Here is a 57,671-nt window from a genome sequence, read left to right as displayed (position 1 = left end):
GCCCTGATCGCCCCAACCGTCAATTACGGCATCACGCGGTCGCTGATCCGATACAACGGCGGCTCGACCATCAAACCGAGCACCTTCCAGCTATACGTTCGCGATGTGCTTGATTCGATGGTTGACACCGGCTTTCACAACGTCATTCTCATGAATGGACACGGCGGCAATAACTCGGCGCTGAAGGAAGTCGCGTTTGATTTCCACCGCGAGCGAAGGGCCAACATCGCGGTTATTCACTGGTGGGAATTGTGCGATAAGATGACCGAGGAATTCTTCGGTCACGCGGGCGGCCACGCGGGCACGGATGAAACCGCCATGGTAATGGCAATTGATCCGAGCCTCGCCGACAAATCGCTCTACACCGACAAACTCGCCTACACCTTCAAGAGCGGCGCCGATATCTACCCTGTACCCGGAACGATTCTCTTATATAAAGAGGGGGAAGGCTACCCCGAGTTCGATGTTGCCAGAGCCAATGAGTATCGGAAGAATGTCGCCGCGACGGTCGGCGATTTCGTGGAATCCGTCCTCGCCCAATGGCGCCGCTGGGGCTTGTGATCGTACGCCCACGCCCGTCTGCGGGTCGCAGCAGGGCTGCCACTTCAAAACGAATCTATATACGTCAGCCGTACCTCGCGCGAAAACGTGTCGGACTCCGGACGGTTGGTCAGCAGGTCTTTTCCGATTAACTCGATCTCGAGATTCCTCGTGAACAACCACTTGACCGACATGTTCAGATAGCCCCGACCCTCACCGGCAAAGTCATTGGCGCTCCGGTCGTCGTTGATCGCCGCGTCGTACTCCAGAAGCAGCGCGAGATTATAGTTGAAAGTCGCGTCAAACCCCAAAAACAGACTGAGATCACTGTCCGCCAAATCTTCACCCGCATGCTCGACCTCTTCGTCCGGGGTCGCGTAGTTTACGCCGCCGTGCCACCCGGCCGTCCACTTGTAGAAATAGAAACTTCGCGACGCCACCGCGTAAAATCCACGCGATTTGTACGCGTACCGATCCTGCCTTGCGTTGTATGATCCGTTTCCCTGCGATGAAAATCCCACCGACATGGCCGGCAAATACGGCAATTCGTCTATCACCCGGAATCGCACCGAAAACTCCAGCGTCGGATACCAGTCCGGCTCCCGGTTGGCGATCACATTTGTCCCGCCGAACGAAACACCCACCATGAAACGGTTGGAAAGCCCGATATTGGTATACCCCAGTCCGCCGCCTTCTGAAAAAATCCGTATGCCCAGACTGAAGTTCCCCCGTGGCAGAGTCCCGGCGGTCGGCATATCCACCAGCCATCGTGGCGGGATGTCATACAACGTGCTTCGGGAGATATCCTCCTGCGCCTCAACGGGCGTGCCGCAGGCAAGAAGCAAAACCAGCGTCAGGACTGTCGGCAGTAATCTATGCATCGATCGAACCATAATTCCCTCGTCACAAGTAATCGTAGTAACTCGGGATGATAGGTGCGCTGTTGTAAATGAGTCAACAAAAACAGGTGAAGAACTCCGACTGCCTGCTTTTAGTCCGCGTGGACCAATTCGCGCATGTGCCGGGCAAGACGGCGTGTAATCGGACCGGTTCGAAACGTATTCGTGACGGCCCCTTTGACAATTTTCGATATAGGCAGAATCAGTTTCAGTGAACTCGTCAGAAAGACCTCGTCCGCCGACAGCAGCGAGCGAAACCCCGCATTGACTTCATCCACGCGATAACCCAGCTTCCGTGCCTCGCCGATCGCAACCTGGCGCGTCACGCCCCACAAACACCCGCTCGATGTCGACGGCGTGAAAATGCGGCCCTTTTTGATCCAGAAAATATTGGCGCTGGTGATTTCGGCCACCTTCCGGTGAGTGTTCAAAAGCAATGCGTCGTCGCAGCCTATCGCCAACGCGCGCTTGAGAGCTGCTGCGTTTATGACGTACGAGAGTGTCTTGATCTGGCGAGAGATCGAGCTGTGGTCGATCAGAAACTCCGACACCAGCAGACGAAACGGCCGGGTCGGAATCGTGTGCGGCGCCGCTGACAATATTATCTGCGGCGCGCCCTGGCAATTCGTCCACCGGGTGGACTCGCCGCTGGTGATGGTGAGCCGAAGTTTCTTCACACGGTCAGGATGCGCCTTCACGGTAGCAATCATCCAGCGCGCCAGGGTCGCGCGTTCGACCGGCAGATTCAGACCCACAACACCCGCCCCACGGTACATCCGGTCAAGATGCTCATCCAGAAAAATCACCCGGTCGTCGATCGCAAGGAAGGTCTCGAACACCCCGTCCGCGTACAGCAGGGCGTTGTCGAACACCGATATCTTGGCCCGCGATGGCGGGACCCGACGGCCGTTGATGGTCGTGACTGTATAATATCTCGCTGGTGACATATGTCTCCTGTCTTCCGGCTCGGCACAAACTATACCTTCCAACCCACAAGTCAAGTGCCGTTCGCACCGCGACAATTGACTTTTTATCTAGGCGACATTTATTGGTCGGGTGGACACGCTCAAACTGCTGGTGGTCTTCGTAGCCATCCTTTTCGCGCTGAAACGACACCTGTCGGTCGGCGTGACTCTCTTCGGGGCCGGCCTGTTGACCGCTCTGCTTTTCCGTGTTCCTTTCGCTGACCTTCTCGACGGTTACCGCGCCCTGGTGACATCCCGGCCGTTCATATCTCTGACCGCCGTGATCATTCTGATCACGATTCTCGGTTCGGTACTCAAGGAGCTCGGCTACCTCGAGAAACTCGCGGATGCCTGTCGGTCGCTTTATGGCGGCCGGAGAACGGCAGCCGCCCTGCTGCCCCCGTTGGTAGGCTTGATGCCTATGCCGGGCGGGGCGCTGTTGTCCGCACCGCTTGTCGATAGTGTGCTTTCTGATTCACGGTACTCGCCCCACTTTAAGTGCGCCGTAAACTACTGGCATCGGCACGTCGTGGAACACTTCATGCCCATATACCCCGGCTTGATAGTTGCATCCGCCATGACCGGTCTGCCCCTCGGAACCATCGCGATCGTTCAGGCCCCGCTGGCAATTCTCATGATACTCGTCGGCTATGCTTTCTTAATCCGGCGGATTGACCGCTCAACTTCCGATCATCCGGACTTCCGCGCGGCGCTCACGGGGATCCTGCGAACGGTATGGCCTGTATTACTGGCGGTGGGCATATACGCCATTTTCGGGATTGAAATGGCTTGGGGCGCGCTGATCTCTCTGCTGGTTCTCATTCTTGTCGCGCGTCCCCGGAAAAAACCGCTCGTGGACTCCCTGAAGAAGGGGCTCTCCTACAAACTCGTCTTTCTCGTGTTTGGCATTCTCTCGTTTCAAACCGTCCTCGAGCAGTCCGGGGCAATCGAATCAATTCAGCGGCTCTCGACCGAATACCACTTCCCCGAACAGCTTATCATCATCCTGGTGGCGTTCACGTCGGGCCTCCTCACCGGCATGCTGGCCGCGCTGGTGGCGTTGAGTTACTCGTTACTGGCCGCTTTTTTGTACTCACCCGTCATACAGATCGACAACATCCTGCTCGCTTTTCTTGCGGGGTATGTCGGGATGATGCTGTCTCCCAGTCACCTGTGCCTGATCATAACGAACGACTACTTCAAGAGTGACCTTGTTGCGGTATATAAGGTTATGACGCCACCGATGCTCCTGTTCGGATTCCTGGCGTACCTGATCTACCTCTCCGGCTGGGCATCGTTTGTCTATTGACCTTTCGAACCGCCGTTGCCATCTTTCCATCTTCATGTTAAGTTACTGGCGATCATATCGATAAACTTGGTGAATTCAGCCGGTCACGATGGAACTTTCGACCCGGTTCCGGGTACTATTCTTAGAACCCAAAGCGTCGGGAGCTACATGGCGAAAGAAACAGAAAAAGATATCGATTACGGGCTCATGAGAGCGATCCAGAAGGGCGACCTGGTGGCGTTTAACCAGATGGTCGACCGGTACAAGGATCGCCTGATGAACGTCATCGGACGAATGCTGTCTTCGCAGGAGGAAGCCGAAGATATCGTTCAGGAAACCTTCGTCAGAGTGTATCAGCACCGGCAGTCGTTCAACTTTCAGCACTGTTTTTCGACATGGATCTATACGATTGCGTTGAATCTGGCGAGGAACGAGTTGCGTAAGCGACGGAAGTTCAAATTTTTCGACATAACGGAGATGCAGGGCAATGAGCGCGAGTTCGCCATCGACCCCAAACTACCCAGCCGCCTGCCGCAGGCGCTGAACGAGGCCATCGGCGGACTCCCCGAGAAATACAGAGTGGCGTTTTTGCTTCGCGACGTTCAGGAAATGCCGTACGAAGAAGTCGCGAAAGTGCTCAGTGTCCCGTTGGGAACGGTTAAATCGCGCGTCAATCGGGCGCGCTTGATGTTGCGTGAGAAACTGCAACCGAAGCTGGAGGAACAGAATGCGATTTCAAAAGGTACGCTCCTTCCTGTCGGCCTACTCTAACGATGAGTTGACCGACCGGCAGCGCGAGGCTGTGCGGGAGCGCCTGGCGAAAGACTCGCACTTGCGGGCCGAGGAACAGGCCTTCCGCGCCATGCGGGACGCTTCCCGGGATATTCCGCCACTCAAAGTGTCGGACGACTTCAACTCCCGGTTGCTGAACCGGATCGCCCACGAACGGTTTGCGGAAACGCGCAGTAACGCTATGCTTCCGCGAAAGCGGGTCCCCGCGCCCCTCTGGTGGAAGGCTGTGCCGGTGGCCGTGACTGCCGTCCTGTTGCTTGCGGCCGTCATGCTTACCGGTGATTTCAATCAGTTTGGTTCTCCGTCCGCCACCAACTCGGGAGCCGGCTCGCTTGACGATGCCTATCTCACGGTGCAGCCGGTCGACAACCCCAATCTGGCTGTTTCCGTTGGTACCGGGTGGTCGTTGGAAAGGGAATTGCAGCGCTCGCAACAGGTAACGCAAATTTTCAGCGCGCTGACGGCAAGGAACGGCTTTGTATCACTCGACCGGCTGGCCGGTCAGGTTCAAAACGTATCCGCGCGCCAGAGCGGGTTCTCTCCCTATCTGACCGACTACTATCGGTTCCGCCCCGTGCTGCGCGTGTATAGAGTCAGTGATGTCAGGGAGGATGGTTCGGTATACTAATATGCTAACGACCGGATTTTGGACCGTCAGACGGTTGCTTCAGGCGGCCACCCTGACGGTCTTTTTTTCGTCCATGGCGAATGCTGGTGACGGCCCGCTGTTCAGCCTCGAACAGGGAATCAGCGAACTCGTCTTCCGCATCTCCCGCTCCATCGTGACCGTCGAGGCATCATCGAGCCTCGGTCCCGGACAAGCCACATTGCCTGCTCAGGACGTCGTCCGACGAGTGGTCTCGACCGGGCTTGTCTGCGATACGAACGGGCATATACTGGTCGCCGCCTCCATGGTCGCCGGGCACGACCGCATGTCGGTCGTGTTGGATGGTGCCCCGGTACCTGCTGAACTTGTTGGGATTGATTACCACACAAATCTAGCCCTGATTCGCGCCAGTCGGCCGATGGGCAGTGTCGTGAATTTGTCGGCCAAACGAGCCTGCGCTGGCCAGATGATCGTTGCTATGGGCAACTCCTACGGTCTGCGAGCGGCTCCGTCTCTGGGATTCTGTGCGGGCCTTCGGGCTGACGGCCTGATGCAGTTCTCCGTGCCGATTTCTTCCGGCTCGATCGGGGGCGGTATCTTCGACATGAACGGCGATCTGCTTGGTATAATCGCGGATGGTGATGGAGTCGACTCCCGGATCGCCCTCGCCGTGCCCGCCTATCAACTGCCCGGAATCATCAGTTACCTGTCCACCCGGGGAGACCGCCACGCCGGCTTCCTCGGTATTCAGTCTGCCGATATCGAGATCATCCCTCCCCTGGAAATCGCTACCCCGGTGCGGCTTGCCAGCGTGTCCTCCAGTGATCGCATGATGCTGGAACGGGGGATAATTGTGACATCGGTCGTCCCGGGGTCACCGGCCGCCAACGGTGGAATAGCCTCTGGGGATCTGATCGTCGGCTACAACGATGTCGCCTATGTCTCCGCCGCTGAACTGTCCAGCGCCGTTCGGTGCTCGCGACCCGGCAGCGTCTGTACTATCGAAATCATCCGCCAAAACAAATCGATCACCCGCCTCGTGCAGGTCGGGCGCAAAGGGCTCGATCAGACCGGTCTCAACGGTGCCCAATCCGTCACTCGCGAACACGAAATCGACTCGCTCACTTCCGAACTTGTCAGGATGAAACAACAGCTCGACGCGCTCGAGTCCCGCCTGCGCACTCTGAAACAGTAATTTAAAAATTGCCTCACTCCGTTACACCGCTTTAGATTGCAGCCATGGACGCAGGAGCGAACAAGGCCGCGCTGGAAGAGCGCATTCGGTCGTTTTCCGTGACCGATTACGCCGCCGAGCGCACGCTCGCCTTGTTTTCAGCCTCGATCGCCGTCGCCGATCCGCGGATCATTACCGATGCTATTTCCCTCTATAGACGAAACTGCCCGTCTCGCTCGCCGCTGTATGAACTGGTCCTGCAGTCATATCTGTTCCTCGGCTTCCCGCGAATGCTCGAGGCTGCCGATCTGCTCCATCAGGCTTGGCCCGAACCCGTCGATCATCACACCAACGACGAGCCGGTCAGCCCCGAGGAAACCCGCTCGTGGTATATCCGCGGCGACAAACTCTGCCGGCGCGTCTATGATAAGAACTACACGGCCCTCCGTCGTCGTGTCGAGTCATTTGCACCCGATGTCTTCAGATGGATGATACTTGAGGGCTATGGAAAGGTCCTCTCCCGCCCCGCCCTTGATATCGTATCCCGCGAATGTGCCATTGTGGCCTGTCTGGTGGTTGAAAACCGACCTCGCCAGCTTCATTCGCATATTCGAGGCGCCCTGAACGTTGGCGCGGACCGCGAACTCGTCCGTCTGGTAATCGAAGATCTCCGCGACGTTCACGCCGACGGCTGGGCTGCCGCCCGCGACATCTTGAAAAAGCTGGAGATGGACACACGGTCATGAAGCGATGGCTCCGCATAGTGGCAGTCGTGGTCTTTGTCTCCATCCTGATCATGGCCGCCATGTATGTCTATCTGATCCCGATGCGCGGGCTGGAACGAATCGTCACCGGGCGGCTCAATAAGGAAATTCGGGATCGTTATTCGCTCACCGCATCGGTCGGCAATATCCGTGGAAACCCGTTCACGGGACTGATGCTGGAAGACGTCAGCATCTCCTACACCGATTCGCTGGGCAGCTACGAGGTAATTCGCTTACCCCGCCTGACCACCGCATATCGGCTGTCCAACCTCTGGAATCGCGACTATCGATTCGAACTCGTCGAAATCGGCTCGGCATCGGTAACCGTCCGTCGTGACAGCGTCGGAGCCTATCGACTGCCGGCGCTGTCGTCCGGGACGGACACACCCTCGCGGCAGCCCTCATTTTACATCGGCAACCTTATCCTCAGCGATGCATCCCTTCAACTCATCGCTCCCGGTCAGGATACGGTCCGCCTCCAGCAGCTTACCCTGGCTACATCGTTGCATGTCGACGAAGGCATGGTGAGCGCCGACCTGAAGCAGATGGGCTTTGCGTTACCGTTACAGGATATCGACCTCACCGCCGCAACCGGCAAAGTCACCTTCTCCGAGCGCCGCGTGACCTTTCAGGATCTCATGCTCGTCTCAGGCGGCACGCGGGCACGGTTGGACGGGTCGGTCATGCTTGAAGATTTGAGCGGGCAGGTGGAATTCGCCTTTGACCACGTAGACATGGAGCAGGTGAGCAGGTGGATCGGCCCGAATCTGCACGGCGTTGTCGATCTCACCGGTACCGTCACGCGCACGAACGACACGCTGTCGGGCTCGGTCAACATTGGCGGATCGTTTATGATTGCATCGCTCGAGAACCTGCAGGTCGATTTCCGCCTCCATGACAAAATGCTTGAACTCGACACCCTGTACGGGGTGATCCTCGGCGACTGCGCCATCGACGGCTACGGCGGAATCGACTTCTCCGGCGCCATGGAGTCGTACCGCCTGAATGCCTCTATCCGGAATTTCAATCTGGATAACCTGATCACTGGAACCTTCCAGTCCGATCTCAACGGAGATATTGTGTTGGTCGGCGAATCCTTTCGCACCGCTACCATGCGTATGATGATCGCCGCCGACCTGTATGAATCGTCGTTCGACGAGTACCCGCTGCAGCGTGCGTACGGTCCAATGATGATCACGACCGACTCTCTCACCTTCACCGATCCATTTGTTGTCGCCTACCATGAAAACGAATTCGCGGCTGCCGGATCGATTGTGTACTCCGGCGATATCAATCTGCGTGTCGAGGCGGCGCTGGAGAATCTCGATCGATACCGCGGCCGGCTGTTCATCGATCAACCCGGCGGCCGGGGACGCGCGCATGCGGTCGTCTCGGGAAAAACCGCCGACCCCGATCTCAGAGCGACCTTCGTCTCCGACTCGGTCTGGATCTACGGCCTCAGCGCCGACAGCTGCGTCATCGACGCCGACATAAAACGGTTCCTTTCGGGACGGCAGGGGTGGGCGCAGGCCGACTTCTACGCCGGCAGCCTGTGGGGAACCCCGTTCGATTCCGCACTGACCAGGCTGACCCTCGATTCGCAGACTGTCATTATCGACACGGCTGCAGTTCGCAGCCCCGACCTGTTTGGCTCGTCATTGGGGATCTTTGATTACGGTGTCTACCCCAACCGAGTCGAACTGGATACCACCGTCATCAATCTGTTTGGAAGAGGGTTCTATAACCGTGGAACGGTCGATATCGAGATCGACTCCTCCGGCTTCGTCTTTAACCGGCTCTACTTCGCGCAGCGCGGCGGTTTGCTGTCTCTTGCGGGACGCATCAACTACGATGAAACGATGGATTTTCGGGCCTCCGCCGACAGCATTGTGCTGTCGCCGTGGGTGCGCCTGTTCGCCCCCGAGTGGCAGGTCGATGGACACATCTCCTTCAACGGCAGAGTTGGCGGCAGTTTCGCCAATCCCGCGTTTTCTCTGACCGGCATCATCGACTCGCTCACGTATCGAGGATTGAAGCTCGGAGAACTCACCGCCGCAGGAGCCTACGAAAATCGCGTGCTGACCGTCGATTCCGCGGTCGTGCTCTCCGACTCCGGCCGCTACGTTGCCTCAGGCTTCCTGAACGCGGATCTGGCGTTTGTTACCGATTCGATCGAGCGCCTCCCCGACCTGCCCTTTGATATTCGGATCACGGCCCGCGACAATCAGTTCGAACTCGTCAGCCTTATGCTCCCCTCGGTCGAGCAGCTCAACGGCGAATTCGAAGCGGACTTCCGACTGTCCGGTATCCCCTCGGATCCGCATCTCGAAGGAAGCGCCCAACTGGTCGGAGCGCAGCTGAAATACTTCGACCTGGTCAACTGGGTCTTCGCCGACTCCGTATCGGTCCGCATGGAGGATGACCGGATTATGATCGACGGTATCGAGGCATACGTGCTCGACAACCGAAAGGGAAAAGAGCGCACCCGCACGATCGGCATGCGCGATATTGGCGGCGAGCTGCGGCCCGTCACCGTCAGCGGCAAACCATCGTATGCCTACATCGAAGGCGAAATTCGCGTCGCGTCATTGGACAATTTCGTCTATGAACTCGACGTATCCATCCCGAGGGAATTCCCGTTCGAATACGAACTGGAAGACATCGAAGGCGTGTTCGAAGGCGAACTGCAGATCGTAGGGGAGACGCCGCCCACCGTCACCGGAGACATCACCCTGATCTCGTGCCGCTACCGCGTGCCGTTCGCCTCCGCCGAAGAAGGATCGCCGATCCTCGAAGGCCTTACCGAAGAGGACAGCTGGGACCTCGACCTCAATATCGAAATTCTATCCAACTACTGGATCGAAAACGAAGATATCGATGCGGAATTCGCAGGTGAGGTCAATCTCGTGCGCGAGGACGGCAATTACCCGATTGTCGGCCAGATGGACATCCTGCGGGGCCGAGGTTTCTTGTTCGACAAGATCTTCCGCCTCGAGGCGCGGGAAGATGCGGTTATCTTCACCGGGACGGAGATTCCTAACCCCCAGCTTGACATCGTCGCAACCACGCGCATCCCCGGTGTGCGGTACGAGCAGGAAGCCGCGTCCGACGTCATCGATTTGTGTATCCACGTGACCGGCTCGCTCGATACCGCCGACATCAACGTGTGCGAAGACTCCCCGTTCTCACGAGAGGACATCCTGTCGCTGATCGCGCTCAATTACTACGGCGCCGACACCGGCTCCTATGGCGGCGCCATCGAAGAACGGGTGTCGCAGTTTGTCGGCTCGCAGATCTCGCGCGTGGGCGCCCGGCAACTGAGCCAGCTCGGCGTCGAGACTTTCGAAATCGACCCCGCCTACGGCGGCGAGTTCGACCCGGCCAACACCCGCGTCACCCTCGGCGTATACGCGGCGCCGAACCTGTACGTGTACGGACGGTCGAACGTCTCAGGGACGATCGGCGAGGAAGTCGGTTTCGAGTACCGCTTCAGCCGCGAGTTCCTCCTGCAGGGTCGGCGGAATGAACTCGAAGAATATATCCTCAACCTTCGACTGCACTGGGAGTTCTGATGCGGCTGGCTCTCTGGACATGCGTCGTGCTCGCGGTTCTGACCGCCTCGACACACGCCATGACCGAGCGTGAACGCCAGCGCTGGATGCGGGACAATCCGAAGATTGACTCAATTCTGATCGAAGGCAATACGTTCTACCCGTCGGGAGAAATCAAGGGCCGCCTCTATGCCAAAACCTGGTCCTGGTGGGGCGCCCTTAAAGACGACCGGCGAATCCGCGTGCAACGCGAAACCTTCGGACGCGATACCCTCGAAGTCAAGTACCTGTATCTCACCGAAGGATTCCTCGGCGTCCGTCTCGATCACGCGTTTGAAATCCTTCCTGATTCAAGTGCCCTCGTGCATATCACCATCCACGAAGGACGACGCTTCTTCATCGATACGGTTCGGGTGACCGGCGACTACCCGCCCGGACTGGCCATCCACTTCGAAAAGAAGACGACCCAGCTCAAATCAGGACGACCGATCAACCCGATCGATCTGAAACAGGTTGAATTTGAACTCAAAACGTATCTGGCGAACAGGGGATATCCTTACGCACAGATCGGCTATCGGGTCGATTCCGTGGCCTCAAGCAACCGGGCGCCGGTGATCTTTCATGTGTTTGCGGATTCACTGGTGCGGTTCGGCGATATAGCGGTCGAAGGAACCGAGCAGTTTCCTGAGTACGTAGCACGCCGCGAACTCAAAGTGAAACCGGGACACGTATACAGCCGCGAAGACATTCTCGAGTCGCAGCGGCGTTTGTTGGAATCCGGGTACTTCTCGACCATGCAGCTGAACCGGGCCGAGAACTCCCCGAACCGCCTCCAACCGGACTTCACCCTGCGGGTTCGCGAACGAAAGACCCGCTACGTCACGACTGAGCTCGGAGCGATTGGCCAGACCAACATCCGCGACCTCGCCTGGCTGGTGTCCGCCGGCGCGGGTAAGCGGAACATACTTGGCTCACGCAGGGGAGACTTCAGCATCGCGTATACCTTCAGTCTTGGCCGCGACAGCCGCATCCTCCAGAACAAGTACAACGCCAGCTTCACGGAGCCCTGGTTTCTGGGCCTGCGCATGCCGCTGACAATCGGCTTCGAATGGGAACCCACCCTCCGGGTTCCGGACAACGTCTACAAACGCCGGTCCTACTCACTCTCTGCAGAGACCAACCGCCGTTTCGGCCGCGAAGTCCGAGTCTGGCTCGGTGTCGAGTACGAGTCGCTGAAACTGTCCGAGTTCCCCGACGATACGACCGGGATCGGTGTCGATGCCACCATCTCGGGACGACGTCGCATGTACAGCCAGTTCCGCTATGACAGCCGGGACAACCTGTTTATTCCGAGTCGGGGCTCGTTTGTTGACCTCTCGGTGGATTACTTCGGCGGCTTCATGGGTGGTGACAACGACTTCTATCGAATTCAGGCGTCCTGGTCGACCTACCAGCCGGTCTGGCCCGGCTGGATCAGCGCCACCCGGGTCAAACTGGGACTGGCTGAGCCCTTCGGACGTTCCGACAGCCTGCTGACGGATGACCGGCTTCTGCTTGGCGGCGCCAATACGGTACGGTCGTTTCGAGAAAACCGTCTTGGTCCGCTTGACGGTGACAAAAATCCGCGCGGTGCCCAGTACGTCTTTGTCTTCAATCAGGAGTTCCGCTGGAAAACGGTCCAGATCTTCAACAAGATACCGTTACTCGATATCCTCGCCGCATTCCCCCTCTGGCAGTCGGTCTTCGCCGACGTCGGCAACGGATTCCTCGAATGGGGGGACATTCGACTCGATCGCTTGGCCGTTGCCTACGGCACGGGATTCCAGATTCTCTCGCCGGCTGGCCCCATCCGACTCGATTATGCCCAGCGTCTCGAAACCGACAGCTTCGACTTTGCAAAACGCTGGCATTTCACCATATTATACGCGTTCTGATGCTCTGAAACCAATCGCCCGTTCCGCTGTTACGCAGGTATTGAAGGGAAGACCCCACTGGGATGACAAACACTATGGATCCAATTTACCTCGACCATAACGCTACCACGCCCGTCGCACCCGAGGTGGTGGAAGCGATGCTGCCGTATCTCGATCGTGGGTTCGGCAACGCCAGTTCGGTGCATGCATTCGGCCGCGAAGCCAAGGTCGCACTCGAAACCGCCCGTGAGCAGATCGCAGCTTTTATCCGATGTGAACCATCAGAGCTGTACTTCACCTCCGGCGGGACCGAGTCCGACAACATGGCCGTCCTCGGAGTTGCTCGATATCTGAAGCACAAGCGAAACCACATCATTGTCGGCGCCACCGAGCACCACGCGGTCATCGAACCCGCCGAATACCTCCATAAGAAGGAAGGCTTCGAACTGCACCTCGCCCCGGTCGACTCGGAAGGGTTCGTGTCGCCGGTGCGCCTTCGCGGTCTCGTCAAAGACACGACCGCCCTCGTTTCCATCATGCACGCCAACAATGAAACCGGCACCGTTCAAGCCGACCTTTCCCGGTTCGCCCAGATTGCCCATGAAAAGGGAGCGTTGTTTCACACCGATGCCGTGCAGTCGATTGGGAAAGTCGAAGTCGACGTTAAAGAGCTGGGGGTAGATCTGCTCTCGCTCACCGGTCACAAGATCTACGGTCCAAAAGGCTGCGGAGCTCTTTTTGTCCGGAGTGGCCTCAAAATCGATCCGCTCCTGCACGGCGGCTCCCACGAAAAACGGCGCCGGCCCGGAACCGAAAACGTCGCCGGTGCCGTTGGCCTCGCCAAAGCGCTGGAACTCGCTGAGAGGATGATGGACGACGACTATGCACGATTGAGCGATCTCGCCGACTTCTTCATCGACCGCGTCCTTCGTGACGTCCCTGATGTCCGCTTCAACGGCACCCGCACCAGCCGGATTCCGCAGACCATGAACTTCGCGTTTAATGGCGTCGAAGGTGAGTCGGTCGTGCTGTCTCTCGATGTTGAAGGGGTGGCCGTTTCTTCAGGATCGGCCTGCACCTCGGGCGCGATTGAGGCGTCACACGTGCTGACGGCCATGGGAATCGACCCGATTGTCGCCCACGGATCGGTTCGCTTCTCGTTAGGACGGTCCACCACCCGCGAGCAGCTTGATTACGTGCTGACTAAGCTGCCGCCGATCGTGGATCGGCTCCGCGCTATGTCCCCGGTCTACAAAAAACAGGTCTGATATACACGAATTCTGGTTCCCATGGCTGCGCGTGTCTTAGTTGCGATGTCGGGCGGCGTTGACTCCTCCGTCGCCGCTCTGCTGCTCAAACAGCAGGGCTACGACGTGATCGGCGCCCACATGAAATTGTGGGACTACGTCGATGTCGGAGGCGATATCTACAAAGACGGCCGGTGCTGTACGCTCGACTCCATCACGGATTGCCGCTTCGTGTGTGACAAGATCGCCGCTCCCTTCTATGTGCTTAACATGTCCGAGGAGTTCCGCGAGAAGGTGATCGACAACTTCGTCGATGAGTACCGTGCCGGCCGGACGCCCAATCCGTGCGTCCGCTGTAATGCCGACGTCCGCTGGAACACCTTCCTGCACAAAGCGCAGCAGCTTGGATGCGACTTCATCGCCACCGGACATTACGCCTTCGTCGAACCTAATGACTCCGGCCGATGGCAGATTCGCAAGGGCGTCGACGCCACCCGAGACCAGTCGTACGTCCTCTGGGGGCTCACTCAGGAGGCGCTCGCACACACCCTCATGCCCCTCGGCGGTCTGAAGAAATCCGAAGTGCGCGTCATCGCCGAGAAACATGGCCTCCGCACCGCCCAAAAGCCCGAGTCACGCGAAATTTGCTTTGTCGCCGACGATGACTACCGTCGCTTTATCTCCGAGTTCGAAGGCAAGCGGGGAAGAACGTTCCAATCGGGGGAGATCGTCCACGAGGACGGGCGCGTGCTCGGCCGCCACGACGGCACCGCATTCTACACCATTGGCCAGCGCAAGGGACTGGGCATCGCGCACCCGACGCCGCTCTATGTCCAGCGCATCGAGATCAATACCAACCGCGTCATCGTGGGCGACAACGACTCCCTCTTCACGACCGAACTGATCGCCGAACGGCTCAACTGGTCCGCGATTGATCACCCGTCATCGCCGCTCGACGTCGAAACAAAAATCCGTTATCTCCACGCCCCCGCCGAATCGACAATCACACCGTTGTCATCATCGACCGCGAAGGTTACATTTGTAAAAAAGCAGCGCGCCATCACACCCGGACAGTCGGTCGTATTTTATCGGGGCGATCTGCTGCTCGGCGGCGGCCTGATCCAATAACGGTCACTTCTCACTTCTCAGACGCGCATCTCTCGAACCGCCGCATCCACCGTGCTGTCTGATCCGCATCCTCACCGCGAACTGCCGTTTTCGTTTGACTTCATGGGCGCATCACGCTACCTTTACCGCGACCCATGGGGAATCACGCCTTTCCAACAACTCTTCTTGCTGGGGGAAGCACACGATGGCTCACTATCGATCGACCGCACGGCGAGCCCTGACCGCCCTCCTGACTCTGTGTCTTATCGTCGGCTGTACATCGACTAGCAGCGCCGATGTTGTCCTGCCCGCCGAATTCTACTTCGGGCGCTGGGCACACGGGATTGCCGTCGATGCTTCCGGAAGCTGGGTAAATGAGCGGCCGCCATATTGGACCGGATCGCTATCGTACACCGTTGGCGATTTCCAGGCTGGAGTCAATGGATTACGTTATAAGGATTACTCTGGGCTCACGACGTACAGTAATGAAGGACTTCAGGGGTTCGTGCGCTGGCGTCCCGCCGACAACTGGCAGCTCGGAATGGAGCGTTTCGGTCTCACCGGCTTTGACATGAAACAGCAGCCATCTGTCAACTACCCCGACTTCTACTTTGTGTCCGAAAGCGATGAATACGGCGTTGCCGCCTCGTTGAATTGGTCTCGCCGAAAGACCGTGGTGCTCGATGACAATATCGCTCGGTACGCCTATTACGTCGGACGCGCGGCGGGCCCCGGTGACCTCGTGTGGTACGCGCTGGGGCAATACAGCCACGACAAAACGGGTCGAGGGATTTCCGATCTCACCTTCTTCGGCCTCTTGACCGATCTCGATACCACCACGTCCGACTGGTGGAGCCTCCGCTCCGATCTCACGTGGGGAATCAGTCGTCAAGCCTTCATCAATGTCACGCTGCTGGCCGAACGTGAATCCTTTGACCAAGTCGTATACCAGTATGATGGGCGGCCGGAGGTTGACCTCGACTTCAGCCGTGAACAGACCAGTTTCGACCCGGCCTATGACATAACGGCCGTGTTTGTGCCGGCTCCCGGTGCCTTTGTGACACTTGGAGTGAGCCAGGACTTTCAATCCTACTCTCGAAAGGTCACCCACTACGCTCTGGGCGATGTATACTCATACGAGGAAGATGGAGGTCTGATGATAACCTCAACGGCCATGCGCGTCTCCGTCGATGCTATCACCGAAGGCGAGTTCAATCCGCAGATCCTGCTCGATGACTACCTCGGATACTACCACGGCATCCTTGCCCGCAACCAGCAGCATGTCCACCTCGGATTCTTCCACGAGTGGCCGAGGCTGGACGGCCGCGACTCGGACGACCGACATGCCGGAATCGATCTCGGCAGCGCTATCGGTGTCGGCTCCGGAGCGGAGCTCACCACGGCCCTCGACTACCGCTATGACCGTACTACGACTTACGTTTACTATGTACCGTGGTACATGACGGATCAGGTTACGGATGAAAGCGTGCGCTGGACAATCGGCGTCCGGTGGCGCTCCTACGAGTACACACCCGGCACCGGGCCCGGCTGGGCCAACGACTCCCCTATGGACATTGCCTTTGGCCCCGTGCCGCGCGCCAGAGATTTCTACGTTGCATTCTCCTATCAACCGCCGGCCCTGAGAGCAACTGACACGGAAAAGAGACGGTCGTTCCTCAGCCTGAGCGGATTGGACAGCGACGGTATCTACCGCATCAACGGCCGGGCTACTGCCGGAGTGGGCGAGCAGGCGACCGTCTCTGCGATGGTTGACTTGCTTGCGACCGACGGCTTCAACTCCTTGGATCTCACCGTCGGCGGTGCCAAACGCATCGACGACAAGTTCCAGCTCTCCCTCGAAGCCTCCCGCACCAGAGAAGCAGGCGAGTGGAACGATCCCGAACTGACTGTCCGCCTCGCCGGCCTCTTCTGAGAGCCTGTTGACAATCAGGTTCCGATTGTCTATCTAGGACTGAGGAGCGCGTGCGAAATAGATTAGGAGGCCTCTCATGCCAACTGCCACATTTCTCGGTCACTCCTGTGTGATGGTCGAAGATGGCCCGCACCGGATTATTGTCGACCCGTTCCTCTCCGGTAACGATAAGGCAGCCGCCAAAGCATCCGATATTCAGGTGCAATATGTCCTGATTACCCACGGGCACGGCGATCATCTCGGCGACGGCATCCAGATCGCCCGGAAAAACAACGCCACCGTCATCGCAAACTTCGAACTGGCCAGTTACTGTGGCGCCAAAGGCTGCACCACCCACCCCATGCATATCGGGGGTTCGCACGCCTTCGACTTCGGCCGCGTCAAACTGACCATTGCCCACCACGGCGGCGGAGCGGGCGAGAATGCCGGCATCTACACCGGACCACCGGTCGGATTTCTCATCGAGATCGGCGGCAAAACCATGTATCATTCCGGCGACACCGGCCTGTTTTATGACATGAAATTGATCGGCGATATGAACCGGATCGACCTCGCGTTCCTCCCGATTGGCGACAACTTCACCATGGGAATCGACGACGCCGTCAAAGCGGTAGAATTCCTCCGGCCCAAGAAGGTGGTCCCAATCCACTACAACACGTTTGATATCATCGCCGCCGACCCCAGGGCGTTTGCATCGAGGATCAAGGGGTCCGAGGTCGCCATTCTCAAGCCCGGCGAAAGCACGACCTTCTGAGCCCGCCTGCCGACTCCCGATGATCTGATCGTGCTTGCGTCGTTTCTCCCGCTGTCGGGTATAATCGTGCACGGAATGTGTTTTTGTTGCCTTCGGGACAGCCCCTGCTCAGTATTGGGCCTAAAAGAGAACTCTGTCATGAATGGTGAACTGTGAAGAAACTCCGCAAGATCGTCACCTGGATACTCGGCATCCTGATCGCCCTGGTGCTGCTGGCGATGATCGGCCTCAAGCTGTTCTTCCCGACTGAGAAAGTGCGCGCCCTCGCCGAAGAGCAGGGCAGTGCCGCCCTCAATCGCCCGGTGAAGATCGAAGGTCTCGATGTTTCCTTCTGGGGAGGGATCGGCGTCGTCCTCAAGAATGTCTCGATCGGAAGCCCCGCCGACTTCGCCAACGAAAACCTCGTGCAGGCGGAACAGATCGATGTCAAGCTGCAGATTTTGCCCCTGCTTATCGGCGACTACCGTGTCGACCGACTCATCGTCGACCGCCCGCATATCAGCCTCCACAAGACGGCTGCCGGCGTCGTCAACTACGCCATCGATCTCGCACAAGTCGATACGACTCTTCCGCCCGAAGTTACCCGGATGCCCGGCGAACAACAGACCGCAGCAACCGTCGTCTCGTTCGATCGACTGCAGATCAAAGACGGGCAACTGCACTATCGCGATGACAGCGCCAGGGTCACGATCGAGTTGACCGGCTTTAACCTCACCACGTCGTTGACGACTCCCAGCGAGCGCACCTATCAGTCGGCGGGACACCTCGCCGCCGACTCCATACGCATCGCAACGAACGGCGAGGCTTTTCCCCCGTACGAATTTGACCTGAACTATCGCGCCTCATACGATATGGTCCGGCAGGAATTGACCGTCGATAGGGGGGACATTCGGCTCAATACACTGAAACTCAGCGTTACCGGTATCGTTGCTCATCTGCCCGACTCTGCTCAGGCGAGACTGGCTGTCAAGACGTCTGAGGTGGCGGTATCTGATGTTTTCTCCCTGCTGCCACCGTCGCAGCGCGAGAACCTCAGGGACTTTACGATTGGCGGGTCTTTTGCGCTGACCGTCGACCTCGAGTACTTCGCCGACCGGGCTGACAACCCGCTGACATACACCGGCACAGCCGTCATGACCGACATGAGTATGTCGTCAAAGGATATTCCCGGAGAACTCAAACTCGGTCGTGCGCTGATGGACTTCAAGCCGGACAACCTCCGTATTGCGCTTGAACAGGCTACCTTCGACAACAAGCCCCTTCGCGGCCATCTGGTGGTCGATTACTTCGAGAATCCCCGCGTGTCCGGAGAGTTGGCCGGCGATGTCGACCTCAAGTTTGCGGAACCGTTCCTGCCCGCCGAGCACAATCAGACTCTGTCAGGCCGGTCCCGGTTCGAAATCACATTTAACGGCCCCGCGAAGGATCCCACCGCATTCGATTTCTCCGGGAACCTGTCGGTTACCGATGGTCAGTATTCTTCGGACCTCCTGCCTGAACCTGTCACCTCGTTCTCTCTTGATATCTACGTCGACCGGGGACTGGTCAACGTGAGGTCCCTCAAAGGCGCCTTTCCGTCCGGGGAGTTGACCTTCAGCGGCCGGATAAACGATCTGGTCCCGTACCTGCTTGCAGACTCTGTATCCGTACGGAAAATCTCACCGGAAATCGATGGCTCCCTCAAAGGGCAATTCAGCCTCGCCATGGCCAACGCATTGCTCCCGGAACGAGGCTCCCCATCGATGTCCGGTCGCGCCGCCATGGATCTGCAGTTCTCCGGCTCCATGACCGACCTCACCCGATTCAAACCGCGCGGAACCCTTACCATCAGCGAAGCGTCGTACACCGATTCGCTGCTCCCGGAACCGATCACGTATCTGGGCGCGGGACTGAAGGTGTCGCCCGATACCATCACCGTGGACAGCCTGCGCATGAGATTCGAGTCATCCGACCTGCACTTCTCCGGAAAACTCATCAAACCGTTCCCGTATCTGCTCCCGATCGACAGCCTCGATCGCAGCACTCTTCGCCGTCCTATGTTTCTGTTTGAATTGTCGTCTCAACACCTCGACATCGACCGGCTCTTCCCCGAAGCGGTCCCCGGTTCGGCCGACTCGGCCGAATCGGACACGTCCATCGACTCGGTGTCCGTTGTGTTTGTGCCCGACATCGACGGACAGGGCTCGCTGGCGGTTGATACGCTTATCTACAATAAAATGGAATTCACTCGTGCCACCGGTATCGTGCGCATCCGTGACCGGAAGATCCATGTCACCGATATCGTCGCCAAGCTGTATACCGGCGACGTGACAGGGGAGACCGTGGTAGACCTCAATGACTTCGAAAACCCACTCTACACCGGCTCCTTCAAGTTCTCACAGATCGAAGCCAATGACTTCCTGGAGCGATTTACTCCCTTCGGCGGCTATCTGTTCGGCAAAATGGACTTCACCGGAAATTACAGCGCCACCGGCTGGGAGCCTGAGCAGTTTCTTAAGTCGATGACTCTCGACGGTCTCGGCGAAATGAGAGAAGCCCGCCTGGTGACGACCGGTGCCGTGTACGCTATCGGAAGGAAGCTGGCCGAGGCGGTCCACGAGTCGTTTGAAGAGGAACAGAGCCTCAAAAATCTCGCCAGCAAGATTCGCGTCGAAAACGGACGTGTGGTCGCCGACAACCTCACCACCCGGATCGACAAGTTCGGCGATGTCTCGCTCGGCGGGTCGTATGGCTTTGACGGCGGTATCGATTATAACGGGAAAATCACGCTGAGCGAAGCCGCCACCCGGAAGGCGATGTCCGGCCTCGGTAAGACACTCTCGGGACTTCTCGGAGGCTCCTCCGTGGACAGACTCACCTTGCCGTTTAACATGGGAGGCTCAATCGATAAGCCCGATTTTGACCTCGACCTGTCGCCGTTGACCAAAAAAGCGGGCGAAAACCTGCTGAAAGAAGGCGCCGACCAGCTCAAAGGTCTCATCAAAAAGGGCGGCGGCTGATTTCTGCGCCACCGAGGTGTCCTGATTCCGACATTGCGCCGACAGCTGTTCGCTGCCGGCGCATTTTATTGTGTGAAAACGCACTAAGTGGCCGGGACTCGATCAATATTTCCCCTTAATCGCCGATGTATTCAATATTGCACCAGTTCGGTTGGGTTATCCCGCGAGCAGGGCGACCCCCGAGAGAAAGACATTCGTGGAGCGAGTTGGCAAATCGATGTTTAACCATGTGGCTGTCGACGTGAGTGCTGACCTGAACCCCAACAATACCGGTAGCGAGGCGCTGGTAACTCAGTGTGCCGTCTGTAAAGTCGATCTGCGCGGGAGATTCGTATTCGTCGATAAACAGGTCGAACAGATGCTCGGCCTGTATCAGGAAGACCTGTTCGGACGGGAATTCCGAGAGTTCGTTGAAGAATGCCAGCACCCGGTCATCGACCGCCTCTTCACCCGCCACAGCCGCTTTGAGACGATCTTTGAGACCGCCGACATCTTGTTGTACGACCGCGAGGGCCACCCGGTGCCGGTCTCGGTGATCGCCTCCCTGAACTTCGTCGCCGGCAACCCCGTCAATTACCAGATCGTCTTACAGCCGATCCGGAACAGCCTGTCCCAGATTCCGCAGACCGGTACTCCGGCGGACCGGTGGTCCCCCGCCGCCTCCGTTCTCTCCGCATTCGGAGACGAGACCAAGTGGTCCGAGGCGGTGGTCGGACTCCGCGACCTCTCCGATGCTCGAGAAGTGCTTGTCTACCGGTTGACCGACGATCACCCGCTGATAGTCTGTTCCTCGGCCGATCCGGCCTCCGAACGCCCCCATCCCGTGTTCTCGGGCGACTTGAACGATGTGCACCTCGATGTCGCCCTGAATGGAGGAACGTACGATTTTTGCGACAGCGAACACGTTCGGCGTGCAGTCGAACAGCACGGCGTTGCGCCTTCGGAATTCGTGACTATCGTGGACAGGGGAGAACAGGGTCGCTTCATGATCCGTCTTGCCTTCGACGAGAACGACACTTCCGGCGCTGCGAAAGCGGGCATTGACCGTGTTCGACTCCTGTTGCAGCGCCACATCGTCGACGCACCCGTGTCGCCTCTCCTCGGCAGCTCAACGGAATCCACCGCGTCGACAGTCGTTCCCGACGTCCGATCGCAGTGGCTCGGACAATTGGGCATCGCCGCATGTCTTATCGAGCAGGGCAATCAACTGGTAGCGGTCACCGATCCTCTTCGTCGCCTGTGCCACTCAGAAGAAGCTCCGAAAACAGTCGAGTCCCTCATCGATGCCATCCTGTCCCCGGAAAATGACAGCGGCCGGCGACTGGTCAACGCGGCGGTACGGGAGCTTCTGGAGAGCGGCGCCGCGGCCGAATATGATGCCGACATAACCCTTCGCGATGGTTCCGATGTACGCCTGGTGGCCCGACGCAGCGACGCGGAGTCGGGTGTCTGGCTCACCATGGTCGCGGCCGACACTCGCCATACAGCCGCGTCTTCCGCACCGTTGGTTCCGGTCGATCTGGTGCAGCAGGCCGAATCATTGATCTCAAAAAGCGCCCAACGGATGGCTGCTATCGGACATGCTCTGCACAATGCGATGGACATCGCCAATCGAATTGAGTTGGCGGCGGCGCTCGACGAACTACGCGCCGGCGAAACCGCCCTTCGATTCACTCGACAGGTACAGGACTATCTCTCTAAGGACGAAACACCTGCAGCAGTTGATTTGAACCTCGTCGTGACCGGCATTTTCGAGCACCTCCGACGGGCGCTGCCCGACCGTCAGGTGAATCTCTCCTTCTCCGACTTGCCGACGGTTGTGACCTTGCGCTCAAAAATGACCGACCTGCTCACCGCTTGGATTTTCTGCCTGGCCGGCCAGTCGTCCGAAATGACGGCCTCCGTGACTATCACCGCAAGCACCTCCCCGGGACGCGTCGCCATCCAACTGCTCGCGGCCGCCTGTGCTGAGCACAGCTTCGAGCGCGGTCCGGGCGCGTTCACCTGGCCGGGGCTCGATTCCGGCGCAGCCGATATCCCCGGTGCACTCTGGTTCATCACCACGGCAGTCGCATCAAGTCTGCAAGGCTCAGTCAGTCTTTGCCGAGACAACCCCGGTGAGGCGCGCCTCTGCCTCGAATTTCCGGACTATCGGTAGGTGCACAAGCCGTGACTCCGTTGTCCCGCCATACGCGCATCCTCCTCGTGCAGGAGAATCGATACCAGGCGCTGCTCAATCGCCGCGAACTGGGAGACCGTCTCACCGACACCGTCGTCGCGGAGTATACCCACCCTGCCGATGCCCTCCCGGAATTCTCGCACATCCAGTATGATCTCGCCGTCGTCGATGCGGCAATCCGGTCCCTGCCGCCCGCCGAATTCGTCGCGCACCTCCGAACCATCGACCCGACACTGCCGCTGATTCTCCTGGTTGAGCCGGGAGACCCGGTTGCACGACGACTCCCGGCTGATGAGAAGACGACATTACTCACCAAAGAAGGGCAATATCATCGCCTGCTTCCGGACCTTGTTCTTCGAGTCCGTCGCACGAACCTCCCCGATGCTCCTTCTGCCAACCCGCATGCACAATCCGGACTGCACCACGACGTTGACGCCCTCGTCGCGAACTTGGAAAACGACATCAACAACCCGCTCATGGCTATTCTCGGAGCCGCCGAGCTCATTGACTCCCGATTGCTGTCGCTGCCCGATGACATCGCACAAAAAGTCGATATCATTCGGTCCTCTGCGCAACGCATCCAGGAAGTGCTGACAGCCTTTTCGCGCACGTCGCGCGTAACCTGACCAACCGTCATCCCGCACCAGGCCCTTCATCTTGGCCCCTATTTCGTTGACTGACATCACATTAGTATTCTGCCGGAAGAATTGCGGTTGACAAGTGACCGGTAATCTCTATTTTTGAGCCTTATTTTACCGTGAGGGCCGCTCCATGAATTCGATGACCGGGTTCGGTCGGGCCGAAAAGAAAACTCGACTCGGCCAGATCTCTGTTGAAATCTCGTCCGTTAACAATCGCTTCCTTGAATACACGATCCGTTCGCCGCGTCATCTGTATTCTCTGGAGACCCAACTACGGGAGCTTGTCGCACAAACATTTGGACGGGGCAAGGTAACGGTCATCATTAACGTTGACGGGGCCGATGACTCTTCCGATGGCTACCCCATTAATAGGAGAGCCATCCACGCTTACTACCGCCAGCTCGAAACGATTCGGACCGAACTTGGGATCGAGCACCCCATTACCATGAGCGACGTGCTCTCAATGCCTGACGTAGCGTCTCCTGACCGCCAGGAGGCAGACATGGAGCTGTGGTGGAAGAGCCTCAAGCCCGTCGTCTCCGCAGCCATCAAGGACATGGCTGCCATGCGCAAAAAAGAAGGCGATGCGCTCGCCAAAGACATGCGGGAGCGGCTCGAAGAATCGCTCCGTCTCGTCGGTATTGTTGAGGAGGTCTCTCCGAAAGTAGTTCAAGCGTACCGCGAAAAGCTCATGGGACGCATTAACGAACTGCTCGAATCACCCGTACGCGACGGACTTAGAATCGAGGAAGAGGTCGCATACGTGGCGGAACGTACCGACGTCACCGAAGAGTGCATCCGCTTTCGCTCACATGTCGACCAGTTCCGCAAAGCTCTCTCACAGAAGGAACCAGCCGGCAAACGCCTCAATTTCCTGTTGCAGGAAATGAACCGTGAAGTCAATACCATCGGGTCGAAGTGCGCCGACATCAGTATCTCGTCGACCGTAATCGCCCTCAAAGAAATCGTCGAAAAACTGCGCGAACAGGCGCAGAATGTGGAATAGGCCGGCTTCTCATGGCACCAACCGAGACCCAATCCACCGGCAAAATCGTGATCATCTCGTCCCCGTCCGGTGGTGGCAAAACCACCATCTGTCGCGAGTTGCTCAGCCCCGAACGACTCGCCTCGGGATGGCGCTTCTCCGTCTCCTATACCACTCGTCCGCCGCGCTCTGGAGAACAAAACGGTCGCGAATACCACTTCGTCACCGATGCCGAGTTCGACTCCCTGGCCGGACGTGACTTTTTCGCGGAACATTTTCGGGTCCATAGATTTAAGTATGGTACACCGCGCCCGCCTCTTGACGACGTCCGCCGCCAAGGCGGAGTGATGGTGCTTGATGTCGATGTCAACGGTGCCAAGGCGCTCAAACGGGAATTCCCGGATGCGATCACTGTTTTCATCCTCCCGCCGTCGATCCAGGCCTTGCGGGAACGGCTCAGCCTGCGGGGTACCGAGACGCCCGAACAACTCGCCGTCCGATTTGATAATGCCATCCGGGAAATGTCCTCGTTCCACGACTACGGATTCGATTATGTCGTTGTCAATCGCGATGTTAGCGTCGCCGTACGAGAGGTGGAGAGCGTCATTATTGCCCACCATTGTCGCATTGAAAACTTTCCGCCGGAACAATTGAAAAAGATTCTCAGTTAAGCAAGCCGAACGAACAGGAGTGTGACCTATGCCAATTGTCCCCACCGAGCTGATTGACAAAATCACCAAAAACCGTTACGAGGCAGTGATTATCGCCGCCCAACACGCCCGGCACCTGAACTCCAGACGCCTCGAAAAAGTGGCTATGCTCGAAGAAAACGCCGGCGTCGAAATCGACGGCCGAAAGATCACCGGCATCGCCCTGCAAGATTTAGTCGACGGAAAGGTAAAGTATCATCGCCGCGGTTCGACAAAGTAATGTAAGTGTTCGCTAACCACTCACCCAGGGTTGTGCATGGCCAAAAATCTTGTCATAGTCGAATCGCCGGCTAAGTCGAAAACGCTGGTCCGCTTTTTGGGCAAGGACTTCGATGTGATGTCCACCGTCGGTCACATCGTCGATCTGCCCAAGTCCAAGATCGGCGTCGATGTCGACAACAACTTCGAACCGGAATACATCGTCATAAAGGGCAAGGAGAAGGTCATCGCCGAATTGAAAAAGGCGGCGAAAAAGGCCGAGACCATTTATCTCGCTCCCGATCCGGACCGCGAAGGCGAGGCGATCGCATGGCATGTGGCCAACACCCTCAAGAACTCCAAGTCGACGTTCAAACGGGTTACCTTCAACGAAATTACCGCCTCGGCCGTGCGCCAGGCCTTTGAACACCCCCGCGATATCGACTACAATCTGGTCAACGCCCAGCAGGCGCGCCGTGTCCTCGACCGACTGGTCGGGTACTCCGTCTCGCCCTTCCTCTGGAAAACGATCGCGCGCAACCTCTCCGCGGGAAGAGTCCAGTCCGTTGCTTTGCGGCTGGTGTGCGAACGTGAAGTGGAAATCGCCGCGTTTGTACCCCAGGAATACTGGCAGATTCAGGCCATGCTCGCCAATCACGCCGATGAGCAGTTCTCGGCGTCACTCGCCCGGATCGACGACAAAACGGTCGTCAAGGCAGGCGATGAGTCCAGGGCGAAAATCGTCATACGCACCGAGCAGGATGCGTCCCAAATCGTCGCCGAACTGCGGAAACAGTCGTACGCCGTTGACTCCATCACGCGAAGCGAACGCACCCGTCGCCCCCTGCCGCCGTTCATAACGTCGACGCTCCAGCAGGAAGCCGCTAAAGTCTTTGGGTTCTCGCCCAAGCAGACCATGTCCACTGCGCAGAAGCTCTACGAAGGTGTCGAAATCGGCCGCGAGGGCCAAACCGGATTGATCACCTACATGCGCACCGATTCCACCCGCGTCTCCAATGAGGCGCTCGGGGCCGTACGCGAATTTATCGATCAGGAATACGGCAAGAAGTATCTGCCTGCGAAAGCCGTCCATTACACCGCCAAAAAACAGGCGCAGGACGCGCATGAAGCGATTCGACCGACCTATATGAATCTGCCGCCCGCCAAAGTCAAAAAGCACTTGACCGCCCAGCAGTACAAGCTGTACTCGCTCATCTGGAATCGTTTTGTTGCGTCACAGATGCAGCCCGCGATCTACGCGGTGGAGACAGTCGATATCGCCGCCGGTCGTTTTATGCTGCGGGCCTCCGCTCAGAAGCTCACCTTCGACGGCTTCCTTAGGATCTACCACGATGAGAAAGAGCCCGACGAAAACGGCAATGGCAATGGCAACGGCAACGGGGTGGAAACGCTTCCCGACCTGAGCGAAAAAGAACAGCTCAATCTGGTTGACCTCAAACCGAGCCAGTCGTTCACGAAACCGCCGGCGCGGTATTCCGAGGCCAGCCTCGTCAAGCGCCTCGAAGCCGACGGCATCGGCCGCCCGTCGACCTACGCGTCGATCATCTCGACTATAAAAGATCGAAAATACGTCGACCTCCGCGAGAAAAAGTTGTCCCCGACCGATCTGGGAATCGCTGTCAACAAGATCCTCGTGGAGAGCTTCCCGGACATATTTAACGTCACCTTCACCGCCGAAATGGAGCGGGAACTCGACCTCGTCGAAGAGGGGACGGATGACTGGGTCAAGGTCCTCAGCCAATTCTACGAGCCGTTCAGCTCGACTCTCAAGGAGTTGAAGGGCCGCGAAAAGGCCATCAAGGACTCGATGACCGAAAAAACGGACATCCGGTGCGAAGAATGCGGCGGATCGATGGTCATCAAGTGGGGCCGAAACGGTCGCTTCCTCGGCTGCGAGAACTACCCCGAATGCCGCTCGACGAGACCGCTGCCCGAAGAAGAAGCGCAGTCCAAAACCGACCAGAAGTGCGAGAAGTGCGGCTCCGACATGGTCATCAAGACCGGCCGATTCGGTCGCTTTCTGGCCTGCTCGGCCTACCCCAAATGCCGAAACACCAAACCGCTCACGCTCGGCATACCGTGCCCGCGCCCGGGCTGCAACGGCGAAATCACCGAACGTCAAACCAAGACCAAACGACTGTTCTACGGCTGTACCAACTACCCCAAATGCAACTTCGCCAGCTGGGATAAACCGGTCAACACGCCCTGTCCCGCCTGTAACAACCCGTACATGGTGCAGAAGGTCACCAAAGCAAAGGGCGAATACCTGCTGTGCCCCGAATGCAAGCACCAGGTGCGGGACGAAGATCATGTCGAAGCTTCGGCCGGCGTCCGGTAAGCGTCTGATACGCTGATCTCGGAAAAAAATTGACCCGTGACGGCGATGTAAATACATTGGCGTCATGCTACGCCAGGCGTTGACAGCCTATCTCAAAGAACTTGCCGAGCACAAACAGCGATCGCACCACACGATCTCGGCCTACCGTCGCGATCTGGGCCTCTGGCTCGACTGGCTCGAGAAACAGCACGCCGAATTGCCGTCGTCAAAGAAAAACGACCCCCTCTATCTGAGAATGTTTCTCCGCAATCGCCACCTGCAGGGGGTCGGTAATCGCTCCCTCGCCCGGTTTGTCTCCGCACTCTCCGGCTTCCAGAAGTACCTCGGTCGAAGCGCCAAATACCGCGAGTACCTGTTCGTCCTCCCGCGCATCAAATTCTCGTCGCCTCTGCCGGACTTCTTGTCTCAACCGGATGCGTCCCGGCTGTTCGACCATACCAGCGCCCGACCGCACAAACAGGCATACGCGTACCGGCGGGACTTCATCACGGTTGCCCTGCTCTATGTCACCGGACTCCGGAGGGAAGAAATCGCCGGAATTCAATTGTCCGACATCGATCACGACCGTCGGATGATTACGGTGATCGGCAAAGGCAACAAACAGCGCGTTGTGCCGATCGGCGAACAGACCATGCGCGATCTCGAAGACTATCTGCGTGCCAGGGAAGTTTTCTGCGCACACGCAGAATCCCGCTCGAGTTCATTGTTGCTCAACAACCGGGGCGACGGTCTCACCGTGCGAACGATCAATCGAATCGTGAAACGGTTCGGAGCGGGGGAGGGGGTCTCGATGACGCCGCACACCCTGCGACACTCGTTTGCCACCCACCTGCTCGAAAACGGCGCCGACCTGATGCTCATCAAGGAGATCCTCGGCCATGCGTCGCTGTCTACGACGCAAAAATACACGCACGTCACCGCCGAGACCATGAAACGAGTCTATGCGCGATCGCATCCCCGATCCGGGGGAAAATCATAACAAAGGAAACGCGAGATGTGGCGTTCTACGACCATCATAGGAATCATTCACAAAGGACAGGCCGCCATGGCCGGCGACGGTCAGGTCAGCTTCGACGACACCGTCCTGAAAACCAAAGCGGTCAAAATCCGTCGAATGTACAATGACAACATCCTGGCGGGGTTTGCCGGAACGGCCGCCGATGCGCTTGCGCTGTTCGAACTGCTCGACAAAAAGGTCGAAGAATACAACGGCAACCTTCCCAAAGCCGCCGTCGAACTCGCCAAAGAGTGGCGTACCGATAAGATGCTGCAAAAGCTCGAGGCGCTCATCGCGGTCACCGACCGGAAGAACATCTTCCTGATCAGCGGCACCGGCGACGTGGTCGAGCCCGATGACGCCATTGTTGCGATCGGGTCCGGCGGCAATTACGCCCTTGCCGCCGCGCGCGGTATCCTCGCGGCGAATCCCCGCCTGAGCGCGGAGAAGGTCGCCCGCATGGCGCTGGAAATCGCTGCCGACATCTGTGTCTTCACGAACAAGTATATCACCGTGGACGTGCTCAAATGAACGAAAAGTATTTTACGCCGCGCGAGATTGTCGAACACCTCGATAAATATGTGATCGGGCAGGCCAATGCCAAAAAGGCCGTAGCCATCGCCCTGCGCAACCGATGGCGGCGGCGCCATGCCCCCGAAGACATCCGCGGCGAAATCATGCCCAACAACATCATCATGATCGGCCCCACCGGTGTCGGCAAAACCGAAATCGCCCGCCGCCTGGCCGATCTCGCCGGCGCGCCCTTCCTCAAAGTCGAAGCGTCCAAGTTTACCGAGGTCGGATATGTCGGGCGCGATGTCGAGTCGATGGTTCGTGATCTCGTCGATATCGCCGTCAACATGGTCAAGACCGAAAAGTCCAGAGACCTCACCGCTGCTGCGGAGAAAAATACCACCGAACGGTTGCTCGATCTCCTCCTGGGCCCGGCCCCGACACCCGAGTCGGCCGTTGCCGCCGACGGCGACCGGCAACCCGAGCTCCCGGTTGTCCCGGATCACCCGTCGACCCGCGACAAGTTTCGTGCCCGGCTCGAAGCCGGGCAACTCGATGAACGCGAGGTCGAGCTCGAAACTCCACAGAGCCAGTACCCGGTCGTCGAGATCTTCTCGCCCTTCGGGATGGAAGAACTCGGAGCCAATTTTCAGGAGATGTTCTCAGGCCTGCTGCCGAAAAAAACGCGGCGCCGCAAAATGACTGTTGCCGACGCACGGAAGTATCTCGCCAGCGAAGAACTCAATCGGCTCGTGAACATGGACGAGGTGATTGTCGAGGCCATGGACCGCGTGCAGGAATCCGGCATCATCTTCATCGACGAGATCGACAAAATCGTCGGCGATGATTCGCGGACCGGTCCCGATGTCAGCCGTGAAGGCGTCCAGCGCGATATCCTGCCGATCGTCGAGGGCGCCTCCGTCATGACCAAGTACGGCATGATCGTCACCGACCACGTGCTGTTTATTGCCGCGGGCGCTTTCCACGGCGCCAAACCGTCCGATCTCATCCCGGAACTGCAGGGCCGATTCCCGATTCGGGTGGAACTGGATTCGCTTTCCGCCGCGGACTTCGAACGCATTCTCGTCGAACCCAAAAATGCACTGATCAAACAGTACAAAGCGCTGCTGGCGACCGAGTCCGTGGAACTCGACTTCCCTGCGGCGGCGATCAGGAAAATCGCCCAGATGGCCGAACGCGTCAACAACGACTCCGAGAACATCGGAGCCCGCCGCCTGCACACCATCCTGACGACGTTGCTCGAAGATGTCCTGTTTGAGCCGCCCGTCACAAAGAAAAAGATCACGATAACAGCCGCCATGGTCGAGAAACGACTGTCCGCGATCATTGAAAACGAGGATCTCAGCAGATATATATTGTGACGATCACACCTGAATCAGACGGGTGTCGCCGAGAAACGTATTGATGGCTATGAATAACCGCCTGTCCGCCGTCTGGTAATTCGGTGACTGTGTCTCGATGTTGTTGCCGAATCCGGAAGAACTTCGGCCCATCGCGTGAATGTCTCCACCAAAGCTCGAAATGTGTGTCATGACCGGCATGTCCGGCGGAAGAAGGACACGAATATCTCCGAGAAATCCCGAAATCACGAGCCGGTTCAGTCCCGGCTGAAGCTCTCCGCCGTGCAGCTTGATCTCGACATCGCCGAACATCGACGACACCTCGACACTCTGTAGATTCACGCCGTTCATATCGATAAACATGTCACCAAACGTCCGGCTGTATCGCGCACGTCCTGTGCCGTTGTACTGCCCTGCTTCCGAGTCCTGCGCCGGGGGAGGCGGCGGAGGCACGGGGCCCGATCCGGCATGGAACCCGGTGCCGCTGTCATGCGTCGTGTGCACATGGACAAATTCCGTCTGGCCGCCGCTCAACTCTTTCTGGCGTCGCCGGATTATCAGCCACGCGCCAAGCACAATAAGCCCCAGCGGCAGGGCGATCCGGAAGAAGTCCTCGAAATCAAAATAGAATATATCCAGACTATTCCCGAGCAGGATAACGCCGATCGCCACCAGCGCGAGTCCGAATATGACTTTCTTGTTGCTCATGGTCCTCTTTCCGATGTCGTGTCCTTCTATAAGATACGTAATATGTTAGCGCTTGTTACGCAGATCAAGCTATTTGCCCGCCTGACGCGCCGATTCCCTTCACCGCCTGACTTTCTTACGAAACCACCCACGCCGCTATCCTTGACAAGTCTGCCGCTGTTCGGTTAATTCTGCGAAATCTCGCACCTACAGCCCGTAAGGAGATTTTATGGCTCGGTCACTCTGTCAAATAACGGATTTCAGTACCGAAGAGGTCCGGAAAGTCTTTGATCTATGCGCGAAGATGAAAAAAGGTGAGATCGCCCCGAAACCGCTCGCCGGAAAATCGGTCGCCTGTATCTTCACCAAGGAATCTCTTCGTACCCGCGTCTCGTTCGAGGTGGGAATCTTCCAGCTCGGCGGTCAGCCGCTCTACATCACCGACAAAGAAATCAAACTCGGTGAACGCGAATCCGTGGCCGATGCCGCCCGCGTGCTGTCGCGCTACGTGCATATGATTATGATCCGTACGTACAAGCAGTCCGACGTCGAAGGGCTCGCCAAACACGGCTCCGTCCCCGTCATCAACGGCCTCACCGATCTGGTCCACCCCTGCCAGATTCTCGGTGACTTCTTCACCGTCCTGGAGCACCTTCCCGACGTCAAGCGGCCCATAATCGCCTACGTCGGCGACGGAAACAATATCACTAACAGCTGGCTCAACCTGGCCCAGCGAATCCCCCTCGAAGTACGCATCGGTACCGCCGAGGACTGCCACCCCGATCCCGACATCCTTGCCAAAGCGAAAGCTGCGCCCCAGAGCAAGGTGCTGGTCACCGGCGATCCTAAAGAAGCAGTTGCCGGTGCCGATGTAATCTATACGGATGTCTGGGCCTCTATGGGACAGAAACATCTGGCGGAAGAGAAAGAAAGGAAATTAAGGAAGTTTCAAGTAAATAGCGCTCTGTTAGCCGGTGCCAGCGAGAGGGTGGTGGTGATGCACTGTTTGCCTGCCGAACGAGGTCGGGAAATCACCGACGAAGTCATGGACGGGCCCCACTCGGTGGTGTTTGACCAGGCCGAAAATCGACTGCACATTCAAAAAGCGATCATGGCCTTTTTGGCGCAGTAAACATCAGCCCATCAACGGACCCGCGACAGAGTCGGTCTTAACGGAAAGGAGCCGTTACCATGAGTTCCCGCAAGTCTCTCTTTGTGGCGGGTCTGTTTGTTGTAGCTCTCGCCGCGGTCTGTCTGTTGGGGTGTGGAGACGATGACAAAGGGACTTCGACCAACCCGAACCTCTTGTCCGGCGAAGATTACGTCGCCACGACCTCCCACGTGAACGGCCTGGTGGACTCAACCCTCTCGGTGATCGCCGATGGATTGACCAGCATCCTCTCCGGCGTCGCCAGCGACGGCGATGTCGTCGAGCAGATGCCCGGACTGTTCTACGGCCCCGGCGTCCCCGGTGACGGCACCTACGATGACGTCTGGCTGGTAGTGACCGCCGCCTCGCTGACGGCCAGCGGCACCAGCTACTATCTCGACTCGCTCCAGTTCACCGTCGCCGGCGTCCCGCGGCAGACCAGCGTCGGCGCCGACCACCTCGAAATGCGGCACCTCTGGCGCGTCTCCAGTGACGATACTACCGTCACGTACACCGACTACGAATCACAGGGTCAGCTGTACTTCGACAACATCGACGGCAACCTGTCTACCGTCAGCGGCACCTTGACCCTCGAAGTCGAGTCCAAGGAAGTGGGCGCCACCACCGAATGGAAAACCTGGGATGTGACGTTTGAACTGAACGGCCTGACCGTCGACCGCCTGACCGGGGCGTGGAGCAACGGTTGCCCGACACAGGGCGAGATCAACGCGACCGTCTCCTATGTGTCGCAGGTCGGCACGGCCGATCCCGTCGAAGCGGTCTATGAGTACACCATCACCATAACCGACGGCGCCGCCGCGGTCAGCGCCGTGAGCGGGACCAAGAGCGCCACGTATAATGTCGAGTACTGCAGCGCTCCGGCCACCAACTAACATTGTCACAGCAAACTAGCTCGGGCCCGGCAGCCGCCGGGCCTTTTTTATGCCGTTGACAATCGGCTCGTGCCTCCCTATACAACATCCATGCAGGACATACCCAAATACTCCGGCTGTTTTGTCTGCGGCGACCGCAACCAACACGGCCTGCAGGCCGTCTTCACCTTTGATGGCACTCAGGCGATCTCGACCGTCGTCGCTCGCGAATCCTTCGAAGGCTACAAAAACATATTCCACGGCGGCATCATCTCGACCATGCTCGACGAAGTGATGATCAAGGCCATCCTCGCTCAGAATATCTATGCCGTCACGGCCGAGATGACCGTGAAGTTTCTCCGACCCGTGACGGTGGGAGAGTCGCTGACCTTCACCGGCCGCATCACCCATACCCGCGGGCGTCTGCTTCTGACCGAGGGAGACGTCAGGGGACCCGACGGCGCCCTCTACGCCACCGCTACCGGAAAGTACGTTCAGGCCGACGAAGATTTGAAACAGCGGTTGCTGGCATCGATCGACTGAAAACAGTCGGCACTCAGTTGCATGGGTCGGCGGGCCGTGTCTCCGGTCGCGGCCGGATTTGCCTCCGTAAGTCCCCATCGGGCGGCAAAAAAGGTGGACCGTTTGCTCATGCATGCCGTGGCACCTGACTTGCTATATAAACATCCGTGGATAAGCCCCCGCATGAAAAGCCCGTCGCGTGCTTTATTGGTGCGCGTATTCTTCAACCCTCCGATCCGTACCTCCGGCGGCTCGAGGTGTACTCCGGACTCGTCATCTTCGGCATTCCCCACTATGGCGTGCAATTTAAGTGTCGAGCCGACGGCGAACTTGTCGACCTCGAGTTCGCAGCCTTCTTCGCCCTGCTCCGTACCATCACCACAAAGTTGAAAGATGAAGGGCTTCGCGCGATCGAAGTCTGCTCCTCCAACCCGGAATTCGTCTTCGCCTTCACCGGCAAAAGCCGACACCTGCTCGACGGTAGCGAACGCGCCAAACTCCTCAAGGAGTACTCATCGAGGCTCGCGATAACCGTCCGCTTTGTCCATCCCCATGAGAACCGCGCCCTGGCATCACCGGCTGACTTCCCGACGTTGCCGACCAACCGATACGTCTCCATGACGCCTGACCCCTTCGATTACAAGAACGTGTCCATCAAGCCGCTGCAACGCGGCGTCTCGTTGTAACGCCTCTCCATCCCAACGACTGGATCCGTATTGCTTGCTCCACGAGGATATCCGTATCCACGATTCTCTGCCTCCACTTGCCCTCGGAACGGTAGCTGTTTGCACATTTTGTGAAAGCTGACTGGAGGGGCTGGGGCTTTGACGGTGCACCGACTAAGGCGGAAGGCCACCAAGGCTGGCTATGATATGTGTAACTTGTTGAGTGACAAACACCGGGGTCGGTTGGAGCGGTTAAGGCACAGGGCTTGCTATACCCAAATTCATGAACTCGTCTGACCTCCTGCATATCCGCATTCTCGCGGTCGAACAAATCTATCCGTTCGAGACCGCGACCGACGAATCCGATTCGTCACCCGATGATGATCTGCGTCTGGTGCGCGATCCTTTCCCCGTCGTAGCCATCAGCGAACAAGGATTCCTCCTGTTACAGGACACCGACCGCTTCCAGTCCGTCGTTCGTGCCGGCCTTATTCATGTGCCCGTGCAGGTCGTCCGCGAGCCGGCCCTGAAACTATGCTGCGAAACCCTGTCGTTACCCGGTCTGGAGAGCGATGACCTCATGGCCGTCGCCCGTCGCAACCAGGATGACATCATTCCGGCCCGACCGGACCAGGGCGTGCCCGATGGTTATTACCCGGTCTACGTTCGTTTTGCCTCAGGTGATTCGACCGCGCTGTTCCTCCGCCATAGCGCCGGTATCGGCTGTCCGGAAGGACTAACCCGACTGTTCGCCGAAATCGGCGGTTCCGGTAGATACCTTCCGCTGGTCGAAACATCATCCCGCCACGATCAACTTCTCAAAGGCGGCGGCAGTGATACCACCCTGACAATTCCCGGGTTTGCGATCGCCGATCTGCGAATGGCGGCCGCGGCCGGTGAACTTTTTCCCGCACACGTGATACGCGTCGTGCCGGATTGCCGGGTGCTCGCAATCGACTTCCCCGCATCGGTTCTCAAGGCCGACATTCCCCTCGAAGAGAAGCAGGCCTTTCTGCATGATCTCATCGCCCTGCGCGAACAGGCTAACCGGACGTCGATCGTCGAAGGCCGCGTCTACATCCTCAACCGCTAAAAAATCCTTGAACCCTCATGCGACCGGGGCGTACCTTGCCCTGTGCTCGCTATCATCGTGGAACACTGCCTCAAGTGCGGCGGCTGCGTTGCGATTTGTCCGACCGAAGCATTGACGCTGCTCGCGGACGGGATCACCTGCAACCGCGACCTGTGCGTCGAGTGCGGCGACTGCGCGCTTTTCTGTCCCGTTCGCGCGTTGGAGACGGTCGATGTGTGAACGCTTCGATCTGGTCGTGATCGGCGCCGGGCCGGCCGGACTGACGGCCGCACTCACGGCTGCTGCAGCCGGTATTCGAACCCTCGTATTGGAAAGAGACGACACCGTCGGCATGCCGGTGAACTGCGCCGAAGGTGTCACGCGTGCTTCGTTCGAGCGACTCTTCGAGCACCTTCCGATCGATCTGGATCCAGCCTGGATCTGTACGACCCCCACTCGCGGCCGCGTCTTCGCTCCGTCCGGGGCGTTCTTCGAAATGAAGCACAAGCACGGTGGCCTCGTACTCGATCGGGTCAAACTCGAACAGGGACTCGCCGACGCGCTCGTGAAACACGGGGGAGAGGTGCGCTGTCGATGGCGTGCGACGGGCCTGACCTCAATGGGCGGGTCGTGCCGATGTGTGAACGCGGTGTCACCACGGGGCGAACTCGTTCATATCGAATCGACCGTGTTCATTGCCGCTGATGGCGTCGAAAGCTCGATCGCCCGCAAGGCCGGGCTGTCCACCAGCCTCGAGTTGATCGAAACAGAATCGTTCCTCCAGTACACTCTCGCCGACATTCAGGTCGATCCCGATGTGATCGAAGCCCATCTCGGCAGCGCCGTCGCTCCCGAGTCTTACGCGTGGGTCTTTCCCAAATCGGACCACGAGGCGAACGTCGGGCTCGGCGTTCCGGCGGTCTTCGGTCCGCACCGGCCGATCCGCGATTTCCTCGACCGATTCGTGCAGCGTCGGTTCGGTCGGGCCACCGTTATCCGCACGGGATGTGGCACCACACCGCGCTACCGGGGTCCGGGGATCCTCGCGCGCGACAATCTGCTGGTGGTCGGTGACGCCGCACGCGTGCTTGACTCACTCACTGGCGGGGGGATTATCACCGGGATGGCGTCGGGCCGGATGGCAGCGCTGGCCGCCGTCGCTTTGGTCAAGGCCGAAATACACTCCGTGGCGGAGTTGCACCAGATGTATCCGGGCCGGTTCGTCGAAAAGTACCACCGAGAACTTGAGTTCCTCGCCCGCGTCAAAGCCTTCCTGTCAAAGTTGTCCGACGATGAGTTTAATGATGTGGTCGAAGGACTCAGCGAGTACTTTGGGCGGGAAGCGGTGGAATCCGTCGACGTCCTCGCGACGTTCGTCGCTGTGGTCAGAGAAAAGCCCCGCATCCTGAGGCTTGCGAGGCACTTGATTTCGTAGAAAGCAGGCCGATGAAACGGTTAACTGAGCTTATTGACGTGCTGGGCCAGTCGAGACTTGGTCCGGTCGACGTTTTTCGGATGCAGCAGACGGCGCGAGGCCGCTTTGTCGAGCACAGCGACCGCCTCACGAAGCTTCTTGAGCGCTTCGCCCTTGTTCGACTCCGTGCGGACCTCTTTGATTACGTTGCGCAGGTGCGACCGATAGGCGCGATTTCTGATGCGCCCTTTCTCTGCGGTACGCATCCGCTTGAGACAAGACTTATGATTCGGCAAGGCGAGTCCTTTCCTCAGTCAGGTAAATTTTAGCCTTGTAATATACACGGCGGCACGACTTTGTCAACGACCATGGAAAAGAAAAGTTCACTCCTCAAGTCCGTCGGCGTGGTCTCGGCGGCCACCGCCGTATCCCGGGTCTTAGGCCTTGTCCGAGAACAGGTTATGGCCTATTTCTTTGGCGCCTCGATGGCCACCGACGCCTTCGTCACCGCCTTTAGAATCCCCAATCTGCTGCGCGATTTGTTTGCCGAAGGCGCGCTGTCCTCCGCCTTTGTCCCCGTCTTCAAAGATAAACTGGTTCGGCAGGACCCCGAATCCGCCTTCTCCCTGGCGAGAATTATCCTGACCCTCGTTCTCGTATTCGTCGGCCTGGTCGTACTCATCGGAATCGTCGCCGCGCCCGCCATCATCTACGTCTCGGCCCATGGATTCACCGAAGATCAGGCGAAATTCGGACTGACGGTCGATCTGACCCGACTCATGTTTGTCTACCTGCTGCTGGTGTCCCTCTCAGCCGTTATCATGGGCATGCTGAATTCGTTCGGGCGATTCGGCATCCCGGCTCTCTCGCCGGCCCTTTTCAACATTGGTATCATCGCCTGTGTGCTCGGCCTTCATTCCTTTTTCGAAGTCCCGGTGTATTCTATGGCCATCGGTGTAGTGGTCGGGGGGATAGGGCAGGTCGTTATCCAGCTGCCATTGCTGCGGAAGATCGGGTTTCGGTTCCGGCCTCATTTTTCTTTGCTCGACGATGGCGTGCGCCGCGTCCTGCGACTGTTTACGCCCATGGTGGTCGGGTTGTCGGCCGGTCGGGTCAACATCCTCGTGAGCACCCTGCTTGCATCACTATTGGCGGAGGGCGCCATCTCCTATTTGAACTACTCCTTCCGGCTGATGCACTTTCCGCTCGGCGTGTTTGCGGTGGCGCTTGGTACGGTCGCCCTCCCACGAGCCTCCGAGGACGCCTCGCAGGGAGATATGGCTCGCCTCACCCGGACCTTCATCCAGGCAATCAATCTCAACTTTCTCGTCATCATGCCGTCGGCCGCGTTCCTCGCTTTCTGGGGATACGACATAGTGGAGATTGTCTACCAGTACGGCCACTTCAGCGCGGCTGATACCGAGAATACCGCCCGCGCCCTGCTGCATTACACCTATGGACTTGTCGGCCTCGCGGCCGTCCGCGTCACCGTGCCGTTTTTCTACTCGCTCGGCGACTCGCGACTGCCGACCAGGATCTCCATCACGGCCGTCCTCATAAACATCGCGCTTTACCCACCGCTTGTCTGGGGACTCAATCTCGGATTTGCCGGACTGGCCGCCGCAACTTCTCTTGCGGGATTGGTGAATTTCGCGTTACTTGTCTACTATCTGCCGAGCAAGGGACTGGACTTCAAGCGACGATACCTGTTGCTTGACGCCGTCCGGATCGGCGTGGCCGCAACATTGTCGGTGTATATCTCCCGCCTCTGGCCGTTCTCGGTGGGCGCGCACTTGCCGGGAGTCTGGGGGAGGGCGGCTGATATCGCTGTCGGAATCGCGGCAGGCGGCGCCCTGTTCGTACTGTTCTGCCTGCTGCTCCGGGTGCGCGAGTTGTTCGTACTCAGAGACAGAATCCTCGCGCGCTTCAGGCGCTAGGAGATGAGCCGTAAATATCCTGCGCTCTGGCTGCTGGCGGCAGTCACGAGCGGTATCGTCATTGCCGATCTCTCTAACCTGCCCGCGTGGCTGTGGCTTCTTGCCGCTATGGCTGCCACCGTCGTCGGCGCCATCCGAGCCTGCACCCGGTACGGCGTGGCCGCCCTGCTCGCCTCTCTCGCCCTCCTCTCAGCATTTCAGTACGCCCAGAATTTCCACCAGCCCGGCGCGCGCCAGCTCGGAGGGCTTGTCTCCGTCAGCCGGGTCTACCGCGTCTACGCCCAGGTCGCGGATTGGCCCAAAATCCGCACCGATCGAACCGACATCACCCTCGACGTCGATTCACTTACCGCCGACCGCCGGTACGTTGTCGACGGAAGATTGCTGCTCACCGTGACCACCCGGACCACCGCGCTCCAGCGCGGCGACCGCGTTGCCTTCACCGCGCGCATCTATCCGGTCGAGACGTACTCGCCGTCGCCGCACAGCCGCTATGACAGATACCTTCGCCTGCAGGGCATCGCCGGCAGAACCTACCTGCCGACCCTGCTGTCAGTCCACGTAGACCGCCGGTCGCCGCTCGGCTATGTGCCGGTCATCGATGCCGTGCGAACCTACATCGTTTCGGTGCTGGAACAAGACCTGACGCCCGAAGCCGCCGCCCTGGCAAAAGGCTACCTGCTGGGGGAGACCAGGGACATCCCGACCGACATCTACGAAATGTTTCGAGACTCCGGCACCCTGCACCTGCTGGCCGTCTCAGGCTCCAATGTTGCCCTGGTCCTCGCCGTTTGTCACCTGCTCATGCGCCCGTTGTCCCTGTCGCGTGGACGGAGAAACGCGGCCATGCTGATGGTCCTGGCCGCCTATGCGGGACTCTGCTACTTCGAGCCCTCCGTCATCCGCGCTTCGCTCATGGCCGCTCTGCTCATCATTGCCCGAACCGTACGACGCAACGCGAATCTCAACCAGGTTATCGCCCTCGCCGCCTCCTGTATCCTGCTCGTGGACCCGGCCCAATTCTTCGATATCGGTTTCCAGTTGTCCTTCGCCACCGCCTGGGGCCTGGTCTTCATCGTACCCCGCCTGATCGATCTGTTTGCCGCACACCGAAGCCACTGGTGGTACCGCTGGGCCGTATTCCCGCTTATCGTCGCGCTCGTCGCTCAACTGGTCTCCACCCCTCTGATTGTGTACTACTTCCACGCTATCCCGCTGTTGTCCGTCCCCGCCAACCTGATCGTAATACCTCTCGTCTCGCTGGGAGTGATGGGAGTCGTCGTAGTGCCGCTGGTACATCTAATCCTGCCTATTCTCGGCCAGTTCGCCGGCTCGCTCGTTGACCCGCTTTTAAGACTTGTCGTCGTTCTCCTGCACTGGATGCGCGGTCCCGGCCTGCCGGTCTTCCATATGGAACGTCTGGCCGACTCACCCTGGACTCTGCCCGCCGTCATCGCCGCCTATACACTTCTGGTCATGGCGACCGTCGGTCTGACCAGCCGCCGAATCCGGCGCACGCTTGTGTTCGTCGTTCTCTCCATTGCGCTTTTGCTCGTCGGCCTGTCCGCCCTAGATGCCCGCGATACACAGACCACCCTGTCGGTCGAACCCGTCCCCGGAGGAACAGCCGTACTCATCCGTGATCGATCGGGCATCGGTGATCTGATTATCACCTCGGCAATCGATCGTTCGTATCCTCTCGACCAGCGGGTATTCCAGCCGATGCTCTTACGCCGCGACGTAAACCGGCTCCGAAGCATGGTTGTGCTGGATGCGCCGTTTGGCGCCGTCGATGACCTACTGCGCCTGGCGACCGCGAACCACGTCCAACGCGTGCTCATACATCGATCGCTGCGCTCCTCATTCGCCGATGTCGTCGCCGCCGACTCCGCCTTCGGAGACCTCCGAATCGACGAGTTCTCCGGTCCGCTGCCGAATCTCACTGCACCGGGACTGGCGGCCGGCGACGATGGCATCCTGGTGCAGCTCCCCGGTCTCTCGGTCCTGATCGTCGATCGACTGCCCGATAACCTGCCGGAAGCATCCGGGTCGAAGACCACGGCGCTGGTGATCGGGACAACGTGGACCCCGGCTCCCGACGATTGGGTCCGCCTCCGCTTGCGCGGATTTGACCTGATCGCTGCCCGGTCGGTTCGGGTGGGCGGACGGGAACGTACGCAAAGTTCGGACCCGGACTACGAGGAAATTCCACCGGACTACGTCTGCGACCTCAAGAGGTTGGGGACAATTGAGTTGCACGCCAACCCCCCGGACCCCGCCGACCGCCCCCCGTCAGGCCGCTTCAACCTTTCAGATTAAGAAAAACGCCCACGCTCCCGATAACTGTAGAGAACTGCCGAAAGACTCGGCGGACCGACGGAATTGGGCGCTAACAGGATACTAAAATGAGTCTGTCTGGAAACCTGAAGACGGTATCGTTTCCCGATATTCTGCAGCTGCTTGCCACCGGCAAAAAAACCGGCATCCTTGAGTGCAAGACCAGCACACGGCAGAAGGAAGTCGCATTTCGTGACGGCAATATCATCTTTGCCTCCTCGGTGAACTCCACCGAGGACCTGCTGGGAAACATGCTGCTCAAACGCGGCAAAATCTCCAAAGGCGACCTCGAACGCGCCATCACGCTGCATAAGCAGACGGGACGCCAGCTGGGGACCACACTCGTTGACATGAACCTCTTCAGCAAGGAAGAGGTCGGCGAGTGCCTCAAACTGCAGATCGAGGAAATCGTCTATAACCTGTTCTCGTGGCGTGAGGGAGACTTCATCTTCCACGAAAACACCACACCCAAAAACGCCCCCTTCCTGATCGAACTCAACACCATGAACGTGATCATGGAAGGCACCCGCCGCATCGACGAGTGGATGGAAATCCAGAAGGTCCTGCCGCCCGACGATGTCGTGCTGCGCATCAATACCAATCCGAAAACCAAGCGCGACGAACTGACCATCTCCATGGAAGAATTCCGGCTGCTCTCGCTGATCAACGGCGAACGCACCGTCCCCGATCTCATCGACCTGTCTCCCGTCGGTGAATTCGTCACCTGCCGCGCCATCTACCGACTCATCGTTCAGGGATTGATCGAGTCCGCCGGGAAGCGCGAAGGCAAGACCGAACAGAAAGAAGATGAGGAAGAGGTCGTCCTCGCGCTGATCTTCCGTCTCTACAATCATTGCTTCTACCGCGTCCGCACGCTGGTCGAAGATATCGTCGGCCCCGATAACACCCGATTCCCGTCCTTCTCGTCGCAGTATCGAACGGGTATCCTGACGTTTTTCCCGGGTGTCGATCCGGAGTCCGACCTCATGCCGTCGCTGGACCGGTTCCTTTCCGCCGTCCGCGCCATCCCGCCGTCGCTTCGCTTCCACACCCTGATGTCGTCGCTGGAACGCATGCTGTCCGAACAACTGGTGTACGTATACCAGCTCCTGGGACACGGCGTCTTCCGCGAGACCATCAATGCGGTGAAAAAGGAAATCGCAGAACCCTTGGCAACAAGGCGCGAACTGGTCAAACGGTACGGCGTGGACGAAAACTTCTACGGCATTCTGAAGCGCGCCGATAAAACGGTCAAACTGGTTAGAGGATAAACATGAAGCGAATTCTGTCCCTTAGCGCGCTGATCGGCCTGATTGCCTCCGGCCGAGCCGATGCAGCCAATCTCGCGGTTATCGCCAACCCGCCGACACTGCTCAGCGGAGCCGTGTTTCTTGTTGCCATCGGATGCCTCGTTTTGTGCATTCAGGTACTGGGTACCGTCCGCGGCGGGCTCCTGAGCAAAAGCTGGCAGATTTTCCTGATCGGCTTCGGCCTGTTGGCCCTCAGCCAGATCCTCTGGCTGCTGCAGACCATTGAAGTGGTCCACCTGCCCTCCTTTGTCGTGCCCGCCCTGCTCACCGCAATGGGCGGAACGTTTCTCTATGGGCTGATGGTGACCAAACGAACCCTGAGCTGAACTTGTTTTCAGTTGACATAAGTTGATGTCAATTTTATAATTACCTGTTGTGAAAGTTGCCCGGATCATAAGATCCTGGCCCAAAAGGGATTACATTACTACCGTCAATGACCGTCACCGCCGACATAGATGAACGGATTGCGAAGTGCCGTCGGATCCTCGATCAGGATCCCAACTCGCAGATCTTCGCCGCACTCGCCGAGGCCCATCGGAAGAAAGGCGAACTCGATAAGGCCTTCCGTATCTGCCAGACCGGTCTGCGTATCCATCCGTCCTACGGGTCCGCGCATATCGTCATGGCCAAAGTGAACCTCGATCGAGGCATGTACGACTGGGCCGAAGTCGAAGTCAACAAGGCGATCGAGATCGACGGCAACAGCCGCGCAACCGAGCTGCTGCTGGCGGAAATCCATATTTACAAGGGCGAATTCGGCAAGGCTATCCGGCTGCTCAAAAACCTCCACCAGTCCGACCCGAGCAATCCCCAGATCAAAAAACTACTGGAGATTGCCCAGCGGATTCCGGAAGAACAAAAAGCCATGGTAAAACCGGAGACGGAGCCTGTTGCCCAGACTGAGCCGCCCGTTGCCGAAAGTCCCGCCGAACCCGACGAACCGCTCAGCGCCGCCGGAGTCCTCACCGAGGCCGTGAGATTGGAGCACCTCGACGGCGCTATGCTCGTCGACAACGAGGGTCTGGTCGTGCAGTCCGAATGGTCCGTGCCGTTTGACGCCTCCGCCTGCGGAGCTGCGATGGCCGAAGTGTGCAATTTCCTGACCCAGGAACTGGCGCGCACGCCGTTCGGCAAGACTGAAGCGATGTTGATCGAAAGCCGCCTCGCCATCTTCAAGGTCGTACGCGTCGATCACGGCATGTTCATCTTTGTCGCCGATAAAAAGATCAATCTGGGCAGTCTGAGAATGAAGGTGTCGGCCCTGATCGATCGATACCTCAGGAGTGAGTCAGGAAGTTAACATGGACTTTACCGGACGAATCGCCCGTCGCCTTGTGTTCTTCGCGGTGGCCGCGCTCGTGGTCCCGGTCGCCGTGTTCCCCGAGCAGCTCGGCATGCAGCTGGCCCGGTTTACAATGGCGTCCCTTTTCTACGAACTGGTCTACTACGCCTTCGTCAGTTACCTGTTTCAGCGGGAAGGCTCGCTGCTGCAACTGGCCCAGGCCGCCGGACTCTGTCTGGTCTTCCGGCTGACCCTCGGCTCCCTGTTTGGACTGATTATTGCCGCGCTCTACGGTATGCAGATATCCATCTCGCTCGCCCTCGGCCTTTCGAGCTACCTCCCCGTGGTTCTGCTCCAGGCGGGCGCGACCCCGTTCATCCTCAAACCGGTGATAGAGCGGTTTACCCGGGCAACCGCGCGTCGACGGGTCGTTATCAACCCGCTGACATCCGAGCCGTCGCCCGCCTACGACCACAAAGCGGCGGTTCCGACCGCCGACGACTACGCGGCGCCGTCCTACGAGTCGCCTGCGTCCCGCGAATCGTATCAGAACGCGGACGCGGCCGCCGAGCGAATGACATTTAACCCCGCGCCCCTGACCTCCGATAGCAACGGTTTCGAACGGGCCGTCAGATATATCGGCGAACACGGCTCCGTGCATCTCGCTGCGGTGGTCGATCACGAAGGTCTGCTGATGGCCAGTTTCCGCCGGGGCGAGATGGAGCCCGAAGACTGGGCGCCCCTGGCCCTGCTCTTCTACGAATCAAATCGCCGCGTCCTGGCCCGCAACGGCCTGTCCGATCCCGACCGCGTCGATCTCCGTCTGACCGACAAGCGGGTCGTGACCGCACGGCAGAACAGTTACTCCCTGATGGTCGTAGCCGATCGTCAAAGCGACGATGTGCTCAACATCCGCATCTCTCAGGGGCTTGACATTATATCCAAATATCTAACGGAACGACGCGCGTCCATGCAGGATGGCAACGCGGAGAGGATACATGTATCAGGTATTAAATGAACTGAACAAGACCGCCGGCGTCACGGGATCGATGGTGGTCGGTAACGACGGTATCGTTATCGCCGCTGACCTCGACGCCCGGTTCGAAGGCGACACGATCGGCGCCCTCGCCGCGTCGATTACCGCAAACATCCAGAAATCGCTGGACCGGCTGCAGACCTCGCCGCTGACCCAGGTCACTATCGAAGCCGAGAGCGGTAAGCTGTTTTTTACCGACGCCGGCATCGGCATTCTGGTTGTTACCACCGAAAAAGACGTAAACATCGGGCTGATTCGTCTGGAGATCAAAAACGCCATCCGGCAGTTGAAGATGGCCGGCTGAACCGAGCGCCTCAACATCGGGAAGAACGATGGTATCTATTAATTACTCGGCCCGCGAGGTCTGCTGCAAAATCGTCTATTACGGACCCGGTCTGTCCGGAAAGACGACTAACCTGCAATACGTGCATTCAAAAGTGCCGCAGAACACCCGGGGCAAACTAATATCGCTGGCTACCGAAGCGGATCGGACGCTCTACTTCGACTTTTTGCCTCTCAATATAGGCACGATCAACGGGCTCACGGCGAAATTCCAGCTGTACACCGTGCCCGGTCAGGTCTATTACAACGCCACCCGCAAACTCGTGTTGCGCGGCGTGGACGGTGTCGTGTTCGTCGCCGATAGCCAGCGCGATAAAATGGACGATAACCTGGAGTCGTTGTCGAATCTCGAGGACAACCTCGCCGAATACGGCTACGACATCAATACCCTGCCGATCGTGATCCAGTACAATAAGCGGGACCTGCCCGGAGTACTGACGGTCGACGAACTGAACGCCCGACTCAATCCGAGGGGATACCCGACCTTCGAAGCGTCCGCAACCATCGGCAACGGCGTGTTTGATACTCTGAAACTGATTATCAAACTCGTGCTCGATAAGGCCAAGCGCTCCAGTGCGCCGAAACCGCGCCCCACGCCGGTCGTCGCCGCGCCGCCGCCGGCCGAGCCGACTCCCTACCCGACCGCCTCTGCGCCGCCGGAACCGGTGCCGACTCCCGGCACACCCGCCCCCGCTGCGGAACGGGTCGTTGCGCCCGCCGCCGAGGCGCCCGTCACGGCGCCGCCGAAGCCGACTCCTGCGGCCCCCGCCCCGGCTTTCCGACCGTACCCGGGTTCGCATAGTCAGAAGATTCAGACGGTTGCGCAGGCACGACCGGACTCGGCATCCGCCGCCCCGACAGCCGTTGCGCCGCCGCAAATCCGTACTCACGAGACCCCGCCTCAGATGGCTCCGTCGACCCGATCGCGGGATGACGTGAAAAAGCGAGGGTTCTTCAAACGCCTGTTTGGCATTAAATAGTCATCGAGGAGGTCGAGATGTCCGATGACAGTCTGATCCTGTACGAGGAAGAGATCCAGAAGATAGATGCTCTGCTGTCGAAGCTGATCAAAGGCGCCGAGGCGAAATGCGCACTCCTGGTCGACAAGGACGGCCACCTGATCACCCGGCAGGGGTTCACCCATTCTCTGGATACCACCGCGCTCGGCGCGCTGCTGGCCGGTTCGTTCGCATCCACCAAGGAAATCGCCAAATTGGTGGGTGAGCCGGAATTCTCGGTCCTGTTCCATCAGGGGAAAAAGGACCACATCCACATGAATATCGTCGGCGAACGCTCGATTCTGGTGGTCATCTTCGACGATCGCACCACCATTGGGATGGTCCGGCTGTATAGCAAGGAAACCGCCCTGGAACTGGCCAGGATCTTCGATGAAGTAAAAGTTAAATCTCAGGATGACACCGGTATAAGCAGCGACTTCTCCGATGTCGCACAGGACCGCCTTGACGACATCTTCCAGGACTAGTCGCCACGGCCGTCCGCTGGTTGTGACATCGCCGCAGGGGGGAGGCGCAGTAGGGATGCGTCGCGGGTAGAGCTTCTATGTCTGTCGAATTAAGTTCCATACTCGTCCAGGCCGGTAAACTGACCCAGGAGCAGGCCGACCAGGCCCTCGCCCAGTCGCGGAAATCGAACGAAAAGTTCGAGTCCATTCTCGTCAAAATGGGCGTGGTCGCCTCCGAAGATGAGGTCGGCAACTTCATCGGCAAACAGCTCAAAATCGGTACCCTCCGACTCACCGATATCGAACTCAACCCCGACATCGTCAAGCTCATCCCGCTCGACATCGCTCGCAAATTCAAGGTCATCGCCATCTCGAAACTGAATAAGATGCTCCTGGTGGCGATCAGCGACCCGAACAATATCTACGTCCTCGACGCCATCAAGTTCATCACCGGGTGCACCGTCCAGCCCGTTATCTCGCCCGAAGAAGCAATTTCCAAAGCGATCGATAACTATTACTCCGACGGCGGCGACCTGTCCGAACTCGTCAAAGGACTCGATGCCGATGCCGACCTCGAAGTGATCGAACAGGAAGACGGTCCGTCCGAGTCCGACCTCCTCTCGGCCGTGCAGGACAAACCGCTCGTCAAACTGGTCGACTCGATCATTACCGACGCGATCCGCATGGGCGCCTCGGATATTCACTTCGAAATGTACGAAAAGAAAATCCGCGTGCGGTACCGCATCGACGGCGACCTGCAGGAAATGGCCCCGCTGCCGTTCAAGTATCGCGCCGCGATCGTCTCTCGTATCAAGATCATGGCCGACCTCGACATCTCCGAGCGCCGACTGCCGCAGGACGGACGCATCAAGATCAAAACCGCCGGCCGTCAGGTTGACCTGCGCGTCTCCTGCCTCCCGACTATCTTCGGCGAAAAAGTCGTGATGCGAATTCTCGACCCGGAAGCCCTCAAGCTCGACATGACCAAGCTCGGCTTCCGCGAGGCCGACCTGACAAGATTCAACGAGAAGATCAACTCACCCTTCGGTATCATCCTCGTCACCGGACCGACCGGCTCCGGTAAAACGACCACCCTGTACTCGGCGCTCCAGCGACTCAATACCATCGACGTCAACATCATGACCGCCGAAGACCCGGTGGAGTTCAACTTCGAAGGTATCAACCAGGTCGCCGTGCGCGCGGAAATCGGACTCACCTTCGCCGCCGCCCTGCGCTCGTTCTTGCGTCAGGACCCCGACATCATCATGGTTGGTGAGATCCGCGACTCCGAAACCGCCGAAATCGCCATCAAGGCGGCACTCACCGGTCACCTCGTCTTCTCGACCCTGCACACCAACGACGCACCGTCGTCGGTCACCCGTCTGATTGATATGGGAACGCCCTACTATCTGGTCGCGTCCGCCACCAAGCTGATCCTCGCCCAGCGTATGGCGCGCAAGATCTGCCCCAACTGCAAAGAAGAGATCAACCTCACACCGCAACAGGTCGAATCGCTGCGCGTCCCCCAGGAACTGCTGCGCAACCTCCGCGCCTTCCGCGGACGCGGCTGCAAATCCTGCAACAACACCGGCAAGTCCGGCCGTACCGGCCTCTACGAATGCATGCCCATTACCGACCGCATCGAGCGCGCCATCCTCGACCAGAAAGCCGATACCGATATCCGCGATATCGCCGTCGAAGAAGGCATGTTCACCCTCCGGATGGCTGCCGTCGAGAAAATGAAACAGGGCCTCGTCTCTCTCGAAGAGGTTTTTGCCGTTACCACCGGCTGATCCCCGCGCCTTTTCGCCCGCCTTACCAATCCCCTGTAAGGCAACCGGTTAGTTCCTCAATTTCGCCCGCTTTCAGTCAAGATTCAGCCCCGCCGTCCGATATATACAATAACACCAAAACCAACAACTCCGGGTTCACTTGCGATAGTGGGAGCACGGCATGATCAATCTGCGCGAATTGCTTGAGCAAATGGTCAAAATGGGCGCCTCCGATCTTCATTTGACGGTCGGTTCTCCGCCCGTCGTTCGGGTCGACGGCAGGCTGCAGCGCCTCCAGCACGATATGCTGACCAGCGAGATGACCAAGAAACTGGCGTACTCCATGCTCAATGAAAAACAGAAAACCAAATTCGAGCAGAACAACGAACTCGACTTCTCCTTCGGGATCGAGTCGATGAGCCGTTTCCGCGCCAACATGTTCATGCAGCGCGGTAACATCGCCGTCGCCCTGCGTCAGATTCCGTACAAGATTCGCACCTTTGAAGAACTCGGCCTGCCCAAGGTCATGCAGGAGTTCTCCAATCTGCCGCGCGGCCTCGTGCTCGTCACCGGTCCAACCGGCTCCGGTAAATCGACCACACTCGCCGCGATCATCGATAAGGTCAACCGGGAACGCCCCGTGCATATCATCACCGTCGAAGACCCGATCGAGTACCTCCATCGCCACCAGATGTCGCTGGTCAACCAGCGTGAGGTGTACTCGGATACCAACTCCTTCTCCGCGGCTCTGAAGTACGCGCTGCGCGAGGACCCCGATGTCGTGCTCATCGGCGAGATGCGCGACCTCGAAACCATCGAGGCCGCCCTGTCCATCTCCGAAACCGGACACCTCGCCTTCGCGACCCTCCATACCAACTCCTGCGCGGAAACGATCAACCGTATCGTTGACGTCTTCCCGACCAACCAGCAGGAGCAGATCCGTGTCGCGCTGTCGTTCACGCTTCAGGCCGTCGTCTCACAGACACTCATTCCCAAAATCGGCGGCGGCCGCGTGATGGCCATGGAGATCATGATCGCTACCCCCGCTATCCGGGCCATCATCCGTGACGACAAAATTCACCAGTTGTATTCGATGATCCAATCGGGACAGAAGTACGGTATGAAAACCATGAACCAGTCGCTGGCGGAGCTGTATCTGACCGGCAAAATCACCATAAACGACGCGATGGGCTACAGCCACAATCAGCAGGAACTCAGTGAAATGCTGTCGCGCCATAAATCACCGGCGTACTCGTAAGTCGATCGTCTGGAAAGGAAGGCGCACATGCCGGATTTTGATTATAAGGGCAAAACGCTGGCCGGCGCTCCCGTCCAGGGGACGCTCAAAGCGAACACGAGGGAAGATGTCGAGCGGGTGCTCCGCCAGAACCGCATCATCGTCCAGTCGATAAACAAAAAAGCGGCCAACATCGAGATCAAGTTTGGCACCGGTATCAAGAAAGTCGAGATCTCCCGCTTCACCCGCCAGTTCGCAACCATGATCGGCGCGGGACTGCCGATGGTGCAGTGTCTCGATATTCTGGCCTCCCAAACCGAAAACAAGGAACTGGGCAAGGTCATCGCGCAGATTAAAGACGGTGTCCAGGGCGGCGCCACGCTGTCCGACGCCATGTCCCGCCACCCGAAAATCTTCGACCAGCTCTACGTCAACATGGTCGAAGCCGGTGAAGTGGGCGGCGCGCTCGACGCCATCCTCGTGCGACTCGCCATCTACCGCGAAAAGGCCGACCAGCTCGTCCGAAAAGTCAAAGGCGCCATGGTCTACCCGTCGGTCATCGTCGTCGTCGCCACCGGCGTCACCATCGCCATGCTCACCTTCATCGTGCCGGTGTTCGCCAAAATGTTCGCCGGTGTCGGATCCGAACTTCCGGCCCCGACCCAGGTCGTGCTCGGCATCTCCAATTTCCTGAAAGCGAATCTGCTGTACATGGTCGTCGGTCTTGTCGTCGGCGTGGTCGGATTCATCTACTGGAAAAAAACGCCCGCCGGTGCCCTGCTCTTCGACAAGCTCCTGCTCAAGACGCCGATCTTCGGCACCCTCGTGAAAAAGTCCTCCGTCGCGCGCTTCACCCGGACCCTGTCGACCCTGCTGTCGTCCGGCGTGTCCATCCTCGAGGCGCTCGAGATCACGGCCAAGACCTCCGGTAACAAGGTCGTCGCGAACGCGATCAATAAATCGATGCTCGCGATTGCCGAAGGCGACACCATCACCGGCCCGTTGAAAGGGACCGGCGTATTTCCGCCTATGGTTACCCAGATGATCGGCGTGGGTGAAAAAACCGGCGGGTTGGATGATATGCTCAACAAGATCGCCGATTTCTACGACGAAGAGGTCGACGAGGCGGTCACCGCCCTCACCTCCATCATCGAACCCGTTATCATCGTTTTCATGGGTGTGATCATCGGCGGTATTCTGATCGCTATGTACCTGCCGATGTTCGATATCATCGGGAAGATCTGACACGAACCGGAGCCGCCGCGCGGCTACCGTAAACAGCAAATGAACGGAACGGCACCCGCAAGGGTGCCGTTTGTCTGACCATGAAAGAACGCACTGATCCCTCGACCGCCCGACTGGCGTGGTTTGTGCCGCTGCGCCTGGCCCTCTACGTCATCCTTTTTCTCATCGTGGTCCTCTGGATGGGCTACCCGGGCTACCTGCGCGTTCCGTTCGTCGTGTACTCGGCGCTCACCCTGCTGCTGACGCTCAGCCTGTTCTTTGAGCCGCGCGTCCGGTTGCGCGCCGCCTCCGGTATGGTGGTGACGCTGCAGTTCCTCTCCGAAATCTCCATCGAAGCCGCCATCATTCTCGCCACCGGAAACGTCAACTCGCACTTCTCCGTGCTGTTTGTGCTGACCATCGTGTCCGCCGCCCTCGTCTACCGACTGGTCGGCACTTTCCTGATCGCCTCGGTGGTCTCCGTCTCCTACTGCTACATCATCTGGGTGGGCCTGTACGATTCCGGCGCCGCCGGCGCCACGACTCGCGTCCTCGAAACCATCTTCGTCGTCCGGGATTCCGTCTTCTACGCGATCTTCCTGCATATCCTCATCTTCTACCTGGTCGCGTTTATGTCGGGATACCTGGCCGACCGCTTCCGTGCCGAGAAGCAGGCCCTCGCCGACACCTCCAGCGAACTCCGGCGTGCCCGGCTGGAAACCGACGACATCCTGCGAAACCTCAACTCCGGGCTGCTGACCATCGACGCGCAGGGGTATGTGATATACTTCAATCAGGCGGCCGAGAAGATCCTCGGTTACCACGAGGAAGACGTGAAAGGAATCCTCTGCGACGAGGTCTTCGCCGAACGAATGCCCGAACTGGCCGATAGCCTTCGCGATGCGTTGCGCTCGCTGAAGGACCAGCCCCGCAAGGAAATCACCATCACCGGCACGACCGGGCAGAGCGTGCCGCTTGGCCTGTCGACGTCCGTACTAATCGAAGAGAACGGCAGCCCGCGCGGTGTTATCGCCATCTTTACCGATCTCACCGAAGCAAAAGTGCTCGAGGCCAAAGTCCGGGCGGCCGACCGCCTGGCCGCCGTCGGTGAATTGTCGGCCTCGATCGCCCACGAAATCCGCAACCCGCTCGCCGCCATCTCCGGCTCCGTCGAAGTGCTGCAGCACGAACTGCAGTTGAAGGGGCCCAACGACCAGCTCATGCAGCTCATCGTCAAGGAGTCGCACCGGCTCAGTAAGATTCTGACCGACTTCCTGTCCTATGCCCGCATCGGCCGTCCCTCATACCACAAAGTCGACCTCTATCGGGTCATCTATGAAGTTATCGAACTGGTACGACACCACGATTCCTATCGCCCCGAAATGGATATCGCCGTGCAGGGCGACGAGCCCGTCGTATACGTGGTCGGCGACGCCGACGTGTTCAAACAGCTGCTCCTGAATCTCGCCATCAATGCGATCGACGCATTTGACGGCGGCGAGGGCCGCCTTGTCTTTCGCTTTGTCCCGGCTCCGTCGGACGGCATTATATCTCTCTCCATAGAGGATGACGGACCGGGCATGCCCCCGGCCGTACGTGAACGGATATTCGAACCGTTCTACTCAACCAAAAAGCAGGGGACAGGTCTCGGGCTGTCTATCGTGCACCGCATCTGCTCCATGCAGAAACTCGACTTCAACGTGGAATCCAGACCGGGTGCGGGAACCGTTTTCACCATCAACTTCCGCCGTTTCGCGACTCCGGCTTCGCCGCCCGTACATACTCCCGACCACCTCTCGGCCATGGTGCGCTCCTGACAATTGGCCTTTTGCCTTGCTTTTCGCTCTCCGTTGTATAACTTACATCCCTGTTTCAGCAACTGGAGATCGATATGCGCGTAGTTCTTTCTTTGTCCGTTGTCTTGCTTGCACTTGTATCTCTTCTGACCGGCTGTGGGGCGCAGGCTCCGGTATTGTCCGACGAAAACAAAGACCAGTTTAACCGCCCGCTCATTCGAGGAACCGGACTCGCCATCACCGGCAGCCACATCTTCGACCGCCTGCAGTTCAGTGAGTTTGGCAAACCCGGCGGAGTGCTGCCCGAAGCCGACTTGCGCCGGTTTATCGATACGCTGCTGCTGGACACGCTGACCGGTCTCGAAGCGAAGTACGTCGATCTCCGGGATCATTACATCGACTACTGGTCCTTCCGTCTGCGATACCAGGACTTTGGGGTCCGCGCCTTTTTTGATGAAACGATAGGCTTCAAGGTGACTGCCGACTCCGCCGAAGCGGTCGCCTACTATGAAGCGCACAAGGATCAGTTCTCTTACAAAGAGCAGGTCGAACTCTACCACATTCTTATCGCACCGGCCGTGCTTGCACGGGGGCCGGACTCGACCATGTATGGCCCGCTCGACTCCGCTGCACTCGACGCCGTCGCTCGCGACTACGCCTTTGCGCTCTACGATTCCATCAACGCGGGCGCCGTATTCGAGCGAATTGCCCGAGACCACTCTCACGACCAGTTGTCTGTTCTCAGCGGCGGATATATTGGCTGGACTCCCCGCCAACGCTATATCGACCCCTTTGACTCCGTGGCGTTTCGTCTCGAGAAAGGTGAGATGGCCCCGCCGTATTGCGATCGCGACGGTTGGCATATCGTCATGATCTCCGATCGCGTTGACGAAGGACCGGCGCCGATCACGGATCAGAAAGTGTTTGATGCCGCGCGCGAATTCGTGCGCGCCGAAAAAATCGACGCGCGCAGTCAGCAGGTCATCGACAGTCTCATGAGCGGCGTCCAGTACGTCTTTCACGATCCCCTGCTCGATTCGAACTCCTCGCAGATTGACGACACCGTGTGGGCCGCTATCGTTGACGGCCGCGACACGATCGACTTCCGCTACCTCAAAAATTACGAGACCGAATACATCCTGAAATACGGTCAGGGTACCCTGACGCCCGTCATCAAGCGAAGCCTCCTGTATCAGATCGGCCGCCGCTTCGTCATCATGCGGGCGCTTGCTGAAACCGGGCTCGACCAGCGCGATTACATACAGTTGGAACGACAGCGCCTTGAACACATCGCTTCCAAGTCGGTACTTGAAGCGTCGCGCTTCGATCCGTCCTGGCGACCCGACGACAGCACCGTGCGCGCCTACTTCGACGAGCACATCGATGAATTCCAGACCGACCGGCCGCTGACCGTCGCCGTCATTTATGCCGGCGATTCGCTGCTGGCTGTCTACCTGCGCGACCTCGCCAACTCCGGCTACGACCTCCAGGACCTCGTCGACAATTATGTCCCGCGCGAACAGGGGATGACCGCACGCCTGGAGCCCGCCGCCGAGGTCGGCCCGAACGACCTTCCCAAGCAACTGTACGATATGGCTGTGGCCACACGAGTCGGCTCCACCTCCGAAATCGCTCGCATCGACGACACCACCTTTGCCATGGCCAGGCTGCTGAATCGCAGACAGTCACAGTCGTTTGATCAGGCCCGGGGCTCCATCATCTCCCGACTCACCCTCCAGTACCGACAGGCTCGGGTCGAACAAAAGCTGGCCGCCCTGAAGGCGAAATACAACATCGAGATCGAATCCTCGCTGCCCCAGGTGCGGCTTCGCCCGTACGCCCTGCGGACCATGCCTCACACCGAGTAGCATATGCCTGATGTAATGCGGCGGCAGGAAGCCGCCCAGATCAGTTTCACCCACGAACTCTGGCGAAAGGGCACCCACATGGGCGCCCTCGCCATCCCCGTCTTTTATTACGTTTCCGGCTTCGACAAGTACCAGATGTCGATGATCATGGTCCCGGCCTTCGTGGCCATGATCCTGCTCGATATCGCCCGCCTCCGCAATTGGGTCTTCTGGCGCAGCTTCGCCGGCCGATTCATTTCGCCCCTCATTCGTGCCCACGAACACGCCGGCGACTTCACCGGCGCATTCTATATCCTCGGCTCCATGTGTGTAAGTATTGCTTTATTCTCCAAGCCGATTGCCATTGCCGCACTGGCCTTTACCATCGTCGGCGACACCTTCGCCGCCCTCATCGGCCGCAAATACGGACGGCACCGCTTTAACGGAAAGTCCGTCGAAGGTTCCCTCGGCTGTCTGGTCGGCACGTCGCTCGTCGCCCTCGCCATGTCTCAATTCGGACTGCCCCTCATGACAGGACTTGTCGGCGCACTGGCCGCTACGATCGCCGAGGCCGTCTCGTTCAAAATTGACGACAACGTCTCCGTTCCGCTGGTTTCCGGTCTGATTATGTCGATTTTCGGTGCCATTTTCCACTTCTGACGATTTTCCCTTGTGAATCCGTGTATAAAAGATGTAAATTATATACGAGGGAGATCGATCAACTCCTCGCTTGCAAGGAGGTCCTATGTGCAAAGGCACCGTCAAGTATTTCAATGAGCATCGAGGATGGGGTATTATCGGATCGCTCGAATCCGAACAGGACGTCTATGTCCATCACACTGCCATTAAAATGGAAGGATTCCGGACCCTCAAAGAGGGTCAAATGGTGAAGTATGACGTGGTCCTAACGTCCGACGGTCCTCGTGCCCATAACGTGACCGTTGCCAATTAGGACACTCTCCAAAACTGCACGAAAGGCCGTCCTGATGGACGGCCTTTCTTTTTTTCGCTCTCCGTCCCGCCGGGAAATCCGTTGCCAACCCCGAGACCGGCCGTTTTCTTGTCCTGAAAACGAACCCAACACCCCGGAACAGAGCCATGGAATACATTGACCTGCGCTCCGATACCGTCACCAGGCCGACCCCCGACATGCGCCGGGCAATCTTCGAGGCCGAGGTGGGTGACGACGTTCTTGGCGATGACCCCACCGTCAAAGACCTTGAGCGCTACGTCGCCGACCTCTTTGAACGCGAGGCCTCACTGTATGTCCCGTCCGGTACGATGGCCAACCAGATCTGCCTGAAAGCCAACTCCCGCCCCGGATGGGAACTGCTGTGCGACCGCGAATGCCACGTCGTCAACTACGAATGCGCCGGACCCGTCGTCCACTCCGGCCTCCTGGTCAACCTTCTGACTACCGACCGGGGGATGCTGACTGCCCAGATGGTCAGGGACAACGTACGCCCCGTCTCGCTCCATTCGCCCGAGACGAAAATGGTCGCCCTCGAAAACACCCACAACCGCCACGGCGGAACCATTCTTCCCCAGGACGAAATCCTGCGCGTCCGCGACGTGTGCGACGAGTTTGGACTCATACTGCATCTCGACGGCGCCCGGATATGGAATACCCACGTCGCCACCGGCATCTCGCTGGCCGATCTCACCCGCCCCTTCGACTCGATTTCCTGCTGCCTCTCCAAGGGACTCGGCGCCCCCGTCGGATCGATGATCGTCGGGTCGGCCGAGTTTATCGGGCGCTGTCTCCGTGAACGCAAGTTGTTCGGAGGCGGCATGCGCCAGGTCGGTTTGATCGCCGCCGCCGGACTCTACGCCGTCAAACACAACATCCCGCGCCTTGCCGAGGATCACGCTAACGCAAAATACCTCGCCGCCGAACTGAACGCGCTCGAGTCGCTTGATATCGACATGAGCCGCGTGGAGACCAACATCGTCGTCCTCCGCCTGAAGATGGACATGAACTCCACCCAGCTTGCCGAGAAGTTCAAGTCCGTCGGCGTTTTGGCGCTGCCGTTCGGCCCGAAGAAGATGCGCCTCGTGACCCACCTCGATGTTTCCCGGGACCAGTGCCGGTCGGCCGTTGAGAGGATCCGATCGATTTTGAACTGAACGAACGCCATGAGCGCACATACCCTCACCATCCTCGGCTGCGCCGCCAACCGACAGGTCACCGGCGATGACTACAACGTCACGTCGGGCTATCTTCTGAAAACGGGGGAGAGGCTCGCGCTGTTCGACTGCGGCGGCGGCGTAACCGGCGCGTTTCTTCGCTACGGATTCGACTTCACCAAAGTCAGCGACATCTTCATCAGTCACACCCACCCCGACCATGTCTCCGACCTGCCGCTTTTCACTCAGTCGATCTACCTGACCAAACGAACCAACCGCCTCAACCTGTTCCTCCCGATCGATTTCGTCCAGCCGTTCGAGCAGTACATGCGCGCCCTGTACATGTATCGCGAGGTCTTTCCCTTCGACTTTACCGTCACCGGCTACCGCGAAGGGTTCGTGTACTCCGCCGGCGACTTTTCCGTCCGCGCGATCGGCAACTCACACCTCAGTCGCTACCGGGAACGCCTGGCGAAGATCGGCGAATCCAGCGAATTGCTCAGCCATTCCTTCTCCATTACGGTGGGGGAGACCCGGCTTTTCTACTCGGCTGATCTCGACACGTTTGCCGAGATCCGCTCGTATCTCACCGGCTGTACATACGTGCTTATCGATTCGACTCACGTCGATACCGACGAAGTCCTCGCCTTCGTCAAAGACGCCGATCTCGGAGCCCTGATCTTCACCCATCTCGGCGACGACAACGAGATCGCCCGACTGCGCGAAAAAATCGCCCGCTCCGGCCTCGACCGCGTCCTCATCGCCGAACCCGGCCTGACGTTGGAACTGTAATCGCTCGCAGTGGTGTCAGGCAACCCGGCCTGACGTTGGAACTGTAATCGCTCGCAGTGGTGTCAGGCGACCCCGCCTGACGTTGGATCTGTAATCGAATGCACGTGGTTAGTTTGTTGCGTCACATGCTAGATCGCCGCAGGTGATCGACATGTGACGCGGCTTCTATCATGTGCGCCGTGCTTGTAGGGCGGGTCCGTCTTCGATGTACGGTATCATGAGATAGGTAACATGTTCTGTCAGGACATTGGTTACACTTTTGGTGTATCCTGGGTTGAGGAGGAGCCAGGATATGCCGTGGAAGCGAACCAG

Annotated in this window: 50 protein-coding genes and 1 pseudogene (1 of these 51 running past the window's edge); 47 read left to right on the top strand and 4 right to left on the bottom strand. The window is 58.6% G+C overall.

The features are described from left to right. Window positions 1-561: the 3' portion of a creatininase family protein gene (locus tag RBT76_06385; protein MDX9857397.1), read on the top strand. The gene continues 174 nt to the left of window position 1, outside the view; the window shows 561 of its 735 coding nt (coding positions 175-735); its start codon lies off the left edge, out of view; the stop codon is at window positions 559-561. A 44-nt stretch (window positions 562-605) separates the two neighbouring features. Here RBT76_06385 and RBT76_06380 read toward each other — a convergent pair whose 3' ends face one another. Further along, window positions 606-1,421, bottom strand: coding sequence for a hypothetical protein (locus RBT76_06380; protein ID MDX9857396.1), 816 nt, complete (start codon window positions 1,419-1,421; stop codon window positions 606-608). A 110-nt stretch (window positions 1,422-1,531) separates the two neighbouring features. Beyond that, on the bottom strand, window positions 1,532-2,386 hold the full coding sequence (locus RBT76_06375; protein MDX9857395.1) for an aminotransferase class IV: 855 nt from the start codon (window positions 2,384-2,386) through the stop codon (window positions 1,532-1,534). Window positions 2,387-2,495: 109 nt separating this feature from the next. Between RBT76_06375 and RBT76_06370 the strand changes: the two genes are divergently transcribed. The 21 genes from RBT76_06370 to hslU all read left to right on the top strand — a co-directional run bounded on the left by RBT76_06370 (window position 2,496) and on the right by hslU (window position 30,497). Then, the gene (locus RBT76_06370) at window positions 2,496-3,713 is read left to right on the top strand and encodes a DUF401 family protein (GenBank protein MDX9857394.1); all 1,218 of its coding nucleotides are present in this window, start codon (window positions 2,496-2,498) and stop codon (window positions 3,711-3,713) included. A 147-nt stretch (window positions 3,714-3,860) separates the two neighbouring features. Next, window positions 3,861-4,463 carry a sigma-70 family RNA polymerase sigma factor gene (locus RBT76_06365; GenBank protein ID MDX9857393.1) on the top strand — a complete coding sequence of 201 codons (603 nt, stop codon included), beginning with the start codon at window positions 3,861-3,863 and terminating at the stop codon, window positions 4,461-4,463. Continuing rightward, the gene (locus RBT76_06360) at window positions 4,420-5,112 is read left to right on the top strand and encodes a hypothetical protein (protein MDX9857392.1); all 693 of its coding nucleotides are present in this window, start codon (window positions 4,420-4,422) and stop codon (window positions 5,110-5,112) included. The genes RBT76_06365 and RBT76_06360 overlap by 44 nt, the downstream gene beginning before the upstream one ends. A 1-nt stretch (window position 5,113) precedes the next feature. After that, window positions 5,114-6,286, top strand: a complete 1,173-nt coding sequence (locus tag RBT76_06355) for a S1C family serine protease (GenBank protein MDX9857391.1) — start codon at window positions 5,114-5,116, stop codon at window positions 6,284-6,286. Window positions 6,287-6,330: 44 nt separating this feature from the next. Continuing rightward, complete coding sequence (locus tag RBT76_06350; protein ID MDX9857390.1) at window positions 6,331-7,011, top strand: carboxymuconolactone decarboxylase family protein; 681 nt, start codon at window positions 6,331-6,333, stop codon at window positions 7,009-7,011. Further along, a complete protein-coding gene (locus RBT76_06345; protein MDX9857389.1) occupies window positions 7,008-10,601 on the top strand; it encodes a translocation/assembly module TamB domain-containing protein in 3,594 nt (1,197 codons plus the stop codon). Before RBT76_06350 ends, RBT76_06345 begins: the two co-directional genes overlap by 4 nt. After that, a complete protein-coding gene (locus RBT76_06340; GenBank protein ID MDX9857388.1) occupies window positions 10,601-12,514 on the top strand; it encodes a BamA/TamA family outer membrane protein in 1,914 nt (637 codons plus the stop codon). Before RBT76_06345 ends, RBT76_06340 begins: the two co-directional genes overlap by 1 nt. A gap of 74 nt (window positions 12,515-12,588) precedes the next feature. After that, on the top strand, window positions 12,589-13,761 hold the full coding sequence (locus RBT76_06335) for an aminotransferase class V-fold PLP-dependent enzyme (GenBank protein ID MDX9857387.1): 1,173 nt from the start codon (window positions 12,589-12,591) through the stop codon (window positions 13,759-13,761). A gap of 21 nt (window positions 13,762-13,782) precedes the next feature. Continuing rightward, window positions 13,783-14,868: a tRNA 2-thiouridine(34) synthase MnmA gene (gene mnmA, locus RBT76_06330; protein ID MDX9857386.1), complete on the top strand. Its 1,086-nt coding sequence runs from the start codon at window positions 13,783-13,785 to the stop codon at window positions 14,866-14,868. Between the two features lie 184 nt (window positions 14,869-15,052). Next, window positions 15,053-16,780, top strand: a complete 1,728-nt coding sequence (locus RBT76_06325) for a hypothetical protein (GenBank protein MDX9857385.1) — start codon at window positions 15,053-15,055, stop codon at window positions 16,778-16,780. Window positions 16,781-16,856: 76 nt separating this feature from the next. Then, a complete protein-coding gene (locus RBT76_06320) occupies window positions 16,857-17,534 on the top strand; it encodes a metal-dependent hydrolase (protein MDX9857384.1) in 678 nt (225 codons plus the stop codon). Window positions 17,535-17,686: 152 nt separating this feature from the next. Further along, window positions 17,687-20,533: an AsmA family protein gene (locus RBT76_06315; GenBank protein ID MDX9857383.1), complete on the top strand. Its 2,847-nt coding sequence runs from the start codon at window positions 17,687-17,689 to the stop codon at window positions 20,531-20,533. A 217-nt stretch (window positions 20,534-20,750) separates the two neighbouring features. Next, entirely contained in the window at window positions 20,751-22,691 is a 1,941-nt protein-coding gene (locus RBT76_06310) for a PAS domain-containing protein (GenBank protein MDX9857382.1), read from the top strand. A gap of 11 nt (window positions 22,692-22,702) precedes the next feature. Next, the gene (locus tag RBT76_06305; protein ID MDX9857381.1) at window positions 22,703-23,338 is read left to right on the top strand and encodes a histidine kinase dimerization/phospho-acceptor domain-containing protein; all 636 of its coding nucleotides are present in this window, start codon (window positions 22,703-22,705) and stop codon (window positions 23,336-23,338) included. A gap of 145 nt (window positions 23,339-23,483) precedes the next feature. Further along, on the top strand, window positions 23,484-24,359 hold the full coding sequence (locus RBT76_06300; protein ID MDX9857380.1) for a YicC/YloC family endoribonuclease: 876 nt from the start codon (window positions 23,484-23,486) through the stop codon (window positions 24,357-24,359). An 11-nt stretch (window positions 24,360-24,370) separates the two neighbouring features. Continuing rightward, window positions 24,371-25,009 carry a guanylate kinase gene (gene gmk, locus RBT76_06295; protein MDX9857379.1) on the top strand — a complete coding sequence of 213 codons (639 nt, stop codon included), beginning with the start codon at window positions 24,371-24,373 and terminating at the stop codon, window positions 25,007-25,009. A 28-nt stretch (window positions 25,010-25,037) separates the two neighbouring features. Then, window positions 25,038-25,268 (top strand): DNA-directed RNA polymerase subunit omega, encoded by a 231-nt coding sequence (gene rpoZ / locus RBT76_06290; protein ID MDX9857378.1) that lies wholly within the window; start codon window positions 25,038-25,040, stop codon window positions 25,266-25,268. A gap of 36 nt (window positions 25,269-25,304) precedes the next feature. Next, window positions 25,305-27,605 (top strand): type I DNA topoisomerase, encoded by a 2,301-nt coding sequence (gene topA, locus RBT76_06285; GenBank protein MDX9857377.1) that lies wholly within the window; start codon window positions 25,305-25,307, stop codon window positions 27,603-27,605. Window positions 27,606-27,669: 64 nt separating this feature from the next. Continuing rightward, window positions 27,670-28,584 (top strand): tyrosine-type recombinase/integrase, encoded by a 915-nt coding sequence (locus tag RBT76_06280; GenBank protein ID MDX9857376.1) that lies wholly within the window; start codon window positions 27,670-27,672, stop codon window positions 28,582-28,584. 15 nt (window positions 28,585-28,599) lie between these two features. Then, on the top strand, window positions 28,600-29,133 hold the full coding sequence (gene hslV, locus RBT76_06275; protein MDX9857375.1) for an ATP-dependent protease subunit HslV: 534 nt from the start codon (window positions 28,600-28,602) through the stop codon (window positions 29,131-29,133). Next, window positions 29,130-30,497, top strand: a complete 1,368-nt coding sequence (gene hslU, locus RBT76_06270) for an ATP-dependent protease ATPase subunit HslU (GenBank protein ID MDX9857374.1) — start codon at window positions 29,130-29,132, stop codon at window positions 30,495-30,497. Before hslV ends, hslU begins: the two co-directional genes overlap by 4 nt. Before the next feature lie 3 nt (window positions 30,498-30,500). On the opposite strand, the gene liaF is transcribed toward hslU, so the two are convergent. Next, the gene (gene liaF, locus RBT76_06265) at window positions 30,501-31,184 is read right to left on the bottom strand and encodes a cell wall-active antibiotics response protein LiaF (GenBank protein ID MDX9857373.1); all 684 of its coding nucleotides are present in this window, start codon (window positions 31,182-31,184) and stop codon (window positions 30,501-30,503) included. Window positions 31,185-31,392: 208 nt separating this feature from the next. Between liaF and argF the strand changes: the two genes are divergently transcribed. The 7 genes from argF to RBT76_06230 all read left to right on the top strand — a co-directional run bounded on the left by argF (window position 31,393) and on the right by RBT76_06230 (window position 36,879). After that, window positions 31,393-32,295, top strand: coding sequence for an ornithine carbamoyltransferase (gene argF / locus RBT76_06260; GenBank protein ID MDX9857372.1), 903 nt, complete (start codon window positions 31,393-31,395; stop codon window positions 32,293-32,295). 59 nt (window positions 32,296-32,354) lie between these two features. Next, entirely contained in the window at window positions 32,355-33,206 is an 852-nt protein-coding gene (locus RBT76_06255) for a hypothetical protein (GenBank protein MDX9857371.1), read from the top strand. Between the two features lie 90 nt (window positions 33,207-33,296). Next, window positions 33,297-33,728 (top strand): PaaI family thioesterase, encoded by a 432-nt coding sequence (locus tag RBT76_06250; GenBank protein MDX9857370.1) that lies wholly within the window; start codon window positions 33,297-33,299, stop codon window positions 33,726-33,728. A 236-nt stretch (window positions 33,729-33,964) separates the two neighbouring features. Continuing rightward, window positions 33,965-34,393, top strand: coding sequence for a hypothetical protein (locus RBT76_06245; protein ID MDX9857369.1), 429 nt, complete (start codon window positions 33,965-33,967; stop codon window positions 34,391-34,393). Window positions 34,394-34,655: 262 nt separating this feature from the next. Beyond that, entirely contained in the window at window positions 34,656-35,465 is an 810-nt protein-coding gene (locus RBT76_06240) for a hypothetical protein (GenBank protein ID MDX9857368.1), read from the top strand. Window positions 35,466-35,507: 42 nt separating this feature from the next. After that, the gene (locus tag RBT76_06235; protein MDX9857367.1) at window positions 35,508-35,684 is read left to right on the top strand and encodes a 4Fe-4S binding protein; all 177 of its coding nucleotides are present in this window, start codon (window positions 35,508-35,510) and stop codon (window positions 35,682-35,684) included. Further along, window positions 35,677-36,879, top strand: coding sequence for a geranylgeranyl reductase family protein (locus RBT76_06230; protein MDX9857366.1), 1,203 nt, complete (start codon window positions 35,677-35,679; stop codon window positions 36,877-36,879). The genes RBT76_06235 and RBT76_06230 overlap by 8 nt, the downstream gene beginning before the upstream one ends. A gap of 20 nt (window positions 36,880-36,899) precedes the next feature. Here RBT76_06230 and rpsT read toward each other — a convergent pair whose 3' ends face one another. After that, entirely contained in the window at window positions 36,900-37,154 is a 255-nt protein-coding gene (gene rpsT, locus RBT76_06225; protein ID MDX9857365.1) for a 30S ribosomal protein S20, read from the bottom strand. 72 nt (window positions 37,155-37,226) lie between these two features. Here rpsT and murJ point away from each other — a divergent pair, with 72 nt between their 5' ends. From murJ to RBT76_06135, 18 genes and pseudogenes are all read left to right on the top strand, one after another. Then, complete coding sequence (gene murJ, locus RBT76_06220) at window positions 37,227-38,795, top strand: murein biosynthesis integral membrane protein MurJ (GenBank protein ID MDX9857364.1); 1,569 nt, start codon at window positions 37,227-37,229, stop codon at window positions 38,793-38,795. A gap of 3 nt (window positions 38,796-38,798) precedes the next feature. Then, window positions 38,799-41,114 (top strand): ComEC/Rec2 family competence protein, encoded by a 2,316-nt coding sequence (locus RBT76_06215; protein MDX9857363.1) that lies wholly within the window; start codon window positions 38,799-38,801, stop codon window positions 41,112-41,114. A gap of 86 nt (window positions 41,115-41,200) precedes the next feature. After that, window positions 41,201-42,403 (top strand): DUF4388 domain-containing protein, encoded by a 1,203-nt coding sequence (locus RBT76_06210; GenBank protein MDX9857362.1) that lies wholly within the window; start codon window positions 41,201-41,203, stop codon window positions 42,401-42,403. 2 nt (window positions 42,404-42,405) lie between these two features. After that, window positions 42,406-42,768, top strand: a complete 363-nt coding sequence (locus RBT76_06205; GenBank protein MDX9857361.1) for a hypothetical protein — start codon at window positions 42,406-42,408, stop codon at window positions 42,766-42,768. Window positions 42,769-42,875: 107 nt separating this feature from the next. Next, the gene (locus RBT76_06200) at window positions 42,876-43,742 is read left to right on the top strand and encodes a hypothetical protein (protein MDX9857360.1); all 867 of its coding nucleotides are present in this window, start codon (window positions 42,876-42,878) and stop codon (window positions 43,740-43,742) included. 1 nt (window position 43,743) lies between these two features. Then, complete coding sequence (locus RBT76_06195; GenBank protein ID MDX9857359.1) at window positions 43,744-44,742, top strand: hypothetical protein; 999 nt, start codon at window positions 43,744-43,746, stop codon at window positions 44,740-44,742. Then, a complete protein-coding gene (locus RBT76_06190) occupies window positions 44,723-45,064 on the top strand; it encodes a roadblock/LC7 domain-containing protein (GenBank protein ID MDX9857358.1) in 342 nt (113 codons plus the stop codon). Before RBT76_06195 ends, RBT76_06190 begins: the two co-directional genes overlap by 20 nt. 28 nt (window positions 45,065-45,092) lie before the next feature. Beyond that, window positions 45,093-45,671: pseudogene (locus RBT76_06185) on the top strand (GTPase domain-containing protein). Between the two features lie 428 nt (window positions 45,672-46,099). Beyond that, window positions 46,100-46,585 (top strand): roadblock/LC7 domain-containing protein, encoded by a 486-nt coding sequence (locus tag RBT76_06180; GenBank protein MDX9857357.1) that lies wholly within the window; start codon window positions 46,100-46,102, stop codon window positions 46,583-46,585. A 77-nt stretch (window positions 46,586-46,662) separates the two neighbouring features. Next, complete coding sequence (pilB, locus tag RBT76_06175; GenBank protein MDX9857356.1) at window positions 46,663-48,357, top strand: type IV-A pilus assembly ATPase PilB; 1,695 nt, start codon at window positions 46,663-46,665, stop codon at window positions 48,355-48,357. A 160-nt stretch (window positions 48,358-48,517) separates the two neighbouring features. Next, window positions 48,518-49,594, top strand: a complete 1,077-nt coding sequence (locus RBT76_06170; GenBank protein MDX9857355.1) for a type IV pilus twitching motility protein PilT — start codon at window positions 48,518-48,520, stop codon at window positions 49,592-49,594. A gap of 27 nt (window positions 49,595-49,621) precedes the next feature. After that, the gene (locus tag RBT76_06165; GenBank protein ID MDX9857354.1) at window positions 49,622-50,818 is read left to right on the top strand and encodes a type II secretion system F family protein; all 1,197 of its coding nucleotides are present in this window, start codon (window positions 49,622-49,624) and stop codon (window positions 50,816-50,818) included. A gap of 80 nt (window positions 50,819-50,898) precedes the next feature. Then, window positions 50,899-52,614, top strand: a complete 1,716-nt coding sequence (locus tag RBT76_06160) for an ATP-binding protein (protein MDX9857353.1) — start codon at window positions 50,899-50,901, stop codon at window positions 52,612-52,614. 74 nt (window positions 52,615-52,688) lie between these two features. Next, window positions 52,689-54,461, top strand: a complete 1,773-nt coding sequence (locus tag RBT76_06155; protein MDX9857352.1) for a peptidylprolyl isomerase — start codon at window positions 52,689-52,691, stop codon at window positions 54,459-54,461. Window positions 54,462-54,464: 3 nt separating this feature from the next. Continuing rightward, entirely contained in the window at window positions 54,465-55,100 is a 636-nt protein-coding gene (locus tag RBT76_06150; protein ID MDX9857351.1) for a hypothetical protein, read from the top strand. A gap of 85 nt (window positions 55,101-55,185) precedes the next feature. Beyond that, the gene (locus RBT76_06145) at window positions 55,186-55,392 is read left to right on the top strand and encodes a cold shock domain-containing protein (protein ID MDX9857350.1); all 207 of its coding nucleotides are present in this window, start codon (window positions 55,186-55,188) and stop codon (window positions 55,390-55,392) included. A gap of 146 nt (window positions 55,393-55,538) precedes the next feature. Then, window positions 55,539-56,567, top strand: a complete 1,029-nt coding sequence (locus tag RBT76_06140) for a GntG family PLP-dependent aldolase (protein MDX9857349.1) — start codon at window positions 55,539-55,541, stop codon at window positions 56,565-56,567. Between the two features lie 9 nt (window positions 56,568-56,576). After that, window positions 56,577-57,359 (top strand): MBL fold metallo-hydrolase, encoded by a 783-nt coding sequence (locus RBT76_06135; GenBank protein MDX9857348.1) that lies wholly within the window; start codon window positions 56,577-56,579, stop codon window positions 57,357-57,359. Window positions 57,360-57,671: the final 312 nt, after the last annotated feature.

The sequence above is a fragment of the Candidatus Zixiibacteriota bacterium genome, assembly GCA_034003725.1.
In the GTDB taxonomy this organism is placed as follows: Bacteria; Zixibacteria; MSB-5A5; order GN15; family FEB-12; genus WJMS01.
This window is presented reverse-complemented; position numbering and strand designations above follow the sequence as displayed.

Excerpts from the sequence above, each read along its gene's own strand:
- RBT76_06380 (MDX9857396.1), bottom strand. The coding sequence starts at position 1,421 with ATGCATAGATTACTGCCGACAGTCCTGACGCTGGTTTTGCTTCTTGCC.
- RBT76_06375 (MDX9857395.1), bottom strand. The coding sequence starts at position 2,386 with ATGTCACCAGCGAGATATTATACAGTCACGACCATCAACGGCCGTCGG.
- RBT76_06365 (MDX9857393.1), top strand. The coding sequence starts at position 3,861 with ATGGCGAAAGAAACAGAAAAAGATATCGATTACGGGCTCATGAGAGCG.
- RBT76_06360 (MDX9857392.1), top strand. The coding sequence starts at position 4,420 with ATGCGATTTCAAAAGGTACGCTCCTTCCTGTCGGCCTACTCTAACGAT.
- RBT76_06355 (MDX9857391.1), top strand. The coding sequence starts at position 5,114 with ATGCTAACGACCGGATTTTGGACCGTCAGACGGTTGCTTCAGGCGGCC.
- RBT76_06350 (MDX9857390.1), top strand. The coding sequence starts at position 6,331 with ATGGACGCAGGAGCGAACAAGGCCGCGCTGGAAGAGCGCATTCGGTCG.
- RBT76_06345 (MDX9857389.1), top strand. The coding sequence starts at position 7,008 with ATGAAGCGATGGCTCCGCATAGTGGCAGTCGTGGTCTTTGTCTCCATC.
- RBT76_06340 (MDX9857388.1), top strand. The coding sequence starts at position 10,601 with ATGCGGCTGGCTCTCTGGACATGCGTCGTGCTCGCGGTTCTGACCGCC.
- RBT76_06335 (MDX9857387.1), top strand. The coding sequence starts at position 12,589 with ATGGATCCAATTTACCTCGACCATAACGCTACCACGCCCGTCGCACCC.
- mnmA (MDX9857386.1), top strand. The coding sequence starts at position 13,783 with ATGGCTGCGCGTGTCTTAGTTGCGATGTCGGGCGGCGTTGACTCCTCC.
- RBT76_06325 (MDX9857385.1), top strand. The coding sequence starts at position 15,053 with ATGGCTCACTATCGATCGACCGCACGGCGAGCCCTGACCGCCCTCCTG.
- RBT76_06320 (MDX9857384.1), top strand. The coding sequence starts at position 16,857 with ATGCCAACTGCCACATTTCTCGGTCACTCCTGTGTGATGGTCGAAGAT.
- RBT76_06310 (MDX9857382.1), top strand. The coding sequence starts at position 20,751 with ATGTTTAACCATGTGGCTGTCGACGTGAGTGCTGACCTGAACCCCAAC.
- RBT76_06300 (MDX9857380.1), top strand. The coding sequence starts at position 23,484 with ATGAATTCGATGACCGGGTTCGGTCGGGCCGAAAAGAAAACTCGACTC.
- gmk (MDX9857379.1), top strand. The coding sequence starts at position 24,371 with ATGGCACCAACCGAGACCCAATCCACCGGCAAAATCGTGATCATCTCG.
- rpoZ (MDX9857378.1), top strand. The coding sequence starts at position 25,038 with ATGCCAATTGTCCCCACCGAGCTGATTGACAAAATCACCAAAAACCGT.
- topA (MDX9857377.1), top strand. The coding sequence starts at position 25,305 with ATGGCCAAAAATCTTGTCATAGTCGAATCGCCGGCTAAGTCGAAAACG.
- RBT76_06280 (MDX9857376.1), top strand. The coding sequence starts at position 27,670 with ATGCTACGCCAGGCGTTGACAGCCTATCTCAAAGAACTTGCCGAGCAC.
- hslV (MDX9857375.1), top strand. The coding sequence starts at position 28,600 with ATGTGGCGTTCTACGACCATCATAGGAATCATTCACAAAGGACAGGCC.
- hslU (MDX9857374.1), top strand. The coding sequence starts at position 29,130 with ATGAACGAAAAGTATTTTACGCCGCGCGAGATTGTCGAACACCTCGAT.
- liaF (MDX9857373.1), bottom strand. The coding sequence starts at position 31,184 with ATGAGCAACAAGAAAGTCATATTCGGACTCGCGCTGGTGGCGATCGGC.
- argF (MDX9857372.1), top strand. The coding sequence starts at position 31,393 with ATGGCTCGGTCACTCTGTCAAATAACGGATTTCAGTACCGAAGAGGTC.
- RBT76_06255 (MDX9857371.1), top strand. The coding sequence starts at position 32,355 with ATGAGTTCCCGCAAGTCTCTCTTTGTGGCGGGTCTGTTTGTTGTAGCT.
- RBT76_06250 (MDX9857370.1), top strand. The coding sequence starts at position 33,297 with ATGCAGGACATACCCAAATACTCCGGCTGTTTTGTCTGCGGCGACCGC.
- RBT76_06240 (MDX9857368.1), top strand. The coding sequence starts at position 34,656 with ATGAACTCGTCTGACCTCCTGCATATCCGCATTCTCGCGGTCGAACAA.
- RBT76_06230 (MDX9857366.1), top strand. The coding sequence starts at position 35,677 with ATGTGTGAACGCTTCGATCTGGTCGTGATCGGCGCCGGGCCGGCCGGA.
- murJ (MDX9857364.1), top strand. The coding sequence starts at position 37,227 with ATGGAAAAGAAAAGTTCACTCCTCAAGTCCGTCGGCGTGGTCTCGGCG.
- RBT76_06215 (MDX9857363.1), top strand. The coding sequence starts at position 38,799 with ATGAGCCGTAAATATCCTGCGCTCTGGCTGCTGGCGGCAGTCACGAGC.
- RBT76_06210 (MDX9857362.1), top strand. The coding sequence starts at position 41,201 with ATGAGTCTGTCTGGAAACCTGAAGACGGTATCGTTTCCCGATATTCTG.
- RBT76_06205 (MDX9857361.1), top strand. The coding sequence starts at position 42,406 with ATGAAGCGAATTCTGTCCCTTAGCGCGCTGATCGGCCTGATTGCCTCC.
- RBT76_06200 (MDX9857360.1), top strand. The coding sequence starts at position 42,876 with ATGACCGTCACCGCCGACATAGATGAACGGATTGCGAAGTGCCGTCGG.
- RBT76_06195 (MDX9857359.1), top strand. The coding sequence starts at position 43,744 with ATGGACTTTACCGGACGAATCGCCCGTCGCCTTGTGTTCTTCGCGGTG.
- RBT76_06190 (MDX9857358.1), top strand. The coding sequence starts at position 44,723 with ATGTATCAGGTATTAAATGAACTGAACAAGACCGCCGGCGTCACGGGA.
- RBT76_06180 (MDX9857357.1), top strand. The coding sequence starts at position 46,100 with ATGTCCGATGACAGTCTGATCCTGTACGAGGAAGAGATCCAGAAGATA.
- pilB (MDX9857356.1), top strand. The coding sequence starts at position 46,663 with ATGTCTGTCGAATTAAGTTCCATACTCGTCCAGGCCGGTAAACTGACC.
- RBT76_06170 (MDX9857355.1), top strand. The coding sequence starts at position 48,518 with ATGATCAATCTGCGCGAATTGCTTGAGCAAATGGTCAAAATGGGCGCC.
- RBT76_06165 (MDX9857354.1), top strand. The coding sequence starts at position 49,622 with ATGCCGGATTTTGATTATAAGGGCAAAACGCTGGCCGGCGCTCCCGTC.
- RBT76_06160 (MDX9857353.1), top strand. The coding sequence starts at position 50,899 with ATGAAAGAACGCACTGATCCCTCGACCGCCCGACTGGCGTGGTTTGTG.
- RBT76_06155 (MDX9857352.1), top strand. The coding sequence starts at position 52,689 with ATGCGCGTAGTTCTTTCTTTGTCCGTTGTCTTGCTTGCACTTGTATCT.
- RBT76_06150 (MDX9857351.1), top strand. The coding sequence starts at position 54,465 with ATGCCTGATGTAATGCGGCGGCAGGAAGCCGCCCAGATCAGTTTCACC.
- RBT76_06145 (MDX9857350.1), top strand. The coding sequence starts at position 55,186 with ATGTGCAAAGGCACCGTCAAGTATTTCAATGAGCATCGAGGATGGGGT.
- RBT76_06140 (MDX9857349.1), top strand. The coding sequence starts at position 55,539 with ATGGAATACATTGACCTGCGCTCCGATACCGTCACCAGGCCGACCCCC.
- RBT76_06135 (MDX9857348.1), top strand. The coding sequence starts at position 56,577 with ATGAGCGCACATACCCTCACCATCCTCGGCTGCGCCGCCAACCGACAG.